The organism is Enterobacter sp. T1-1, assembly GCF_000710795.1.
Taxonomy (GTDB): Bacteria; Pseudomonadota; Gammaproteobacteria; order Enterobacterales; family Enterobacteriaceae; genus Enterobacter; species Enterobacter cloacae.
This window is the reverse complement of sequence record NZ_JALW01000077.1, coordinates 1-57,409: the sequence shown is the minus strand read 5'-3', so window position 1 is coordinate 57,409 and position 57,409 is coordinate 1. Positions and strand designations below refer to the sequence as shown.

Annotated in this window: 56 protein-coding genes (1 of these 56 cut by a window edge); 25 read left to right on the top strand and 31 right to left on the bottom strand. The window is 55.8% G+C overall.

Annotated features, from left to right (window positions below):
- The 5 genes in view from entH to entC are tightly spaced (at most 10 nt apart) and all read right to left on the bottom strand, a layout consistent with a single transcriptional unit that may run on beyond the window.
- On the bottom strand, window positions 1-375 hold the 5' portion of the coding sequence (gene entH, locus AK59_RS0121225; RefSeq protein ID WP_029883765.1) for a proofreading thioesterase EntH. It extends 39 nt beyond the left edge of the window; only the first 375 of its 414 coding nucleotides appear in the window; it begins with the start codon at window positions 373-375; the stop codon falls past the left edge of the window.
- Complete coding sequence (gene entA / locus AK59_RS0121220) at window positions 375-1,127, bottom strand: 2,3-dihydro-2,3-dihydroxybenzoate dehydrogenase EntA (RefSeq protein WP_029883764.1); 753 nt, start codon at window positions 1,125-1,127, stop codon at window positions 375-377. The genes entH and entA overlap by 1 nt, the downstream gene beginning before the upstream one ends.
- Window positions 1,127-1,981 carry an isochorismatase gene (locus AK59_RS0121215; protein ID WP_029883763.1) on the bottom strand — a complete coding sequence of 285 codons (855 nt, stop codon included), beginning with the start codon at window positions 1,979-1,981 and terminating at the stop codon, window positions 1,127-1,129. Before AK59_RS0121215 ends, entA begins: the two co-directional genes overlap by 1 nt.
- Window positions 1,982-1,991: 10 nt before the next feature.
- Window positions 1,992-3,602: a (2,3-dihydroxybenzoyl)adenylate synthase EntE gene (gene entE, locus AK59_RS0121210; RefSeq protein WP_029883762.1), complete on the bottom strand. Its 1,611-nt coding sequence runs from the start codon at window positions 3,600-3,602 to the stop codon at window positions 1,992-1,994.
- A 9-nt stretch (window positions 3,603-3,611) separates the two neighbouring features.
- Window positions 3,612-4,787 (bottom strand): isochorismate synthase EntC, encoded by a 1,176-nt coding sequence (gene entC, locus AK59_RS0121205; RefSeq protein WP_029883761.1) that lies wholly within the window; start codon window positions 4,785-4,787, stop codon window positions 3,612-3,614.
- A gap of 188 nt (window positions 4,788-4,975) precedes the next feature.
- On the opposite strand from entC, the gene fepB reads away from it, so the two are divergent.
- A complete protein-coding gene (gene fepB, locus AK59_RS0121200) occupies window positions 4,976-5,935 on the top strand; it encodes a Fe2+-enterobactin ABC transporter substrate-binding protein (protein ID WP_029883760.1) in 960 nt (319 codons plus the stop codon).
- A 46-nt stretch (window positions 5,936-5,981) separates the two neighbouring features.
- On the opposite strand, the gene entS is transcribed toward fepB, so the two are convergent.
- Complete coding sequence (gene entS / locus AK59_RS0121195) at window positions 5,982-7,229, bottom strand: enterobactin transporter EntS (RefSeq protein WP_029883759.1); 1,248 nt, start codon at window positions 7,227-7,229, stop codon at window positions 5,982-5,984.
- Window positions 7,230-7,337: 108 nt separating this feature from the next.
- Here entS and fepD point away from each other — a divergent pair, with 108 nt between their 5' ends.
- The 3 genes from fepD to fepC are packed head-to-tail and all read left to right on the top strand — an operon-like array spanning window position 7,338 to window position 10,131.
- On the top strand, window positions 7,338-8,345 hold the full coding sequence (fepD, locus tag AK59_RS0121190; protein ID WP_029883758.1) for a Fe(3+)-siderophore ABC transporter permease: 1,008 nt from the start codon (window positions 7,338-7,340) through the stop codon (window positions 8,343-8,345).
- Window positions 8,342-9,334: an iron-enterobactin ABC transporter permease gene (fepG, locus tag AK59_RS0121185; RefSeq protein ID WP_029883757.1), complete on the top strand. Its 993-nt coding sequence runs from the start codon at window positions 8,342-8,344 to the stop codon at window positions 9,332-9,334. The genes fepD and fepG overlap by 4 nt, the downstream gene beginning before the upstream one ends.
- The gene (gene fepC, locus AK59_RS0121180) at window positions 9,331-10,131 is read left to right on the top strand and encodes an iron-enterobactin ABC transporter ATP-binding protein (protein WP_020684607.1); all 801 of its coding nucleotides are present in this window, start codon (window positions 9,331-9,333) and stop codon (window positions 10,129-10,131) included. The genes fepG and fepC overlap by 4 nt, the downstream gene beginning before the upstream one ends.
- 83 nt (window positions 10,132-10,214) lie before the next feature.
- On the opposite strand, the gene entF is transcribed toward fepC, so the two are convergent.
- The 3 genes from entF to fes are packed head-to-tail and all read right to left on the bottom strand — an operon-like array spanning window position 10,215 to window position 15,572.
- The gene (gene entF / locus AK59_RS0121175; RefSeq protein WP_029883756.1) at window positions 10,215-14,075 is read right to left on the bottom strand and encodes an enterobactin non-ribosomal peptide synthetase EntF; all 3,861 of its coding nucleotides are present in this window, start codon (window positions 14,073-14,075) and stop codon (window positions 10,215-10,217) included.
- Window positions 14,072-14,284 (bottom strand): MbtH family protein, encoded by a 213-nt coding sequence (locus AK59_RS0121170; RefSeq protein ID WP_013097641.1) that lies wholly within the window; start codon window positions 14,282-14,284, stop codon window positions 14,072-14,074. The genes entF and AK59_RS0121170 overlap by 4 nt, the downstream gene beginning before the upstream one ends.
- A gap of 10 nt (window positions 14,285-14,294) precedes the next feature.
- Window positions 14,295-15,572 (bottom strand): enterochelin esterase, encoded by a 1,278-nt coding sequence (gene fes / locus AK59_RS0121165; protein ID WP_269319538.1) that lies wholly within the window; start codon window positions 15,570-15,572, stop codon window positions 14,295-14,297.
- Between the two features lie 67 nt (window positions 15,573-15,639).
- On the opposite strand from fes, the gene AK59_RS0121160 reads away from it, so the two are divergent.
- Together AK59_RS0121160 and entD are read left to right on the top strand one after the other, a co-directional pair.
- Window positions 15,640-17,880: a TonB-dependent siderophore receptor gene (locus AK59_RS0121160; RefSeq protein ID WP_013097643.1), complete on the top strand. Its 2,241-nt coding sequence runs from the start codon at window positions 15,640-15,642 to the stop codon at window positions 17,878-17,880.
- A gap of 162 nt (window positions 17,881-18,042) precedes the next feature.
- Window positions 18,043-18,690, top strand: a complete 648-nt coding sequence (gene entD / locus AK59_RS0121155; protein ID WP_029883754.1) for an enterobactin synthase subunit EntD — start codon at window positions 18,043-18,045, stop codon at window positions 18,688-18,690.
- A gap of 80 nt (window positions 18,691-18,770) precedes the next feature.
- Here entD and nadS read toward each other — a convergent pair whose 3' ends face one another.
- Together nadS and betT are read right to left on the bottom strand one after the other, a co-directional pair.
- Window positions 18,771-19,055, bottom strand: a complete 285-nt coding sequence (gene nadS, locus AK59_RS0121150) for a NadS family protein (protein WP_013097645.1) — start codon at window positions 19,053-19,055, stop codon at window positions 18,771-18,773.
- A gap of 138 nt (window positions 19,056-19,193) precedes the next feature.
- Window positions 19,194-21,227 (bottom strand): choline BCCT transporter BetT, encoded by a 2,034-nt coding sequence (gene betT, locus AK59_RS0121145; RefSeq protein ID WP_029883753.1) that lies wholly within the window; start codon window positions 21,225-21,227, stop codon window positions 19,194-19,196.
- Window positions 21,228-21,355: 128 nt separating this feature from the next.
- Here betT and betI point away from each other — a divergent pair, with 128 nt between their 5' ends.
- The 3 genes from betI to betA are packed head-to-tail and all read left to right on the top strand — an operon-like array spanning window position 21,356 to window position 25,107.
- On the top strand, window positions 21,356-21,943 hold the full coding sequence (gene betI, locus AK59_RS0121140; protein WP_013097647.1) for a transcriptional regulator BetI: 588 nt from the start codon (window positions 21,356-21,358) through the stop codon (window positions 21,941-21,943).
- 13 nt (window positions 21,944-21,956) lie between these two features.
- Complete coding sequence (gene betB, locus AK59_RS0121135) at window positions 21,957-23,429, top strand: betaine-aldehyde dehydrogenase (protein ID WP_029883752.1); 1,473 nt, start codon at window positions 21,957-21,959, stop codon at window positions 23,427-23,429.
- 13 nt (window positions 23,430-23,442) lie between these two features.
- The gene (gene betA / locus AK59_RS0121130; RefSeq protein ID WP_029883751.1) at window positions 23,443-25,107 is read left to right on the top strand and encodes a choline dehydrogenase; all 1,665 of its coding nucleotides are present in this window, start codon (window positions 23,443-23,445) and stop codon (window positions 25,105-25,107) included.
- Between the two features lie 38 nt (window positions 25,108-25,145).
- On the opposite strand, the gene AK59_RS0121125 is transcribed toward betA, so the two are convergent.
- Entirely contained in the window at window positions 25,146-25,598 is a 453-nt protein-coding gene (locus AK59_RS0121125; RefSeq protein ID WP_029883750.1) for an SgcJ/EcaC family oxidoreductase, read from the bottom strand.
- Between the two features lie 324 nt (window positions 25,599-25,922).
- Here AK59_RS0121125 and AK59_RS1000000125070 point away from each other — a divergent pair, with 324 nt between their 5' ends.
- The 5 genes from AK59_RS1000000125070 (at window position 25,923) to AK59_RS1000000125065 (ending at window position 29,171) form a co-directional block, all read left to right on the top strand.
- Window positions 25,923-26,105 (top strand): hypothetical protein, encoded by a 183-nt coding sequence (locus AK59_RS1000000125070; protein ID WP_154819466.1) that lies wholly within the window; start codon window positions 25,923-25,925, stop codon window positions 26,103-26,105.
- Between the two features lie 91 nt (window positions 26,106-26,196).
- On the top strand, window positions 26,197-27,501 hold the full coding sequence (gene brnQ / locus AK59_RS0121115; RefSeq protein WP_029883749.1) for a branched-chain amino acid transport system II carrier protein: 1,305 nt from the start codon (window positions 26,197-26,199) through the stop codon (window positions 27,499-27,501).
- A gap of 9 nt (window positions 27,502-27,510) precedes the next feature.
- Window positions 27,511-27,933: a DUF2000 domain-containing protein gene (locus tag AK59_RS0121110; RefSeq protein WP_029883748.1), complete on the top strand. Its 423-nt coding sequence runs from the start codon at window positions 27,511-27,513 to the stop codon at window positions 27,931-27,933.
- A 115-nt stretch (window positions 27,934-28,048) separates the two neighbouring features.
- Entirely contained in the window at window positions 28,049-28,381 is a 333-nt protein-coding gene (locus AK59_RS0121105; RefSeq protein ID WP_029883747.1) for an SMR family transporter, read from the top strand.
- A 433-nt stretch (window positions 28,382-28,814) separates the two neighbouring features.
- The gene (locus AK59_RS1000000125065; protein WP_156037812.1) at window positions 28,815-29,171 is read left to right on the top strand and encodes a hypothetical protein; all 357 of its coding nucleotides are present in this window, start codon (window positions 28,815-28,817) and stop codon (window positions 29,169-29,171) included.
- Between the two features lie 71 nt (window positions 29,172-29,242).
- Here AK59_RS1000000125065 and AK59_RS1000000125060 read toward each other — a convergent pair whose 3' ends face one another.
- The 8 genes from AK59_RS1000000125060 to AK59_RS0121065 form a co-directional block, all read right to left on the bottom strand.
- A complete protein-coding gene (locus tag AK59_RS1000000125060) occupies window positions 29,243-30,385 on the bottom strand; it encodes a fimbrial protein (protein ID WP_156037811.1) in 1,143 nt (380 codons plus the stop codon).
- A gap of 14 nt (window positions 30,386-30,399) precedes the next feature.
- Window positions 30,400-30,936 (bottom strand): helix-turn-helix transcriptional regulator, encoded by a 537-nt coding sequence (locus AK59_RS0121095; protein ID WP_029883746.1) that lies wholly within the window; start codon window positions 30,934-30,936, stop codon window positions 30,400-30,402.
- 26 nt (window positions 30,937-30,962) lie between these two features.
- Window positions 30,963-33,446, bottom strand: coding sequence for a fimbria/pilus outer membrane usher protein (locus AK59_RS0121090; protein ID WP_081852467.1), 2,484 nt, complete (start codon window positions 33,444-33,446; stop codon window positions 30,963-30,965).
- Window positions 33,447-33,465: 19 nt separating this feature from the next.
- The gene (locus AK59_RS0121085) at window positions 33,466-34,164 is read right to left on the bottom strand and encodes a fimbrial biogenesis chaperone (RefSeq protein ID WP_029883744.1); all 699 of its coding nucleotides are present in this window, start codon (window positions 34,162-34,164) and stop codon (window positions 33,466-33,468) included.
- Between the two features lie 108 nt (window positions 34,165-34,272).
- Window positions 34,273-34,821: a fimbrial protein gene (locus AK59_RS0121080; RefSeq protein ID WP_029883743.1), complete on the bottom strand. Its 549-nt coding sequence runs from the start codon at window positions 34,819-34,821 to the stop codon at window positions 34,273-34,275.
- 43 nt (window positions 34,822-34,864) lie between these two features.
- Complete coding sequence (locus tag AK59_RS0121075) at window positions 34,865-35,242, bottom strand: hypothetical protein (protein ID WP_130626529.1); 378 nt, start codon at window positions 35,240-35,242, stop codon at window positions 34,865-34,867.
- A 436-nt stretch (window positions 35,243-35,678) separates the two neighbouring features.
- On the bottom strand, window positions 35,679-35,804 hold the full coding sequence (locus AK59_RS1000000125390) for a hypothetical protein (RefSeq protein WP_261312964.1): 126 nt from the start codon (window positions 35,802-35,804) through the stop codon (window positions 35,679-35,681).
- A gap of 150 nt (window positions 35,805-35,954) precedes the next feature.
- Entirely contained in the window at window positions 35,955-36,311 is a 357-nt protein-coding gene (locus tag AK59_RS0121065; protein ID WP_029883741.1) for a hypothetical protein, read from the bottom strand.
- A 223-nt stretch (window positions 36,312-36,534) separates the two neighbouring features.
- Between AK59_RS0121065 and AK59_RS0121060 the strand changes: the two genes are divergently transcribed.
- From AK59_RS0121060 to AK59_RS0121025, 7 genes are all read left to right on the top strand, one after another.
- Entirely contained in the window at window positions 36,535-37,203 is a 669-nt protein-coding gene (locus tag AK59_RS0121060; RefSeq protein WP_029883740.1) for a helix-turn-helix transcriptional regulator, read from the top strand.
- A complete protein-coding gene (locus AK59_RS0121055; RefSeq protein ID WP_029883739.1) occupies window positions 37,193-37,996 on the top strand; it encodes a PhzF family phenazine biosynthesis protein in 804 nt (267 codons plus the stop codon). The genes AK59_RS0121060 and AK59_RS0121055 overlap by 11 nt, the downstream gene beginning before the upstream one ends.
- A gap of 117 nt (window positions 37,997-38,113) precedes the next feature.
- Complete coding sequence (locus AK59_RS0121050; RefSeq protein ID WP_029883738.1) at window positions 38,114-38,452, top strand: DMT family transporter; 339 nt, start codon at window positions 38,114-38,116, stop codon at window positions 38,450-38,452.
- A gap of 14 nt (window positions 38,453-38,466) precedes the next feature.
- Window positions 38,467-38,790, top strand: coding sequence for a DMT family transporter (locus tag AK59_RS0121045; RefSeq protein ID WP_050492000.1), 324 nt, complete (start codon window positions 38,467-38,469; stop codon window positions 38,788-38,790).
- 11 nt (window positions 38,791-38,801) lie between these two features.
- The gene (gene cutC / locus AK59_RS0121040) at window positions 38,802-41,183 is read left to right on the top strand and encodes a choline trimethylamine-lyase (protein ID WP_029883736.1); all 2,382 of its coding nucleotides are present in this window, start codon (window positions 38,802-38,804) and stop codon (window positions 41,181-41,183) included.
- Window positions 41,146-42,105: a glycyl-radical enzyme activating protein gene (locus tag AK59_RS1000000124675; RefSeq protein WP_072007044.1), complete on the top strand. Its 960-nt coding sequence runs from the start codon at window positions 41,146-41,148 to the stop codon at window positions 42,103-42,105. The genes cutC and AK59_RS1000000124675 overlap by 38 nt, the downstream gene beginning before the upstream one ends.
- A 196-nt stretch (window positions 42,106-42,301) precedes the next feature.
- Complete coding sequence (locus AK59_RS0121025) at window positions 42,302-42,520, top strand: YgdI/YgdR family lipoprotein (RefSeq protein ID WP_029883734.1); 219 nt, start codon at window positions 42,302-42,304, stop codon at window positions 42,518-42,520.
- 101 nt (window positions 42,521-42,621) lie between these two features.
- Here AK59_RS0121025 and AK59_RS0121020 read toward each other — a convergent pair whose 3' ends face one another.
- The 4 genes from AK59_RS0121020 to budA form a co-directional block, all read right to left on the bottom strand.
- Window positions 42,622-43,095: a cold-shock protein gene (locus AK59_RS0121020; protein WP_029883733.1), complete on the bottom strand. Its 474-nt coding sequence runs from the start codon at window positions 43,093-43,095 to the stop codon at window positions 42,622-42,624.
- Between the two features lie 138 nt (window positions 43,096-43,233).
- Complete coding sequence (locus AK59_RS0121015; protein ID WP_013097651.1) at window positions 43,234-44,004, bottom strand: (S)-acetoin forming diacetyl reductase; 771 nt, start codon at window positions 44,002-44,004, stop codon at window positions 43,234-43,236.
- 20 nt (window positions 44,005-44,024) lie between these two features.
- On the bottom strand, window positions 44,025-45,746 hold the full coding sequence (alsS, locus tag AK59_RS0121010) for an acetolactate synthase AlsS (protein WP_176601416.1): 1,722 nt from the start codon (window positions 45,744-45,746) through the stop codon (window positions 44,025-44,027).
- Window positions 45,718-46,497: an acetolactate decarboxylase gene (budA, locus tag AK59_RS0121005; protein ID WP_014831009.1), complete on the bottom strand. Its 780-nt coding sequence runs from the start codon at window positions 46,495-46,497 to the stop codon at window positions 45,718-45,720. The genes alsS and budA overlap by 29 nt, the downstream gene beginning before the upstream one ends.
- 105 nt (window positions 46,498-46,602) lie before the next feature.
- On the opposite strand from budA, the gene AK59_RS0121000 reads away from it, so the two are divergent.
- The 3 genes from AK59_RS0121000 (at window position 46,603) to AK59_RS0120990 (ending at window position 48,739) form a co-directional block, all read left to right on the top strand.
- Window positions 46,603-47,484 carry a LysR family transcriptional regulator gene (locus tag AK59_RS0121000; RefSeq protein ID WP_029883732.1) on the top strand — a complete coding sequence of 294 codons (882 nt, stop codon included), beginning with the start codon at window positions 46,603-46,605 and terminating at the stop codon, window positions 47,482-47,484.
- Between the two features lie 228 nt (window positions 47,485-47,712).
- Complete coding sequence (locus AK59_RS0120995; RefSeq protein WP_029883731.1) at window positions 47,713-48,168, top strand: hypothetical protein; 456 nt, start codon at window positions 47,713-47,715, stop codon at window positions 48,166-48,168.
- 97 nt (window positions 48,169-48,265) lie between these two features.
- A complete protein-coding gene (locus AK59_RS0120990) occupies window positions 48,266-48,739 on the top strand; it encodes a GNAT family N-acetyltransferase (RefSeq protein ID WP_029883730.1) in 474 nt (157 codons plus the stop codon).
- 92 nt (window positions 48,740-48,831) lie between these two features.
- Here the strand turns inward: AK59_RS0120990 and AK59_RS0120985 are convergent, their stop codons facing one another.
- Window positions 48,832-49,554, bottom strand: a complete 723-nt coding sequence (locus tag AK59_RS0120985; RefSeq protein ID WP_029883729.1) for an SDR family oxidoreductase — start codon at window positions 49,552-49,554, stop codon at window positions 48,832-48,834.
- 98 nt (window positions 49,555-49,652) lie between these two features.
- Between AK59_RS0120985 and AK59_RS0120980 the strand changes: the two genes are divergently transcribed.
- A complete protein-coding gene (locus tag AK59_RS0120980; RefSeq protein ID WP_029883728.1) occupies window positions 49,653-50,552 on the top strand; it encodes a LysR family transcriptional regulator in 900 nt (299 codons plus the stop codon).
- A gap of 293 nt (window positions 50,553-50,845) precedes the next feature.
- Here AK59_RS0120980 and AK59_RS0120975 read toward each other — a convergent pair whose 3' ends face one another.
- From AK59_RS0120975 to AK59_RS1000000125170, 6 genes are all read right to left on the bottom strand, one after another.
- Entirely contained in the window at window positions 50,846-51,112 is a 267-nt protein-coding gene (locus tag AK59_RS0120975; RefSeq protein WP_176490890.1) for a hypothetical protein, read from the bottom strand.
- Between the two features lie 25 nt (window positions 51,113-51,137).
- A complete protein-coding gene (locus AK59_RS0120970) occupies window positions 51,138-51,683 on the bottom strand; it encodes an SMI1/KNR4 family protein (protein ID WP_050491998.1) in 546 nt (181 codons plus the stop codon).
- 298 nt (window positions 51,684-51,981) lie between these two features.
- On the bottom strand, window positions 51,982-52,503 hold the full coding sequence (locus tag AK59_RS0120965; RefSeq protein ID WP_029883725.1) for an SMI1/KNR4 family protein: 522 nt from the start codon (window positions 52,501-52,503) through the stop codon (window positions 51,982-51,984).
- 12 nt (window positions 52,504-52,515) lie between these two features.
- Complete coding sequence (locus AK59_RS0120960) at window positions 52,516-56,718, bottom strand: RHS repeat-associated core domain-containing protein (protein ID WP_081852466.1); 4,203 nt, start codon at window positions 56,716-56,718, stop codon at window positions 52,516-52,518.
- A 17-nt stretch (window positions 56,719-56,735) separates the two neighbouring features.
- The gene (locus AK59_RS0120955) at window positions 56,736-57,173 is read right to left on the bottom strand and encodes a DcrB-related protein (protein ID WP_029883723.1); all 438 of its coding nucleotides are present in this window, start codon (window positions 57,171-57,173) and stop codon (window positions 56,736-56,738) included.
- Window positions 57,174-57,245: 72 nt separating this feature from the next.
- The coding region (locus AK59_RS1000000125170; RefSeq protein WP_029883722.1) for an HlyD family secretion protein at window positions 57,246-57,409 on the bottom strand (164 nt) is incomplete at its 5' end.

Genomic DNA, 57,409 nt, shown 5'->3' with positions numbered 1-57,409 from the left:
CCGCCGTCCCTGCTCGTCGAACACCACAATCTCCCAACTCTGGCTGGATCGACCCAGATGCAGCGGCTGACACACGCCGCGCACGGTCCCCTGCGCTACCGCACGATGATGGGTGGCATTCAGCTCCGTTCCCACCACGTTCTGCCCGTCGCGGGTCATCAGAAAACCGGCCATCGAGCCCAGCGTTTCCGCCAGCGCCGCCGACGCGCCACCGTGCAGCAGGCCAAACGGCTGATGGGTGCGCGTATCCACCGGCATTTCCGCTTCCAGCGTATCGTCGCCAAGGCGGGTATAAACGATGCCCAGATGCGCCACCAGCGTGTTCTGGCTGGTGGCGTTCAGCGCATCTAACGATAAATGGCGTTTCCAGATCATTACGCCCCCAGCGTGGAGCCGCCGTCCACCACGATATCCTGCAGGGTGATATGGCTGGCAGCATCGGAGGCCAGGAACAGGATCGTGCTGGCAATCTCCTGAGGACGGGCAATTTTCCCCAGCGGGATCCCCAGCTTAAACTGCTCGCCAAAACCGCGAATGCGCTGCTGCTCCGCATCGTCGCAGGTCCACAGGGTGCGCTGCATATCGGTATCCGTTGACCCCGGCGACACCAGATTACAGCGCACGCCGCTGCCCGCCAGCTCCAGCCCGACGGTGAGGGCCAGGCTTTTCAGCGCCGCTTTCGAGGCGCCATAGGCACTCATCCCGATGCGCGGCGTGTGGGCCGCGTCGGACGCCACGGTGACAATCGCCCCACTCTGCTGACGACGGAACTGGCCCATCGTCTGTTGAAAGAGGTTAAACGCCCCGCCAACGTTGACCGCAAACGTCTGCTGCCAGTCCTCCTGCGAAAGCTGGTCCGTGGCGCCCATGCGCAGAATGCCGGCGGCGTTGACCAGTATATCCAGACGTTCCTCTACGGCGAGCAAGCGCCCGCAGACATCGCTCACCTGCGCCGCGTCAGATACGTCCAGCGTTTGGGTAGCAAATGGATAATTCTCCTGCGGGAAAGCCAGATCGAATCCGGTCACCTTCGCGCCCGCGTCGGCAAAGGCCAGCGCCGTCGCATAACCAATCCCTTTACCCGCCCCTGTCACCCAGACGGCTTTGCCGGTGAAATCAAAAACCATTACTGCACCTCGCGGGAGAGTAGCGCCCACCAGGCGTCGAGGGTCGGATTTTTTGCCAGCATCACGAAGTCGATATCGCCGTGGACTTTACGCCAGCGTGCGGCGAGCGCCATCATGCGCACCGAATCCAGGCCGTAGTCGATCAGGTTTTCGTCATCCATCGGTTCGTCGGTTTCATCGAGTAATGGCAGGATGAGCTCACGCAGCGCCGCTTTTGAGGCCGGAACCGACGGCAACAGATCATCGGTCATCACCACGCGGCCGGAACGCCCCGCCACATAGTTGAGCGACATCAGGTGCTCTTCGCGGGTGAAATCTGCCAGCGCGTCGGCAATAAAGAAGGGTTTGATGTCGCGCATAAACGCATCGGTGGCGGTGGTCATGCAGCCGATGTGGGCATACACGCCGGTGATCAGCAGCTGATTGCGGCCTGTCTCTTTCAGCATCAGCTCCAGCGGCGAGCGATGAAACGCGCTGTAACGCCACTTCACCAGCACGGTGTCCGCTTCGTCCGGGGTCAGTTCAGCGACGATACGCTGCTGCTCCGGGGAACGGGTCAGCCCCGGGCCCCACATGTCATTCAGCAGGGCGCGGTCTTCGTCGCTCTGCTCTTTCGGCTGGGCGGTGTAATAAACCGGAATGTTGTGCGCTTTACAGTACGCGCGCAGCCTGGCGATGTTCGCCACCATCTGCTGCATCATCGCGCTGTTTTCGCCCCAGAAGTTCAGGAAATACTCCTGCATATCGTGGATCAGCAGCGCGGCACGTTCAGGCTCAAACGCCCAGTTCACTTTACTTGTCGGCAACTCTGCGGCAGTTGGCAGCGCGTAAGCGGTTAATTTTGTAATAGCCATACTCTGTTCCTCAGGCCCGGGCGCGTTCAGCGATCCACAGGCGCAACTGTTTCTTATCGACTTTGCCGACCGGCGTTAACGGCAGCGCATCCACGCTCTCCACGCGATCCGGCAGTTTGAATTCGGCAACGCCCTGCTCGCGCAGGAAGCGACGCACCTCAACCGCGCGCAGCGGCTGTTTCACCACCAGAAACGCGCAGCTTTTCTCGCCCAACAGGCTGTCCTCCATGCTCACCAGCGCGGCGTGGATCACTGCCTCATGGCGCAGCAGCAGGTTTTCGATCTCTTCAGCGGCGATCTTCTCCCCGCCGCGGTTGATCTGATCTTTCTCGCGCCCCTGCACGGTGATGTACCCCTGCTCGTCGATGGCAATCAGATCGCCGGAGCAGTAAAACCCGTTGGCATCAAAGGCGCTGGCGTTGTGTTCCGGGCTGTTGAAATAGCCGCGGAAGGTATACGGCCCGCGGGTCATCAGACGTCCTGTTTCGCCACGCGGCAGCGGGTTGCCGTGCTCGTCCGCCACCCACACTTCGTCATCCGGGCACATCGGACGGCCCTGGGTGTGGATGATGCGTTCCGGGGTATCGTCGAGAGCGGTGTAATTCACCAGCCCTTCCGCCATGCCGAACACCTGCTGTAGCTGGCAGCCAATTTCCGCCGGAATGCGCGCGGCGAGCGTGGCGGAGAGGCGTGCGCCCCCCACCTGCAGCAGCTTCAGCGATTTAAGCTGCGCATTGCCCGCGCCGTCGGCAATCGCCTGCAGCCACAGGCTGACCGCCGGGGGTACCAGCGAGGTGACGTTAATTTGATGGCGTTCAATCAGCGGGAAGCAGATCGTGGCGCTCGGATCGTGCGCCAGCACCACGCAGCCACCAGCCATGAATACCCCTAACGAACCCGGGGAACTCATGGCGTAGTTATGGGCCGCCGGTAGCGCATTCAGATAGCGGGTATCCGCAGTAATGCCGCAAATTTCGTTGCTGCGACGGATGCTGTAGTCGTAATCGTTATGCGTACGCGGGATCAGTTTTGGCGTGCCGGTACTGCCGCCTGAAAGCTGGAAGAACGCCACTTCGTCGGCGGGCGTGGGGTTGGGGATGAAATGGGCCGCCGGGTGGGCGATGGCCGCCTCCAGGGCATGTGCGCCGTTATCGCCACGCAGCAGGACAACACGCACTGAGCGATGTTCATCCACAAAACGGTTCAGGAAATCATCGCCTGCAAACAGGGCGTGCTCGCGGTCGGCAATCAGCAGCGCGGGTTTGATCTGTGCGGCGTAGGCGTTCAGCTCGTTACGTTGGTGGCTGAAAAGCGCGTTCACCGGAGCCACACCCACCTGCAGAAGCGCGAAAAAGGTGATGTAAAACTCAGCCACGTTGCCGAGCTGAACCAGCGCGGTCTCGCCACGACGCACGCCCTGCTCCTGCAGGACGGAGGCCAGGTTATTCACCGCCTGGTTGAACGCGCGCCAGGTCAGGTGACGTTCACCGTCAATAATGGCGACGGTATCTTTCTCCGCGTGGTCGGTCAGAATGTGGGTCAGCGGCAGATCCTGCCAGTAGCCTTTTTCACGGTAGCGCCGGGCAAACTCCTCAGGCCAACGGGTAAAGGGGATGGTCATGATGATTCCTCAGTGCAAACCAAAAACGTTGAGCATGGTGGAGAGCTTCACCCCGGTTTCGCGCCACTCGCCCACCGGGGAGGAGGCTGGCACAATGCCCGCACCGGCAAACAGGCGAACGCGATTTTTAAGCAGACGCGCGCAGCGGATGGTCACCACCCACTCGCCGTTGCCTTCGCTGTCACACCAGCCAACGATGCCGCCAAACAGTTCGCGGTCGAACGGCTCCAGCCCGGCAATCAGTTCTTTTGCCGCCTGATGCGGGAAACCGCTCAGCGCAGGCGTCGGGTGCAGCAGACAGGCCAGAGTCAGGGCGTTCTCATTTTCACGGGCCTCCCCTTCCACCGGCGTCGCCAGATGCCAGAGCGTTGGGGTGGTGATCAGCTGCGGGGAAGCTGGCATGCTGAGATGATGGCTGCGCGGTGCCAGAATGGCTTTCATCGCCTGGGTCACCAGATCGTGCTCGTGGCGATCCTTCTCGGAGGCCAGCAGCTTATTACCCGCCTCGCGATCCAGCACGTCATCCGGCTGACGACGCGCAGAGCCCGCCAGCGGCAGAGAGCTAAAGTGTGTCCCCTCTTTACGCAGCAGCAGTTCCGGGCTCGCGCCCAGCAGCACGCCGCCATCTTCCAGCGGCACATGGAAGTTGAAGCTGGCCGGATTCTGGGCGATCAGTCGCTCCATCAGCGCGCCGCTATCAATCTTTTTATCCGTCGCAATATCAATCAGCCTCGACAGCACCACTTTGTTCACCTGTGGCGTGGCGGTGAGCGCTGCCGCACGGGCAACCATCTCTTCAAACACGGGCTGCGGAGGGATCTCAGTGCGGGTTTCCACGCTCAACGCCTGGGAAGCGGAAAAATAGCGCGCGGACTGCTGACGCGCCGGGCGCGAAAAGGTCTGCCAGTGCTGCGGAATAAACAGGGATGAGGGCTTGCGGGTATCGAACGGGATGGCACCCACCATCACGGGATGGGCAATGCCGCTGGCCTTCGCGTTGCGGAAAGCCTGAGCCAGTTTCTGCTGGAAGGCCCCCGACGGGTTATCACCGCCCTCGGCGGGTTCAGAGAAACGGGAAAAACAGCCTGACGTGGTAAAACTGCGGTAAGGCGACATAAAGAAAAAGCTGTCTGATGGCAGCGTGGTCGCGGTGTGCTGAACTTCCTCAGCCAGGGACGTATCCATATCATCCTCCATAAAATGATAAAAGAAGCAATAATGATTATCATTTATATTTTCGTTGGCTAACCTAATCTTACATCGCGCCGGTGTCAACCGCAGAGCGAACATCTTGTGCGAGTATCGCTTGCATCCCCTCGCCGCAATCATGAAAATGAGAAGCATTAACTTCAAAGAGAACAGGATGCCGCGTTGTGAAATTCCCCGCCGTTTGCCGTAATGCCCTTCTTTTAACGGGATGTTTTGTTTTAGGACTAACCTCAGCCATCGCCGCCGACTGGCCGCGTCAGGTAACCGACAGCCGCGGCGTGCATACCCTGGAGAGCAAACCCACGCGCATTGTCTCCACCAGCGTGACCCTGACCGGCTCATTGCTGGCGATTGACGCTCCGGTAGTGGCCAGCGGGGCGACCACGCCCAATAACCGCGTGGCGGATGCGCAGGGCTTTTTACGTCAGTGGGGTGATATTGCGAAACAGCGCAACGTGGCGCGCCTGTACATTGGCGAGCCGAGTGCGGAAGCGGTGGCGGCGCAGATGCCGGATCTGATTCTGATTAGCGCGACCGGCGGAGATTCGGCCCTGGCGTTGTACGATCAGCTCTCCGCCATCGCGCCGACGCTCATCATCAACTACGACGACAAAAGCTGGCAGGAACTGCTGAAGCAGCTAGGCACGATAACCGGACAGGAAAAACAGGCCGCCGAACGCATTGCAGCATTCGATAAACAACTCGCGCAGGTGAAACAGCAGATGACGCTGCCGCCGCAACCGGTGAACGCCATTGTGTACACCGCCGCCGCGCACAGCGCTAACCTGTGGACCGCGGAGTCTGCCCAGGGCCAGCTGTTGCACCAGTTAGGCTTTACCCTGGCCGAACTGCCTGCCGGGCTGCACACCTCAAAAAGTCAGGGCAAACGTCACGACATCATCCAGTTAGGCGGTGAAAATCTGGCTACCGGGCTGAACGGTGAAGGCCTGTTCCTGTTTGCCGGCGATCAAAAAGACGTTGAAGCGATTTACGCCAACCCGCTGCTGGCTCACCTGCCTGCGGTGAAGAATAAACGCGTGTGGGCACTGGGAACGGAGACGTTCCGCCTGGATTATTACAGCGCGATGCTGGTGTTAGAGAGATTAAATGCATTTTTTAAGTAGGCATTTTCCCTCCCTCTCCCCGTGGGAGAGGGGCGGGGGGAGGGCATCAGGCTGCACCGTCGTTCAATACAACCTCCTGCCGGAACCGGCGCAATTCTGCTAATACCATTAACAGGATCCCACCTACAACGGCTAACGCAAACCCGCTGGTGCTCGCCGAAGCCACCGGTGTCATGACAGCCCCCAGCCCACCGAGGATCGCCGCGCCAATGGCATCGCCCGTCACGTTTTGCGCGGTCCACAGGCCGTTGATGCGCCCGAGCATTCCCTCCGGCGTCTGGGTCTGGATCAGGGTGTACTGCAACAGAGAACTGATGGCGCTCAGCCAGCCGAAGAGCACCAGACACAGCACACCCAGCGCCCAAACCGGCATCAGGCTGAAGAACCCCATCGCGATAAACGATGCCAGTGTCGTCAACAGCATAATCAACCCTGGACGCGCGCTCTGCGCCAGCCTGCCGCTGGTTAGCGCACCACACGCCGCGCCGAGCGGAATGGAGGCGTACAACACGCCAATCTCTGAGGCGCTTATCTGCCACACCCCCGCCAGCGCCGGATACAGCACGCGTACGGCGTTCGCCATCGTCAGCAGACCACCGAGCAGCGCAATACCACCAATCAGCGGGTTGCTGAACAGAAACCGGATCGCCGCCATCAGCGATTTCAGCGGATGCTCACGCGGCTGCGGTGGCGGTGGCAGAAGCGGCAGACGCAGCAGGGTTAAGGTGGTGATAAACGTCCCCGCCGCCGCGAGGCCGTAGTTCCACGCCACGTTACCGGTGGCCAGCAGTAGGCCGCCCACCATCGGCGATATCACCGAGCCAAGACGGACGGTAAGCATGGTAATTGCCCCCGCCTGCATCAGATTCTCGCGCCCTACCAACGCGGGTGTGGCGGCCAGCAGCGCCGTCACGCCTAACGAAGCAAAGAAACCATCCCACAGCCCGAGGGCGTAAATGGCGAGTAAGGAGGGTTCTGGCAGCATTGCGTTCAGGCACAATCCGACAAACCCCACCCCGCAGGTGCCGCGTGCCAGCAGGATCAGCTTCTTGCGTTCGTACCTGTCGGCCAGCACGCCGCCGATCATCAGACCGATAAACATCGCCCCGCCGGTTAAGGTGACCGACAGCCCGACCAGCCAGCTTGAGTGCGTCAACGTCTGGATCTGTACCGGGACGGCAACGCCGAGCAGGCCGAGGGACAAAATGGAGATAAAACGCGCGATAAACACGGCGCGATACGCCGGGTGCGTCTTCAGCAGGCTGAGGTTAATCAGCCAGGATTTTTGATTCATGACAAGACCTTGAGTCTATTTCTACCCATTCCATGGGCGCACATGCTAACATAGCCAAATAAGATAGATAACGATAATCACTATCATTATCAAATCATGGATGTTGCTATGTCGTTTTCCTCTTCTTCTGCGGTGCGCGCCGTTGCTGTGCCCGTGTTATTGCTGCTGTTAATCCTTGCGATGGCGCTCAGTCTGCTGGTTGGTGCGAAACCGCTGCCCGCCTCCGTGATTGTTGATGCGCTCTTTGGTACCTGTCAGAGCGCCGACTGCACCATCGTGCTGGATGCCCGCCTGCCCCGTACCCTGGCCGGATTACTTGCCGGTGGCGCACTGGGCCTTGCGGGAGCCCTTATGCAAACCCTCACCCGCAACCCGCTGGCTGACCCCGGCATTCTTGGCGTGAATAGCGGTGCCAGCTTTGCCATTGTGCTTGGTGCGGCGCTGTTCGGGTTTACCTCTCCCTCAGAACAACTGGTAATGGCCTTTTGCGGCGCGCTGGCGGCCTCGCTGATTGTCGCCTTTACCGGCAGCCAGGGCGGCGGGCAGCTTAGCCCGGTACGTCTGACGCTGGCGGGCGTGGCGCTTGCCGCCGTGCTGGAAGGGTTATCTAACGGCATTGCCCTGCTTAACCCGGACGTTTACGACCAGCTCCGCTTCTGGCAGGCCGGTTCGCTGGATATCCGCACGCTGGAGACGCTTAAGGTGGTGGTCATCCCGGTGATGATTGCCGCCGCCGTGGCACTCGGTTTAAGCCGGGCGCTGAACAGCCTGAGCCTTGGCAGCGACACCGCCACCGCGCTCGGCAACCGCGTGGCGCGAACCCAGTTGACGGGATTAGTGGTCATCACCGTGCTGTGCGGCAGTGCGACGGCAGTGGTCGGCCCGATTGCCTTTATCGGGCTGATGATGCCGCATCTGTCGCGCTGGCTGGTGGGGGCCGATCACCGCTGGTCTCTGCCGGTGACGCTGCTGGCCACCCCGGTCCTGCTCTTGTTCGCTGATGTTGTCGGGCGTCTTCTGGTTCCCGGCGAACTGCGCGTTTCGGTGGTCAGCGCCTTTATCGGCGCACCGGTCCTGATCTTCCTGGTACGACGTAAACGCGGAGGTGACGCATGATGGCCCCCTCTCGTCGTTTGATCGTCAGCGTTTCGCTGTTGGTTATCGCCATTCTGATGCTGGCGATCGCAAGCCTGTGCAGCGGCGCGGTGACGCTCGATCTCGCCCAGGTGTTTAACGCGCTCACCGGCAGCGCCCCGCGCGCTGTCACGATGGTGGTGACGGAGTGGCGACTGCCGCGCGTGGCAATGGCGATGCTGGTGGGTGCCGCGCTTGGCGTCAGCGGCGCGATTTTCCAGTCGCTGATGCGCAACCCGCTCGGCAGCCCGGATGTAATGGGTCTCAACACCGGTGCCTGGAGCGGCGTGCTGGTCGCGATGGTGCTGTTTGGTCAGCATCTGACGGCCATCACCGTGACGGCGATGACCGGCGGGATACTGACCGCGCTGGTGATCTGGCTGCTCGCCTGGCGCAACGGTATCGACACTTTCCGCCTGATCATTATCGGTATCGGCGTGCGTGCCATGCTGATGGCGTTCAATACCTGGCTGCTCTTGCAGGCTTCGCTGGAAACGGCGCTGTCGGCCGGGCTGTGGTATGCCGGTTCCCTCAACGGCCTGACCTGGGGCAAAGTCTGGCCAGCCGCGCCATTGATTCTGCTGATGTTTATCGCCGCGCTGCTGCTGGTGCGGCGCATGCGGCTGCTGGAAATGGGTGACGACAGCGCCTGTGCGCTGGGGGTCGGCGTTGAGCGTTCGCGCCTGATGCTGATGCTGGTCGCCGTGTTGCTCACCGCGGCCTCCACCGCGATTGCCGGACCCATCTCCTTTATCGCCCTTGTCGCCCCGCACATTGCGCGTCGTCTTAGCGGTACGGCCCGCTGGGGCTTAACCCAGGCGGCGCTGTGCGGCTCAATATTACTGTTGGCCGCCGATCTCTGCGCCCAGCGGCTGTTTATGCCTTATCAACTTCCGGTGGGCGTTGTCACCGTCAGCCTTGGCGGGATTTACCTCATCGTCTTGCTCGTTCAGGAGTCACGCAAGAAATGACCGATTCAACCACCCGCTTGCGCGGCGAAAGCCTTACTCTCGGTTACGGCAAAAAAATCGTTGCCCATGACTTAACCGTCAACATTCCTGACGGCCATTTCACGGCGATTATCGGCCCGAACGGCTGCGGCAAGTCGACCCTTTTGCGCACCCTCAGTCGCCTGATGACGCCGGTTGAAGGCCACGTATTCCTCGACGGCGAGCAGATCCAGCGCTTTGCCAGTAAAGAGGTGGCCAGGCGCATCGGGCTGCTGGCGCAAAACGCCACCACGCCGGGAGACATCACGGTGCAGGAGCTGGTCTCACGCGGACGCTATCCGCACCAGCCGCTGTTTACCCGCTGGCGCAAGGAAGATGAAGACGCGGTTAACCGCGCGATGCAGGCAACGGGCATTACGGACCTCGCCCGGCAGAGCGTGGACACCCTTTCCGGCGGCCAGCGTCAACGGGCGTGGATCGCGATGGTGCTGGCGCAGGAGACCTCCATTATGCTGCTGGATGAACCGACGACCTGGCTTGATATCAGCCATCAGATCGATCTGCTCGAGTTGCTGAGCGAGCTCAACCGCACGCAGGGTTACACCCTGGCGGCGGTGCTGCATGATTTGAATCAGGCCTGCCGCTATGCCACGCATTTAATTGCACTGCGCGACGGCGAAATTGTGGCGCAGGGCGCGCCGAAGGAGATTGTGACACCGGCGCTTATCGAGCGGATCTACGGCATGCGCTGCATGATTATTGACGACCCGGTGGCGGGCACGCCGCTGGTGGTGCCGCTTGGAAAGCGTGCGCGCTGATGCCCTCACCCCGGCCCTCTCCCACAGGGAGAGGGAGCAAACCATCCCCTCTCCCCGTGGGAGAGGGTTAGGGTGAGGGGAAATCACTCCCCCAACATCTTCTGCAACACCGGCCCAATCTTCTCAAACGCCTGCGGCGAAATGATGTCCACATGGGCGCAATCCTGGCTGTATACCTCCAGTTCATTTACCCACGGCGACCACGCCACCTGCGGATCCATCGTTCGCGTGCGCTCGGCAACAAACAGCGTTGCTTTCCCGTCAAACCGCGAGCTGTGCGCCGTGGTGAGCAGCCGCACCGCGTCGGCGTAGTTACCTTCAATGGCGTTGAATAGCGCGCTGGAGCCCTGCCCCTGCTGGGCGGCGATAAACGCCTGACGCTCGCGCTCAATTTCGGCCAGCACCGCCGGGTCGAGTCCGTTGGCCTCTTTTTCCGCCCAGTTCTGGGTTTCCGGTGGCCAGGTATCCAGCAGACCCAGGAAGGCGACGGTTTCGCCCTGTTCACGCAGACGCGCAGCAATCCCCTGCGCCAGCGTACCGCCAAGCGAGTAGCCGAACAGGTAATACGGCCCGTGGGGCTGCCGGGCACGTAACGTAGTCAGATGATGTTCAATCACCCCATCCAGATCCACACACTGCTGCATCGGCCCCTCCGGGCGCGGCGACTGAATTCCGGTAATGGACCAGCGCGGGCTAAGGTAGCGCGCCAGCACGCTGAACTGCCAGGCGAAACCGGAAGCCGGATGGAAGCAGAACAGCGTCGGGCCGTCGCTTTCGCGCAGCGGCAGCAAGGTTTCATAACCCAGACGCTGCGCCTGCTCGTCGCTTATCGGCGAATCCAGCAGAGCACTCAGCCTGCTGACCGTAGAGGCGACCATTATCTGCCCCGGCGTCACCTTGCGGGCGAACGTACGGCTGAGCTGTGCGGCCAGGCGCATCGCCAGCAGCGAGTGGCCGCCGAGGGCAAAGAAATCGGCTTCGATGTCGTTCACCGCGCAGCCCAGCAAAGACGCAAACGCCTGCGAGACGGCAATTTCGGTTGCACTTTCCGGTGCGCGTCCGCTGGTTTTGCTGGTCAGCTCCGGCAGCGGCAGCGCCTTGCGATCCAGTTTGCCGTTTGCGCTTAACGGCAGCGCGCTGATTTGCAGTAACACCACCGGCACCATATGCGGCGGCAATTGCGATCTGAGTGAGGCAAGCAGCGCGTCGCGATCCAGCGGTAAACCGGATTCAGAAACCACATATCCCACCAGTTGACGGGCATCGCCGCCCGTGGCCGCCGCCTGGTTGAACACGCAGGCGTGCGCCACCGCCTGAGCCACGTCGGGCAGCGACAGCATCGCCCGGTCGATTTCGCCAAGCTCGATGCGCTGGCCGCGAATTTTCAGCTGGTCGTCGCTGCGGCCTAAATACTCCACCGCGCCGTTGTCCAGCCAGCGGGCGACGTCACCGGTACGGTACATCCGCTCGCCCGGCGCGAACGGATCGGCAATAAAGCGGCTGGCGGTGAGATCCGGACGCCCCAGATACCCCTGCGCCAGCTGAATGCCGGTGAGATAGAGATCGCCCGCCACGCCAAACGGTACCGGGCGCATCATCGCATCCAGGATCCGCAACCCGGTGTTCCATACCGGGAAACCGATCGGCACGCTGTTACCTGCAACTGCCGCCAGCTCTGGTCCAAATGCCGGATACCAGCTAACGTCCACCGCCGCTTCCGTCGGGCCATAGAGGTTATGCAGCGGCACGTGAGTGAGCTGCTCCCATTCGCGACAAAGTTCCGTCGGCAGTGCTTCCCCGCTGCAGAATACCTGCCTGAGGCTCTTACAGCAGTCGGCGTTTTCCGGCGTCAGCGAGGCGACAAACGCTGCCAGCATCGACGGCACAAAGTGGGTGGTGGTGACGCCATAGTGCGCAAAGAAGTGCTGCATGGCCTGAGGATCACGGTGCGCGTCCGGCTCGGCCATCACCAGCTTCGCCCCGGCGATAAACGGCCACCAGAACTCCCAAACCGACACGTCAAAGCTGCACGGCGTTTTCTGTGCCACCACGTCGCACGCCGTCAGCGGGTAGTGATCCTGCATCCATTTCAGACGGTTAACGATGGCAGTATGCCCGACCATTACCCCTTTCGGACGCCCTGTCGAGCCCGACGTAAAGATGATGTACGCCGTCTGCTCCGGCTTCGCCAGCCGCAGCGGTTCAGCATCCGCAGCCGGTAATAGTGTGTTGTAACTAAACGTCCCAATGGACAGATCGCTAAAGCGCGGACGCTGTTCGTCGGTGGTGATAAGCAGCGGCGGCTTCGCGTCCTCCAGCATCATCCGCAGACGATCGTCCGGGTAGCCGGTATCCAGCGGCAACCACGCGGCCCCCGCCTCCACAATGCCGTGCAGTGCTAACGTCAGGAATACCGAGCGCGGCAGCGCCACCGCCACGCTGTCGCCCGGTTTCACGCCGCGCTCACGCAACAGATGCGCCAGTGCCACCACCTGCTCGCGCATCTGGCGATAGCTGAGCTCGATGTGCGCATCCGCCAGTGCGGGCGCGTCCGGCGTTTTGCTCGCCTGTTCCGCCACCAGTTCCGCAAGCGTGATGGACGGTAGCGCCAGCCCGGTATCGTTGATGCGTGCAAGCTGCTTGTATTCCTGCTCTGAGACCGTTTCAACCTCGCCACAGCGCAGATCCGGGTTAGCGGCAAATTGCGTCAACATCCCATTCAGGCGCGCCACGTGACGGGCCAGCGTGGTTTCATCGTAGCGCTGTTTATTGGCGAGGATCTCAATGCTCAGCCCGCCCTGCTCGTCCGGGAACAATGCCAGCTCCAGATCGTTCACCGGGCCGGTGGCCAGCGTGTGGGTGGTGGCCTCCACGCCAGCGATATCCAGCTGATAATCGAATACCTTGACGTTGAGCACCGGGCCGAACAGGGCTTCATCACCCGCGGCACGCCCGCTGTCGCGCACGATCTGCTCGGCGTCGTAGCGCTGGTGGCGACGCATTTTTTTCAACTGGTTTGCCAGGCGCTGCGCCAGTTCCGGCAGGCTCTCCTGCGGATGAATGTTCACCGACAGCGGCAGCACGTTGAGCACCGGGCCGGTCGCGGTCAGCGCAGCGGAGCCCATGCGGCGCATAAAGATAAACCCGGCGGCGTAGTCCAGCCGTCCGGTGAGACGGCCCAGCCACAGCGCCACCAGCGCAAGCGCCAGATCGGTGCGCTGTACCTGTCCTGCGGCCTGCGCAAGCTGGCTGAAGGCGCGGCCATCGGCGGCGATTTTCAGGCGCAGGATGTCGGTGGTGGCGGCACGCCCCGGCAGCGGCGCAGAGGAAAGCGAGACCGGAGAAGGAAGCTGTTTGCGCTGCTCAGCCCAGAAGACACCGTCGCGCTGATACGCCTCGCTGGCGCGGTAGCGCTGATACTCCTCCACCACCCCGGCGAACGGCGTAAACGGGGAGTCAGGCGTGGGCTCGCCCCTCTTCCACGCGGCATAAATCGCGGCGATCTGGCGGGTAATCGCCGGGAAGCTGAAGCCATCGACCACTAAATGGTGATAACGCTGATACCAGTACCAGTGTTGCGGACCGATCTGAATCAGCAGGTGAAACGCCAGGGGCTGACCGCTGTCGACACGAAGGTTCTGGTTAAGGTCGGCGTCCATCAGCGCCACGGCGGCGTCATGGGAACCGGCATTCACGATTTCCGGTTCAGGCAGCGTCATTGATGCATCCACCCACTGCCACACCTCACCGTTATCCTCGGTGAAGCGCATGCGCAGCGTGTCGGCCTGCATCATGCCTTCGGCAATGGCTTTTGCCAGCAGCGGTGCGTCAATATCGCCTTTCAGTTCGGTGTAGTGTGCCACGCTCCAGGCGTTCGGCAGGCTGGAAAGCTGCTCCGCCATCCAGATGCCCGGCTGGGCGGCAACAAGCGGCAGACGGTTCATGCATGCTCCCCCGCATAATTAGAGGGGCTGAGCGTCTGCCAGTGTTCGGCCAGCCACTGCTGGCATGCGTCCTGCGATTGCGCTTCGCATACCACGCGCCAGCCTGCGGGCAATTCGCACTGCTGCGGCCACAGGCTGTACTGCCCCTGATCGTTACGCAAAATAGCAAACTGCCCCTGCGGATTATCGAAAGGATTGCTGAATTCCATACAGACTCCGTTAGTGAATAAGCGGCTGCCAGAGGGTCATCAGCCCCTGCGTCAGCCCACCGCGCCAGCAAAGCGCGTCGTGTCCGCCGTCAACCTGACGCCAGTAAACCTGCTGCTGTGTGTGCAGTTCGTCGTAAATGGCCTGATTTGCGCGATAAATCAGCGGCTCGTTGCACCCGGCCTCAAGGACGATGCGCAGGCCGCGTGCGGTTTTTTCACCCGCTTTCAGTTGCGCGATAAGCAGCCCTTCCTGCTGCCCGCCGCGATGCGGCCACCAGTAAGAGCCGGACTGGCTCAGCACGCAGCCAAAACGCTGCGGCCAGTTTAGTGCGGCATAAAGCGAGGAGAGACCGCCGAAGCTCTGGCCTGCGACCACCGTACGGTCTGCGCGGTCGCTGAATGGCGTGCGTTGTTTTACAAGAGGGAGAAGTTCTTCCTGCACCGCCAGCCAGAAATCGGGGTTGCAGGGCAATTCGTTATTGCGATGCGCCATATCTATCACATCGATTAAAACGTAGACGGCAGGCGGCAGTTTGCGTCCGAGGGTAAGCGCCGTCAGCGCTGGCCAGACGGGCATGCTCTCGGCCCAGAACTGGCCGTCGAGCAGCACCGCCAGCGGGCGTTCCGGATCGTCATCGCCGGTGGTAAATATCCAGACGCGACGACGGTTGCCCAGTCGATTGCTCTGCCAGTCAATGCAGACCGGCTGCCGGTATGGCGTATTGGGGCGATCCCAGCCGGGCTGCACCGGAGCGTCGGGCATCTCCAGCGCAGAGACATCATGTCCCCTCCCGCCTCGCCAGCTCTGGGTATTAAGCGGGTCGGACATCGCCTGCGGCAGCAGCTTGCGCCAGCCTTCGCGCAGCGCCAGGCGATTCGGCTGCTCACCGTGAAACACATCGGGCGCGAAATCGTCTGTATTCTCTGAGGGGATAAAGCAGTAGCTGCCGCGCCACTGGGGGCTGAACTCGCCCTGCCATTGCCAGACGTCGGTATCCGGGATGCGTTCGAGGGATTGTGGGCGGGCATTTTTATGGTGATCGGTTACGCCGGTGATATACAGCCAGACGCGTTTCACCGCCGAGGTGTGTTGCGTTCCCGCCGGATCGCGCCACCAGAAGGTGACCCGATATTTCCCCTGTTCACGCACCCATTCCGGGCCGTTTTTCGACTGCCACCAGGCTTCACTTCCCGTTGTTAACACCGTCACCCTTCTAACCTCATGTTTAACAGTCTTTTTTGTTTCAGGACAAATTTTATTGATAATATTATTGATAACTATTTGCATTTGCAATAGCGTAATGCCCGCGCTGTGGGAAGCGCGTTCATAAGAAACCATAAAAGCGGGACATCCAATGAATAAGAAGATTCACTCTCTGGCCTTGCTGGTCAATTTAGGGATTTATGGCGTCGCGCTGCCTGCCATGGCAGACGACAACACCGCCTCCGCGCAGCATGAAGACACCATGGTGATCACCGCCGCCGAGCAGAATTTGCAGGCGCCGGGGGTTTCCACCATTACCGCCGATGAGATCCGTAAAAATCCGCCCGCGCGTGACGTGTCTGAAATCATCCGCACCATGCCAGGCGTTAACCTGACCGGTAACTCCACCAGCGGCCAGCGCGGTAACAACCGCCAGATTGATATCCGCGGTATGGGCCCGGAAAACACGCTGATCCTGATCGACGGCAAGCCGGTCACCAGCCGCAATTCGATTCGTCTGGGCTGGCGCGGCGAGCGCGACACCCGCGGTGATACCGGCTGGGTGCCGCCTGAGATGATCGAGCGTATTGAAGTGATCCGTGGCCCGGCCGCCGCGCGTTACGGCAACGGTGCGGCAGGTGGCGTGGTGAACATCATCACCAAAAAATTCGACGACCAGTGGCACGGCTCCTGGAACACCTATCTGAACGCGCCTGAACACAAGGATGAAGGTTCCACAAAACGCACCAACTTCAGCCTGAGCGGCCCGCTGGGCGGCGACTTCAGCTTCCGCATGTACGGTAACCTCGACAAAACCCAGGCCGATGCGTGGGACATCAACCAGGGCCATCAGTCCGAGCGTACCGGCGCCTATGCCAACACCCTGCCTGCAGGCCGTGAAGGGGTAGAAAACAAAGACATCAATGGCGTGGTGCGTTGGGACTTTGCGCCAATGCAGTCTCTGGAGTTTGAAGCGGGCTACAGCCGCCAGAACAACCTCTACGCCGGTGATACCCAGAACACCAACAACGACAATGCGCTGGTGAAGAAGAACTACGGTAAAGAGACCAACCGTATCTATCGTCAGAACTTCGCCGTCACGTGGAATGGCGGCTGGGATAACGGCATTACCACCAGCAACTGGGCACAGTACGAACACACCCGCAACTCGCGTCTGGGTGAAGGGCTGGCCGGAGGAACCGAAGGGCTGTTCAACAGCGATAAATTCACCGATACCGACCTGGCCGACGTCATGCTGCACAGTGAGATCAACCTGCCGATTGATTTCATCGTCAACCAGAACCTGACGCTGGGCACCGAGTGGAACCAGCAGCGCATGAAGGATTCCACCTCCTTCTCGCAAACCCTGCAGGGCGGGACCATTCCAGGGATGAGCGACGATCGCAGCCCCTATACCTCCGCAGAGATTTTCTCCCTGTTTGCGGAAAACAATATGGAGCTGACCGACAGCACCATGCTGACCCCGGCGCTGCGCTTCGACCATCACACCATCGTGGGTAACAACTGGAGCCCGTCCCTGAACCTGTCGCAGGGTCTGGGGGATGATTTCACCCTGAAGATGGGTATTGCGCGTGCTTACAAAGCACCGAGCCTGTACCAGACCAACCCGAACTACCTGTTATACAGCAAGGGCCAGGGCTGCTACGCCAGCTCTGACGGCGTGGGCTGCTACATGATGGGTAACGACGATTTGAAAGCCGAAACCAGCATCAACAAAGAGATTGGTCTGGAGTGGAAACGCGACGGCTGGCTGGCGGGCGTGACCTGGTTCCGCAACGACTATCGCAACAAGATTGAAGCGGGCTATGCGCCGATTGGCCAGACCTCCACCAGCAAAGTCACCACCGATATCTATCAGTGGGAGAACGTGCCGAAAGCGGTGGTTGAAGGCCTGGAAGGTTCCCTGAACGTGCCGGTCAGCGATACCATCAACTGGACCAACAACATCACTTACATGCTGCAGAGCAAGAACAAGGAGACCGGCGACCGTCTGTCGATCATCCCGGAGTACACGCTGAACTCTACCCTGAGCTGGCAGGTGCATCAGGATGTGTCGCTCCAGTCGACCTTCACCTGGTACGGCAAGCAGCAGCCGAAGAAGTACAATTACAAAGGTCAGCCGGTGACCGGGTCAGAGAAAGACGAGGTCAGCCCGTATAGCATCCTTGGCCTGAGCGCGACGTGGGACGTGACCAAAAATGTCAGCCTGACCGGCGGCGTGGATAACGTCTTCGACAAACGTCAGTGGCGTGCGGGTAATGCCCAGACCACCGGGAATACCTCGACGGGTGCCTATATGTACGGCGCAGGGGCTTATACCTATAATGAGCCAGGCCGCACGTGGTATATGAGCGTGAATACCCGATTCTGATACAGGCAGTGACTCCTCCCTCTCCCTGTGGGAGAGGGCCGGGGTGAGGGCGAGGTAAAAGCAAAACGGCAACCCCGTTGCCGTTTTTAGTGTTTGCTCCCTCTCCCCGTGGGAGAGGGCCGGGGTGAGGGCAACAGGCCGCACAATTCTGAAGGGAAAACCATGCACACAACCCACAGCACGTTCGTTCTCGCCAGCCTCACCGTTCACCGCATCACCTTCGACCCCACCACCTTCACCGACGCCGATCTCCTCTGGCTCCCCCATCACGCACAGCTGGCTGACGCCGGACGCAAACGCAAAGCCGAGCATCTGGCGGGCCGCATCGCCGCCGCGCATGCCTTACCTGGCCACGCCGTTCCCGGCATCGGCCCCAGCGGCGAACCGCTCTGGCCGGAGGGGTTTTCGGGTAGCATCACCCACAGCGGCACGCAGGCGATGGCGGTTGTGGTTCACCATCCTCATGCCCTTGTAGGTATCGATACAGAGGCGATCCTTTCCGACCGTGAAGCCCATGAAATCCAGGACGGTATCATCAATGCGCAGGAAGCGGCGTGTTTAACGCGTTCAGGCTACCCTTTTGCACAGGCGCTGACGCTCGCGTTTAGCGCGAAAGAAAGTTTGTTTAAAGCGCTGTTTCCGCAGGTAAAGATTTACATGGGTTTTGACTGTGCGAGAGTCGCAGCGTTAGATGATAAAACTCTTGTGCTGGTGCTTTCACACCCGGCTGGAGAATATGCGGAGGGCACACGTTTCACCCTCTTCTGGCACAAAAGGGATGACAGCGTGTTGACGCTGCTACAAGCCTGATGGCGCTTCGCTTATCAGGCCTACAAAGTTGGCTCGCGGTAGGCCGGGTAAGGCGAAGCCGCCACCCGGCATGAGGGGGCTCATTGAGCTGCAAGCGCTTTATAAAACGCGGGATCCTTCTGAATCACATTGAGAACCTTCGCCGCCAGCCCGGTTGGGTTACGACGTTTAGACTCCCAGCTTTTTATCGTATCAACGCTCGTGCCAAGCGCCTTCGCCATTTCGCTTTGAGTAACATTTAGCTGTTCTCTGATTGCGCGAACATCCGCGACTTCATAGCGAGTTACCCTGGAAGCGGCTTTCCTTCCGCTATGGATCTCAACGGCCTCTTCAAGCGAAGTTTTTAACTCATCAAAGATACTCATTCTATACCTTGAAACAATAAAAAGGAGTACATAGTACACCTCCGATTCAAGATATAATAAGCACTATTTGAAAAGTACAGGGCCAGATTCACAACAATCTGGCCCCTCAACTTTCAAACGCGTTATTCAGATCAAACTTCAAACATCCGGGAACATCACGCTATTCCCCGGCGCTTCCCGGTGCAGATGGATAAAGTTCAGGTGCCGTTCATACTGGTCCAGAATATCCGTAATCACCTGCTCCTTGCTGTAGTCCATCAAATCATTCCCCTGGCTGCCTTCCAGCAGGAAGGTCTCCAGCCGGTAGTAGGTCGATTTGCCGCTGCGCGCGCGGTAGGTAAACCCGGGCACCGAATACTGCTGCGGCCAGATCTGATAGACAAAGTTCTGCTCGTCGCCCATATGCACCAGCAGATCCAGATGCCCCAGGGTCTCGCCCTCTTCCGGCGGCAGGTTTTTCAGCTCCACGTAGGCACCGCGTAATCGCAACTCCTGCGCCACCTCTTCCATTGCCGGGTAACAGACCGTCTCCATCATCTGGCTGGTGTAACGCGTACCCGGGTAGTTCATCAGGCGCGAGAGACGCTTCTTCCAGCTCAGTCTGTCCTGGGCGCCCAGCGGGCGCGGCGCGGTATCGCGGCTGGCGCTGACGCGACGGTAGTCTTCCACCTTGAGCGATTTATACAGCCCGGCCATAACAAAGAAGATCACAAAGCTGAACGGCAGACCCATGATCACCGTGGTGTTCTGCAGGGCGGAAATCCCGTTGGTCATCAGCATGCCGAGCGTCAGCAGGCCGATGGCGACCGACCAGAAGATACGCAGCCAGTTTGGCGCATCGCTGTTGATGTCCTTCAGCTTCGAGGTGAAGTTCCCCAGCACCAGCGCACCGGAATCCGCCGAGGTGACGTAAAACAGCAGGCCGGTAATGGTGGCCACGGAGGCGCTAAAGGTGAACGCCGGGTATTGCGCCAGCAGGCTGTAGAATCCGCGCTCCGGGTGCGCCATCGCCTCCTGCGCAAACGCCGCGTCACCGTGGATGATCTCATGCAGCGCACTGTTGCCAAAGACCGACAGCCACAGCAGGGTAAAGGTGAACGGGATAATCAGCGTACCCATCACAAACTGGCGGATGGTGCGACCACGTGAAATACGCGCCAGGAACAGGCCGACAAACGGCGACCACGCCACCCACCACGCCCAGAAGAACAGCGTCCAGTTGTTCATCCACTCCACCGGGCGGTCAAAGGCGAAGCTGTTCAGCGTCATGCCCATAAAGCGGTTCACGTAGTCACCCACGTTCAGCACTAAGGCATTGAGCAGGAAAGAGGTGTCGCCCACAAACAGCACAAACAAAATCAGCCCCAGCGCCAGCGCGACGTTCAGCTCGGAGAGCACGCGGATCCCCTTATCCACGCCGGCAGTGACCGAGATGGTGGCGATAATCACCGACAGCGCGATCAGCGCGGCTTTCGCCGCCAGCGAATCCGGGATATCAAACAGCACGCTCAGCCCGTAGTTGAGCTGCACCACGCCGATCCCGAGCGTAGTGGCGATACCGAAGATGGTGCCGATCACCGCCGCAATATCGACGCTGTGCCCTATCGGGCCGTTAATCTTTTTACCGAAAATGGGGTACAGCGCAGAGCGAATGGTGAGGGGTAAATTATAACGATAGCTAAAGTATCCGAGCGCCATGCCCATCAGGGCGTACATCGACCAGCCGGTCAGTCCGTAGTGGAACAGCGTCCAGACCATCGCCTGGCGCGCGGCCTCCATCGTCTGCCCTGCCCCTTCCGGCGGCTGCATATATTGCGTGACCGGTTCGGCCACGGAGAAGAACATCAGGTCGATGCCGATACCGGCGGCAAACAGCATCGCCGCCCAGCTTAACAGACTAAACTCGGGTTTTGACTGCTCGGGCCCGAGCTTCACCGAACCAAAGCGCGAACAGGCAATGCAGACAACAAAGACAATATAGAGCGTCGCCGCCAGCAAATAGTACCAGCCGAAGGTCTTCGACACCCAGTTCAGGGTGCGCCCAATCCACTCGGCAGAGAAGTCGCTAAAGAAGATCGTCATCAGGGAAAACAACAAAATCAGTCCTGCGGATGTATAAAAAACAACCGGATTGATTTTGTCCTTTTCTCTGTCTTGCGAAAGATCTGTCATCCAGTATCCCCACTATTTTTGTAACTATTAAAATCCAAATCCGCAACAATTAAGACACATTTTATATTGAACGTCCAATCAAAAACCGCTTTAATGGTTAACCAACGCTGATGAATGGAGTGGCAAAAATGCCCAAAGTGGGGATGCAGCCGATCCGGCGCAGGCAACTGATCAACGCCACGCTGGAAGCAATAAATGAAGTGGGAATGCATGACGCAACCATCGCGCAGATCGCCCGTCGGGCGGGTGTCTCAACCGGGATCATCAGTCACTACTTCAAAGATAAAAATGGCCTGCTGGAAGCGACCATGCGCGACATCACCGGCCAGCTGCGCGACGCGGTTCTGAGCCGCCTGCATGCCCTGCCGGATGGCAGCGCAGAGCAACGATTGCAGGCGATTGTCGGCGGCAACTTTGATGAAACCCAGATCAGCAGCGCGGCAATGAAAGCCTGGCTGGCCTTCTGGGCGAGCAGCATGCATCAGCCGATGCTCTACCGGTTGCAACAGGTAAGCAGCCGCCGTTTGCTTTCAAATCTGGTGTACGAATTCCGCCGCGAACTGCCGCGTGAACAGGCGCAGGAGGCGGGTTACGGGCTTGCAGCGCTGATCGACGGGCTGTGGCTGCGCGCCGCGCTAAGCGGCAAACCGCTGGATAAAAACGTAGCCCAGTCGCTCACCAGCCACTTTATCAGCCAGCATTTACCGACCGAATAACCGAGGAGAATTTATGTCCCGAATGGCAGAACAGCAGCTTTATATCAATGGTGGTTATACATCCGCCACCAGCGGTCGCACCTTCGAGACCATTAACCCGGCTAACGGCGACGTTCTGGCGACCGTACAGGCCGCCGGGCGCGAAGATGTCAATCGCGCCGTCGAGAGTGCCCGGCAAGGGCAAAAAATCTGGGCGGCAATGACCGCCATGGAGCGCTCGCGCATTCTGCGTCGCGCCGTCGATATCCTGCGCGAGCGGAACGACGAACTGGCGAAGCTGGAAACCCTCGACACCGGTAAAGCGTATTCGGAAACCTCAACCGTGGATATCGTCACCGGTGCGGACGTGCTGGAGTACTACGCGGGGCTGATCCCGGCGCTGGAAGGCAGCCAGATCCCACTGCGCGATACCTCTTTCGTCTACACCCGTCGCGAGCCGCTGGGCGTGGTGGCGGGTATTGGCGCGTGGAACTACCCGATCCAGATCGCCCTGTGGAAATCCGCCCCGGCGCTGGCGGCGGGCAACGCGATGATCTTCAAGCCGAGCGAAGTCACCCCCCTCACCGCCCTGAAGCTTGCGGAAATCTACACCGAAGCGGGCCTGCCGGACGGCGTGTTTAACGTTCTGCCGGGCGTGGGCGCGGAGACCGGCCAGTACCTGACCGAACACCCGGGCATCGCGAAAGTCTCCTTCACCGGTGGCGTCGCCAGCGGCAAAAAGGTGATGGCGAACTCGGCGGCCTCGTCCCTGAAAGAGGTGACGATGGAGCTGGGCGGCAAATCCCCGCTGATTGTATTTGACGATGCGGATCTCGATCTCGCTGCCGACATCGCGATGATGGCCAACTTCTTCAGCTCCGGCCAGGTCTGCACCAACGGCACCCGCGTGTTCGTACCCGCGAAGTTCAAGGCCGCGTTTGAGCAGAAAATTGTTGAGCGCGTGGGCCGCATCCGCGCGGGCGATCTGTTCGATGAAAGCACCAACTTTGGCCCGCTGGTCAGCTTCCCGCACCGCGACAGTGTGCTGCGCTATATCGCCAAAGGCAAAGAGGAAGGTGCGCGCGTGCTGTGCGGCGGCGACGTGCTGAAGGGCGAAGGCTTTGACAACGGCGCGTGGGTCGCCCCGACCGTGTTCACCGACTGCACCGACGAGATGACCATTGTGCGCGAAGAGATCTTCGGGCCGGTGATGTCCATCCTCACCTATGAATCTGAAGAAGAAGCTCTCCGCCGCGCCAACGATACCGACTACGGGCTGGCGGCAGGCATCGTGACGGCCGATCTGAACCGGGCCCATCGAGCGATTCATCAGCTTGAGGCGGGTATTTGCTGGATCAACACCTGGGGTGAATCCCCGGCAGAGATGCCGGTTGGCGGCTACAAACACTCCGGTATCGGCCGCGAAAACGGCGTGATGACGCTCCAGAGTTACACCCAGGTGAAGTCCATCCAGGTTGAGATGGATAAATTCCAGTCCATATTTTAACCGGGAGGTTTTTTTGCAATTTGACTACATCATTATTGGTGCCGGCTCTGCCGGCAACGTTCTGGCAACACGACTGACTGAAGATCCGAATACCACCGTTCTGCTGCTTGAAGCGGGCGGCCCGGATTACCGCTTTGACTTCCGCACCCAGATGCCTGCCGCACTGGCATTCCCGCTGCAGGGCAAGCGCTACAACTGGGCGTACGAAACCGAGCCAGAGCCCTATATGAATAACCGCCGCATGGAGTGCGGACGCGGTAAAGGGCTGGGCGGGTCGTCGCTGATCAACGGCATGTGCTACGTGCGCGGCAACGCGATGGATCTGGACAACTGGGCAAAAGAGCCGGGTCTGGAGCACTGGAGCTACCTCAACTGCCTGCCCTACTACCGTAAGGCTGAAACCCGCGACGTGGGTCCAAACGACTACCACGGCGGCGACGGCCCGGTGAGCGTCACCACCTCCAAACCGGGCGTGAACCCGCTGTTTGAGGCAATGGTGGAAGCGGGCGTACAGGCGGGCTACCCGCGCACGGACGATCTCAACGGCTATCAGCAGGAAGGCTTCGGCCCGATGGACAGAACGGTTACGCCACAGGGCCGACGCGCCAGCACCGCGCGCGGCTATCTGGACCAGGCGAAGCAGCGCCCGAACCTGACCATCTGCACCCACGCCATGACCGATCGCATTCTCTTTGACGGCAAGCGCGCCGTGGGCGTCGAGTGGCTGGAAGGCGAAAGCACCATCCCGTCCAAAGCATCGGCAAACAAAGAGGTGCTGCTGTGCGCCGGGGCAATTGCCTCTCCGCAGATCCTGCAACGCTCCGGCGTGGGCAACGCGGAACTGCTGAAGCAGTTTGATATTCCGCTGGTGCATGACCTGCCAGGCGTGGGCGAAAACCTGCAGGATCACCTGGAGATGTATCTCCAGTACGAATGCAAAGAGCCGGTCTCCCTCTACCCTGCCCTGCAGTGGTGGAACCAGCCGAAGATTGGCGCCGAGTGGCTGTTTGGCGGCACCGGCGTGGGGGCGAGCAACCACTTCGAGGCGGGTGGGTTTATCCGCAGCCGCGAGGAGTTCGAGTGGCCGAACATTCAGTATCACTTCCTGCCGGTGGCGATTAACTACAACGGCTCCAACGCGGTGAAAGAGCACGGCTTCCAGTGTCACGTTGGGTCGATGCGCTCACCAAGCCGCGGGCATGTGCGTATTAAATCACGCGATCCGCACCAGCATCCGGCGATCCTGTTCAACTATATGTCCCACGAGCAGGACTGGCAGGAATTCCGCGATGCGATCCGCATCACCCGCGAAATCATGCATCAGCCCGCGCTGGACAAATACCGTGGCCGCGAAATCAGCCCGGGGGTTGAGTGCCAGACCGACGAACAGCTGGACGAGTTTGTGCGCAACCACGCCGAAACCGCCTTCCACCCGTGTGGAAGCTGCAAAATGGGCTATGACGAGATGGCGGTAGTCGATGGCGAAGGCCGCGTTCACGGGCTGGAAGGGTTACGCGTGGTGGATGCGTCGATCATGCCGCAGATCATCACCGGCAACCTGAACGCCACCACCATTATGATCGGTGAGAAAATTGCTGATGCCATTCGCGGGCGCGAGCCGCTGGCGAAGAGTACAGCGGCATATTACGTGGCGAACGGAGCGCCGGTAAGACGCTGAGTGGTTCCCCCTCTCCCCAAAGGGAGAGGGGACAGATCTTATCCTTCAGGCATTGCGGAAGAGTGATGGGAGGAAATTTTCCACTCTTTTCCGTCCCACGCATAGGTGAAGGTATAGCGGGCAGTCACGGTCGATTTATCGGCGAAAGTGAAGGTATACGTTCCGGTATCAATAGCTTTATTGCAGCCCAGACGAATGGTGCGGCTATCAATTTTCCCGTAAGGCTTCTTCTTCAGAAAATCCTGGAAGTAATCCACGCGCTCCTGATCGGTCAGTCGCACCTGATTTGAAATTGTCGGTAGCAGAACCGCATCACTCAGATAATTTTCCGCCACTTTATGGGCATCGCCTGTTTGTAATGAGGCATTCCATCTGTCAAAGAGTGCTTCAATTTGCGGGTTATCTGCCTTTACACAGTCCTGTGCGGTGGCAGCAAAAGCAGAAGACGAGGCAAGACCGAGAAGTGCAGCAAGAGAGAGTAACGTTTTCATAAACCATTTTCCTTATGTGGTTTTGTTCCTGTGGGGCGCACTATCCGTTTTATTCCGCTGCGTGACAATCTCCATTACTTATTATTACGCTTTTTACAGAAGTGAGAGAAAAGGTCAGTTTTTATACCGCCAGACAAGTCCATCAAAACAAAACCACCAAAAAAAACAATAAGTTAAATTGTAATTTTATTTTCATAAGATTTTACGCATTGAATAATTTTGTTACCTTTAATTTCAACATACAACAAATGTTGAAATTACAACTTTTTGTTTAATCTATATCATTGCCCTCAACTCATTAAGCACTCTTGAGAGGATGGCAGTATGCCGAACAGTAAGTTATGTCTGAATGTCTCCCTGGTTATCCTGAGCCTGATGCTCAGCGGCTGCGTGATCAGGGATCATCACTCCACCGATCGCCATCATCCGGATCATCATCACTGGCACCATGATCCTTCCCATGCACATGGCTGGCATGATTTTCATGGGCATCACGGCCATCGTTGATCCCCATGCACGGCTGGCACGCCCGGTTTCAGGGCGTGTTTTATAATTAACCTCTGGCGCTGCCGACAACCAGAGTGAAGACGATATCCACATGACAACTTTCCGCGTCAGAGACATTTTTATCCTGGGGTTTCTCAACTTCGCCTTGTTTGTTGGGGCCGGTAATATCATTTTTCCGCCCCTGATCGGCTTACAGGCAGGAACATCCGTCTGGTATGCCGCAATGGGCTTTTTATTGACGGGTGTCGGGTTGCCGGTGATGACCGCCATTGCCATGGCGAAAGCCGGCGGATCGCTGCAGGCAATAACCCAGCCCACCGGACGCCTCTGCAGTCTGGTCCTGACTATTGCCTGTTATCTTTGTATCGGACCGCTGTTCGCCATTCCGCGAACCGCCACCGTCTCGTACGAACTGGCATTACAACATTATCATCCTGGCGCGTATGGCTTAGCCTGGTGGAGCCTGAGCTTTTTCGCGCTGGTCGTTCTGATCTCCCTTCATCCCGGCCGCCTTCTCGATACGGTAGGCAAGTTCCTGTCGCCTTTGAAAATCGTGGCGCTTCTGGTACTGACAATCACGGCGATGCTCGTACCAGCGGGGGCTCCCCTGCCTCCACAGGGTCTGTATGCCACCTCCCCTTTTTCTCAGGGGATCACCAATGGTTATCTGACGATGGATACGCTGGCAGCCCTGGTCTTTGGGCTGGTGATTGTCAGAGCGATTCAATCCAGAGGGGTGACCTCTCCCCGCCTTATTACTCGTTATGCGTTCTGTTCCGGCCTGATTGCAGGCGTGGGCCTTGTCGTGGTGTATGCAGGCCTGTTCCGGCTTGGCCTGAGTAGCAGCGGGCTGACTGATGGGGCAACAAACGGCGCTCAGGTGCTCAGTGCTTATGTCCACTTTAGCTATGGGCCTGGCGGCGACATTTTTCTGGGGGTGTTGATGACCCTTGCCTGCCTGGTTACCGCTGTCGGGCTGACATCGGCCTGTGGCGCCTGGTTCAGCGACCATACCCGCTTTAGCTATCGAACCTGCATCTGGTTTTTTGCCATCGTCTCCATGCTGATATCGAATATCGGGTTGACCCAATTGATTGCGTTATCGGTGCCGGTTCTGACGGCGATTTATCCGGTGTTTGTTGTACTTATCGTGACCTTTTTCATGCGAACAACCTTCCACTCACCAGCGCGGGTCATTGTCCCTGCGGCATTCGTTACCTTTCTGTTTGGTCTGGCTGAGGCACTTAGCGCCGCGGGCGGCCCCTTATGGCTGACAACGCTCAGTGCCAGGATGCCGCTACATAATCAGGGTTTGGCCTGGCTGCTACCTGCTGTCGGCATACTTTGCGTAACGTTCGTGAATGACCAGCTACGGTATAAATCAAAAAATCACTGAGGAATCGAGATGTTTGAAGACAATCAAAAAAAACTCTATGTCGTTGTTAACCGCACGCAGGATCCGGCGTTGCTGCTGAATGCCACGGCCCACCTGGCCGCCGGGATCATGCGCAAGGCGGATGATGTCCTCTTCCATGACTACCCAAACGCTGAAAGCGGGCTGAATGCTTATCTTAGCCATTACCCGGTCGTGATCCTGCAGGCCAAAAACAGCAATCAGTTAAAAACCGCGGCACTGAAATCTCAGGAAGCGGGGATCCCGTTTAATTTCTTTACGACGACGATGCTTGGCCCCTCCTCTGAAGCCCAGATTCAGGCAACGAAAGAAACCACGCTTGAAGCACTGGAATTCGTCGCCATTGCGCTCTACGGGGATACGGAAGCGATAGCGCCGATAACCAGAAAATTTTCTGTTTTTAAGCTGGCCTGAGAAGGTGCGCTGGCTCACACAAAATTAAACACTAAGTTTAATTTACAACTAAGTGTTGATACTATTTTTCCACCCGATTTGGGTGATACAGAAGTATGTTGTGACAGGCCTTTATATGAATAGCTACCTTTTTCTTTTTATATCAATTGTTTGTGAAGTTATTGCAACAACAGCATTAAAATTATCCGACAGCTTTACCCGGCTATGGCCTGCCACCGTTACGGTTCTTTTCTACCTTCTTGCGTTTTGGTCGTTAACCATTCCCATGCGAACCATACCGACGGGCATTATCTATGCGATATGGTCAGGAGCCGGAATTGTCCTGATTAGTCTGGTGGGATGGGTTGTTTATGGCCAAAAACTGGATATGGCCGCCCTGGCAGGGATGGGGCTGATCATTGCGGGTGTGGTGGTGATAAACCTGTTTTCGAATTCATCAGGTCATTGAAAAGCGCTATCCCGCCTGGTTTTACGTCATACGGTACAAATTATGATCAAAAATTTTCTCGTTATTTTTGTGGTGTTGCTGTTCCTCCTCTTATCCCTTGAGGTCTTTTTTATCGAAAAACGTCATGTTAATTATTTTCGAGATGGCGTAAGAAACGTTGAGGAGGTGTTATCTTTGTGGGAGGAACATTAAATCCGGACTGTCGTTTAATATTTAATCATTTATTACCACCGCAGCACAAACATATTATTACTTTTGTTAAATATTCAACGTAATGTTTTATCAATGTAAAGTATTGTCGTATATTTGACAGCAGATTTATCAGATGCTTATCAGCGTTAATCTTATGAATAGGCAATAACTATTATGTACTCTCTACTGAGGTGGCTAAACTGTATTTATAGAGTATTTTATTTGTTAAAAAGGTAGATGAGTGGAAATAACAAAATTATGGATTTCATTAGGCACTATTGTCAGTCCCATCACAGGCACCTTCTTTACCAAAATAATCACGCAACATAACCATAAATATTTATTGTGGTATAAAGGTGATTATCTTATCAAACCGGGTGATAAAATTACGGTTAACAACAACGGTTTTATTATTTCCGAAAAATTACGCACCGTAAACATTATACAAATTGATAAATACAGTCCGACACTCTGGCGAGTCATGCACAACATGTCCAGCTGCCCGGGTGACAGAGAGCCTGAAACCCCGTATTGCGCTTCGACAACACGATGCATTTTCAAAACCTGCCCTCACGGCAAAACACGCTTAACGCCATAACAGTGAGAAAAGATTGCCTGAGCCTCTTTTAGCAGAGGCTTTTTTAGGCGCTGCTGGCAGATCAAATCACGCTAAAGATAGCTTATCGTATAAATTAATTTCCCGTTTGCAGTTCCTGCCGTAACACTATCTTCTGTCTGGATATATCTTGCAGAAAGGGGAATGGTTATACTACCTGTACCATCAGAAGGAAGTCCTCCGGTAATCGGGAGGCCGAAATCAATGATATTTGTATCTGCAGTAGCAACATCTCCTGCACTAATCTGGATCCCAATTCCCGTAGCGGCATCTGATGTACTATTATCAACTGACATGATCCCATTAGTAGCATCAATTAGTGAGCTAACGGATGAAAATGATATAGACCATGCGTTATTTTTAAATGTGCCTGTAGAAATGGTGCCATTATCTGACGATACATTATCCCAGGAGGTCACCTGGCTTCCATTAAATACTTCGCAATTGGTTAGATGTATATCTGACTGGACCCAAGGAGTTGTACTACCTTTTCCGTTAAAACTACTGGTGGTCCATTTTCCGAGTAAAATAGTATAATCTGGCGTAGTACAGGTCGGGAGTGACACATCTATGGAACCAGAAAATGATAATGTGAACAGGTCTACGGCACTGGTCTTTCTGCCTAAAGCCATATTCATTGTAGGGAAATTAGCAGCATTTATTACGCCTGGACTTACCGGGCCAGTCTTTACTAAAGTAAGATAGATGCTCAACATAGAATTCGATTCAGTACAGCTGGTACTGGCAACACACGAACCACTCCCTATATCTGCAGGAATAGCACTATGGGCACTAAGCATAGAGTAAGTTAATCCAACACCCGGGAGCCCTGTTTCATAAATTTTTCCTGCCCATGAAGCCCATGATGTACTTTCCGATGGTATTACCGTGCCTGACCAACCAGATAAAGGCTGAGGGGTACTTGTCATGGTTGTTATGTAAAACCACGACTCCGCTTTATCACAATTCACAGTAACACTACTAAATCCAGGCCGATATCGCTGCTGATATAACACTGTACCATCAGGCATATCATTACTTACTGAAATTTTTGCATAATTCAATGGTGTCGAAACAATACTCCCCCCCTTAAAAGATGACGTACTGCTTAGTGAACAGGTTACAGCCATTACCGCTTTTGAAATTACCATCAGAAACAGAAATATCACCGCCCCTGCCTTTACGGAAATGTTCATTCAACCCTCATCAATCAGCCAAAATGGTTACGGTATGTTTGATACATCAAGCCCACCTTAAACAGCTCGGCATCAGATTTAATATACAGTTTATCCATCAGGCGCCGCTTATAGGTGCTGATCGTTTTAATTGATAAACCATAGTGTCTGGACATGTTATGCGGCGATATCCCAAGAATAAACCAGGACAGCACGCGCAACTCCTGCGTTGAAAGTTTTAAGTGTGTTCTTGTTCGTACAAGGTGTTTTTTTGCTTCATACTGTCGGTTTATTCTCCGGGACAGAAACTCCTGCATTTCGCGGGCATTGTAACGCGCGGTCAAATAATCCCATTGCTTTTCCAGGCAAAAAATTCTGACCAGCGATTCCATGTCCGGCCCTGCAATAATCATATGTTCATTATTGGCTGTCCGCATCCACGCACCAGTCTCATCTGAACGGATTTTACACAGCGTATATTTTTTCGCTAAAAGTGGATGCGAGGCGATCAGTTCCACCATGGCTGAAAAGAAAAATTCATTATCAGTAAATACACAAACTAAAACTTTCATTAGCGTCCTGACGTTGTTACGTCGTATTAATTACAGATTGCGTTGAAGGTCAGCAGTTTTTTCCCCGCCGTGGACGGGAGCGAATACTTCATTTTGCAGCGGGACGCTGCGTCATCTGCCCAGCGAAGTTCCAGAACCCCGCTTTGCTGCGTCAGACGGGCATACAGGCGCCCCCCCTGCCCGACATATCCCACTGTCTGATGACTGGCATCAATGGCACGAGCCGAGAAAGGCACACCTTCTCCGTTGCTCCGGCGTACCGTCACCAGTACCGGCACGCCTTCAGCGGCACGATATTTCACTTTCACCACGGCACCCGCGTACGGGATCACCTGCTGGCTGGTGCTGTCGAGATCCAGGTCATCCTCTACCGAGGTGGGATCTATCGACACGCTATTTTTCTGATAGGGCATCAGATTTGGCACCAGCGCATAACCAGCACGGTTAACGCGCGTTCCGGCGTAGCCCGGTATTTCAGCCCCTTCAGCACCTTTCGCCTCCACCAGCGCGAAGGTGTTGCCGGTCCAGGGAGAGAAAGTCACGCCGCCGGAATGCGCGACTGCGGTACCGCTCATTCCCAGAGAGCCACTTTTCCACGCCTGACCCTGGGCGTAGTTTGCCGTGAGGGTGGAAACCGGCCCGGTCCACGTGCCGCCAATTTGCCCGGAATCTCCCGACTGATGCTGATGCGATGCCCCGGCATTCCAGCTAAATTGCTGTCGTTCACCTGCACTGCCGGAGAGCGCAACCTGCTCGCTGAAATGTCCCTGGCCGTCACGCGACATCTGCCCGGTAAGCAGCGGCGAGGAGATCCCTCCCAGCGGCATGTTGAAACTCAGTGTCCAGATATTTTGAAAATCGCCCCCGGCCGTGCGGCTGCGGTTAACCCCCAGATTCCAGTTCACCCTGCCCGTGGTCAGGGTGTAGCCCGCCTGATACTGCTGGTCGTGGCCTTTTCGGCCCCAGTAATCCTGCAGGATACCCGTCACATACAGCTGTCCCCATTTATCCGGTAACCCCTGGTTGAGGGTCAGCGTCATACGATTGCGGGTTTTACCTGTCCGTCCGTCTGTTCCCTCACCAGGCCGCTGCTGATGTAAAAGGGCGGCATCCATCAGAGAAAGATAATTTCCCGTCGAGTATCGCCAGGTAGCCAGGGAAAACTGCGTCTGGCTCGCCGGAATAAATTTGCTGTAACTCAGCCGGATGCTTTCTCCCCGCAGCGTCTGTTCTCTTAGCCGGGTTTGCGACCAGGTGGTATCGAATGACACCGCGCCGACAGGCGTTCCCACCGCAAAGCCGGCCTGCATGGCCTGATAAAATGACGTCGCCTGTATCCCTCCTGAGCCGGTCAGGCGGTTCGTCAGCCCCCGCTGATAGGTCACTTCACCAAATGCCGGACGTTCACTGAGATAATCCCCCCTCAGCCTGCCCCCCGTCGCGCTGTAACGGTGTGTTCCCGGACGCAGCAGCTGCGCAACCGATGCATAGGGAACGTCAAAAAAATGTTGTGAACCGTCCGCCTCACGTACCGTGACGTTCAGATCGCCGCCATAACCGCTCGGATACAGATCGTTGATAACAAAGGCCCCGGGCGAAACGGACGTCTCGTAAATGAGTTTACCGTTCTGATGAACCATCACTTTCGCGTTGGTTTGCGCCACGCCACGGATCTCCGGCGCGTACCCCCGCCGGGAGGCGGGCAGCATCCGGTCATCGCTAGCGACCGATGCCCCCGTAAACGCCACAGAGTCAAATAGCTGCCCGGAGGTGTTCGATTCCCCTAACGTCAGGTTTCCCTCAATACCCGCCAGTGGATGCTGCACGTAGCTGTTGAGCACGGTATATTTTTTCTGCTGCGTGCCATTCTGCTGCTGCCAGCTTAACGTCCCGTTATGGCGAAAATACCAGGAGCCGATATTCAGCCCACCGTTCAGCGCCGCATAGAGGTTGTTATATTCTCCGCCGCTATTCTCGCTACGGTAGCCATTCACGTTATAACCCAGTAACAGCGCAGGGATCCCGGCATCCCAGAGCGCCGGGCTTACCTGGCCGCGCGCGGCATGCTGCAGCATGGCCTGGGGAATACTGACATCAAGCCGCTGTCTGCCGCCGTTAAATTCCAGATGGCTTTCTGGCAGGACAGCCTGCAGATCGCACCATTGGCCGTCGTTATTTACACACAGTCTGTTCTGTTTTAACTGTAATCCTGCGACGGTCGCTGGCGACAACAGAATTCTCTGCGAGTCAGTCTCTTTTCCGCTAATGCGAATATCATCGATCATGACCAGCTTATTATTCAGGTAAATATCCGCCCGGTACCGGCCCGCCGGCAGTCCGTTTTTCATATACGCCGACAGGTCGACTTTTTCCGGATGTGAGATGCGCAAAAAATTACTGTCAAACTGTATGTCATCGTCAGCCTGAACGCCGGAAGAGAAAAACAGCGCAGAAATCACCCCGCAAGCCACGCCTGAAAGCGGTGGCCATACCGATAATCCCTTCTTCATAACATCCGAATCCTGTGAATTAATTTTTCAGGAGACCATTTGCGGAACGCTCAGCACCATAATCATTGATATATGTCCAGGTGATTTCTCCGCCGGAGGCGAGAGCATGTCCGCGTTTTATCGTGAACGTTTTTTTACCCCAGGCAGGCACGACATCCCCCACCGTCTTCCAGTTGCCGGATACCACCGCTGCCAGAGAAACGCTCCAGGGCGTGTTATTGATTGCTTCCAGCTGCGTGGCAGATACTTTTCGCCAGCTGAGCTGCTGCGCGGCTTTTTCAGGTGTTCCGGCAAGGCCTTCAGGACGATAAAATAATTTAATGCGTGTCCGGAAAGCCATTTGCAGTTTATTTACCGCCGTTTTATTGACCGCCGGAATTTCCAGTACATTGACCCAGAAAACCGATTCCCGGTCCCGGGGTAACGTATTTTCCACAGCAGATATACGCAATGACTGCCCCTGTTCCGGGTTAATTCTGGCGATAGGCGGCGTAATTACAAAAGGCGTATTTAATTTGTCGGGTGATGCCTCACTGTTTCCGTCATCTATCCAGTTTTGGGTCAGCACCGGCTGTGAGCCATGATTTTTAATTTCCAGCGCTATCTCTTTTTTTCCCTGCGGATAGATAACGCGCGTTCCGGAAAGAGAGATCGCTGCCGCAGCGATATGGTTAAAAAAACAGAATAAAATAAGCGTACCGATAAATTTTAATTTCATATTGTTCCATTCTGGTAAAAAACGGCCTGATTCCTCAGGCCGACGACAGACCTCAAGAAGAACACACTCCTTGTTTAATTATTGTTATATCCGTACTGTGCGATTAAATCAGAGATAAATAATACTGTAAGTCACAGAGCTGGCTACTGCCCCGGATGTCGCCGCCCCGGTCGCATAATAACGGACGGCATAATTCAGCGTGCCGGTACTGGACGACGCATCAATCGTGGTTCCGGACGTGGACTGTGAAGCATAGTCACCCGCCATAATGACGGAGCTGTTGTCATCCACATCAAGCAATTCCAGCTCCACGTTTGTTGCCCCGGCGGTATCCGAGTTGTTTAAGCGCCCGGCGCTGTTAACCTGTCCCCCCGCTTCAAAAAAAGCGCGGGTTTTAGTATTTGCAGGGTCACAACCGGTCAAATTAATGGTGAACGCGGTTGCCCCCGCTGTCGCTCCTGCTGCACTTAATGCTGAGGTCGGTACGGCGGGTAAAGATACCGTGCCATCAGCACTACCATTATTTACCACCGCCGCACAGGTCTCACTGTTTACCGAACCGGTAAAGGTGATCGTCCCCGAACTCGCGGCATAAACCAGAGTGCTGGTGATGGCATAAGTGCATACCGCCAGAAATATCTTAAAGTGATTAGACATCCTTACAATCTCATTTAAAAAAAGTTAAGTTGCTTATGCATTCTTAAAATGCTTCATCATTAATCTCAGCCTGGGTAATAAAGAAGACCTTCACTTTTTCGAGCGAATAGGTCTTCCCTTTATTTGACGAAATAAATTCGTAAGGGATACCCAATGTAAACAGGCTGAGTTTCAGCTGGCCTATTGCATGCCACAATTGCCTGCTGGATGACTTAAGGCCGTACTTTTCCCATACCTGATGTAATAATTCATCGCGGCTGATCTCTTTTCGGACTGCGTGCTCCAGAAGATAGGCAAAAAGATTCATCTTTGTCTTCTGAAAGCGCATCCCTCCTTTTCGGGGTGCCTGCGAATTATCAATCCATCCGACAAGCAATGTTTCCCGGTTTATCCAGAGGCGGGAGCCATTATTAAATTCCACAATATAACCGCTACACGCTGCCTGACAGGCGACAAGATCCCTATTCTTTTTTATACGAATACCTCCCTAAACTGGCTTCAGGATTAATACCACTATCACTGTGAGGTTATATTGTGTTTAGTAACGATAAATGTGTCAATCAGTGAAAAAACCAACCCCTTTAACCACATAAAATGCAAAAAAGCAGTCAAACACACCAAAAACAGAAAGAAAAATGAAGCAAAAAACCACTCCAATTTATAATTCCACAGTTTATAAATGATAATGTTGAATTGTAATTACCACTAAATTTGTGAGGTTTTTTGTCTGAAAAACTATTTTTTTTAGCGATTTATACTGATTACGAAAAGTAATAACAGCTTAACTAATGCTTCATTTGTTTTTGTCAGGCGGGAAAATGCCTCTTTCTCACCCGTCTGACATTAGACGGCGGACCTCAGGCAGAGAATATGCGAAAGAGCTGGTAAACGTAGTTGATGATGCAAAGCAGAACGACGGTATAAACGAAGCCTCGCTCTGACCATTTGCTCCAGCCGGTGTTCTTTTGACGATCGCTGTTCATATACCCCCCTTACGGATGCCAGTGGGGGTATATTATAAACACAATGACTAATAATCAACTTTTTGTTGAATTACAGCTTCTCAGTTACGCGGACGATACGGGAAGGGAGAACCGTCGCCCTGCCGCCCACATGTCCCACTATTTCGACAATCACCCGCCAACACAGGGTGTTAACACCCGAGCAAGTTCTGCATTGGTCTGTTTTGCACCAGAGATGAGGGTAATATCGATAAAGTTTGCCCCCGTTGTATGAGACATATCGATCTTGGCAATCAGCCTGTCTCCTTTAGCAATATCAAAAAAGTTGGGGGCATCCCGCTCAGGGAAAATCAGCTCCACGTCGTAGCCTTCCGCGATGAGTGCGCTTCGCATACAGAGATAGCGCCCATCCAGCCCGGGATGGGCAGAAACAGTGAAGGGTTGATAGGTCGTAGCCTCGCCAAAAGGCCGTACCAGCTGGCATGCTGTCAGCAGCACTACGGCCACCATTACGCTCAGGATCTTCATCGTATTCCTTAAAAATTATGCTGTTCCGGTCTCTTTAACCGTACGGTGAACCCTGAAATCTACGCGCACATAACACCAACATCAACTTTTTGTTGATATTTAAACATAACAGGTATAATTTGACGCTACGGAGAGGCCGTCTCAGCCAGGAATGGCAAGGGACGGAAATGAAAACGAGCGATTAAACATAACATCTGACCATGCCGGATAGAGAGGAACACGAATGAAATCAGATTACGCGAAACATATTGAACTGATTTCCGGGCCACTGGAAGCGGCAATGGAAGCACTGGCAGGTACGTTGTCGGCGAACCAGGAGATTGTGTTACATAACCTGACCACACCTGAACAGTCCGTTGTAAAAATTATCAACGGGCATGTGAGCGGTAGAAAGGCGGGTGACAATCTCTTATCCGGTCCTGAAAAGGACAAAGGCTTTGCTCTGCTGCTGAAAAACAGCCAGGACAGCACCCCGGTTACAGTCAAAAATTATAAAACCGTCACTGCATCCGGGAAGATCCTGAACAGCGCCTCAACCATTTACTACAGTGATGAAGGGGTACCGTTAATGGCCTTTTGCATCAATGTCGATACCTCCCCTTATGAGCAAATGCGCAAGTACCTGGACGCGATAGCGGTCAGCCCGCTTGCAGAGACGGACCCGCAGGATATGAACCTGGGAGGTATCATCGAGCAGTCAATCCAGGAAATTATTGATAAGCATTCGGTCCCGGGTAAAAAAGTCCAGAAAGCACAGCGGCTAAAAATTGTTGCGGAAATGCATGCTAAAGGCATTTTCAAAATGCGAGGCGGTGTCCAGCACGCGGCGCAGGCCCTGGGAGTGACCCGCTATACGGTCTATAACGATCTTGAGGTGATGGGTGAAAAATAACAGCCCCCGGCGCATCCCGTTTTACCAGGTTGACGCCTTCTCTGACGGCCCCTTTACCGGCAACCCAGCAGCAGTCTGCCTGCTGGACGCCTGGCCAGAAGACTCTGTTCTCCAGCATATCGCCACAGAAAATAACCTTTCTGAGACTGCGTTCGTGGTTAAACAGGACGACGGTTTCAGGATCCGCTGGTTTACGCCTGCGGTGGAAGTGGATCTCTGCGGCCATGCAACGCTCGCGGCGGCCAGCGTTCTGTTAGGTGACGAAAGTGCTGGCGACAGCATTCGCTTCTTCTCGCGCAGCGGTGAACTGACGGTGACCTCAAACGGCGGCAAATTCACGCTCGATTTCCCACAGTCCATCCCCTCTCTCATTGAGGCTCCGCAGGGGTTGCTTAGCGCGCTGGGGCTGGAAGAAGGGACAGGCGAAATCTGGCAAGCCGCCGATCTCATCGTGGTGATTGATGACGAAGCGCAGTTAGACACCCTTAACCCTGACTTTGCCGCCCTCAATACTTTTAACACGCGTGGCGTGGTCGTTACCGCTGCATCACGCACCTATGATTTTCGTTCTCGCTGGTTTGGCCCTCAGGTAGGTGTGGACGAAGATCCGGTGACAGGCTCCGCGCACACCTTTCTGGCACCGCTGTGGAGTGAAAAGTTGGGCAAGAAAACGCTGCATGCCCAACAGGGGGGATGCCGTAAAGGAGAGCTGATTTGCCATATTAAGGATAACGGGCGTATCGCGCTGACGGGTGAAGCGTGTCTGGTTATTGAAGGGACCTTTATTCTGTAAGCACACGGATGTGTGTTTAATTTCTTATATTTAAATTATTCATTTCCGGGAGGTGAACACACGGCATCGGTTTTATTGTAATCCCTACGTATTATTTTATTTTGTGAGAATAATTCAATGACGTTATCCAAAAGCGTTACCGCACTGATTGCGGCGGTATCCATTGAAGTGATTGCCACAACATTATTATCGCTTTCAAACAGTTTTCAGCGTCCTGCTGTGGGAACCGCTGCGATAATATGCTACGGAATCAGTTATTATTTTTTATCCCTCGCATTACGCAGAATTCATATTGGCGTGGCGTACGCAATTTGGTCTGCGTTCGGCATATTCAGCATTAGCTATATTCAGACGCGTATTTTTCATTTTACGCTCGGGCAGAATGCATGGATGGGTTTATGCCTGGTCATCAGTGGAATAATCATATTAAACCTGGCGATTAAGCAAAATAAATAACACAGCGAACAATTATGTTTACTCTATTAACCTATCTGTTTTGGCTGATTATTTCAGTCACGATGGAAGTTATCGGCACGCTTCTGCTCCCTAAAACGGATAACTTTAAAAATATCCCGCTAACCATTCAATGTCTGGTGTGCTACGTCATTTCATTTTATGCCCTGTCGATGCTTATGGGAGCCATTTCACCCGTGGCGGCCTACGCCCTCTGGTCAGGTATGGGGATAGTCATGATTACGCTCATGAGCAGCCTGTTTTACCAGTTGCGCAGCAGCATTCTCGAAAAGGTTGGGATCTGCAGCATTGTGGCAGGACTGATCGTCATCGCCATTTGAGGAGAGACAGCATGAACACAGAACATCTTTCCCTGCGAGTGATACAGCTTCGTGATAAGTACCTGCAGGCAAAGCCTTTTATCTCTGCATACCGGGCCGTCAGCGTCACCGAAGTGTATAAAGAAAACCCCGGGATGGATAACACCCTGTTAAGGGCGCTGGCCTTCCGCCGCGCCTGTGAAAAGGCTCCCCTGTACGTGGCCGATAATGAACTGATCGTCAGCCATCCGGCCGGGGGCGCACGGGGCGGCGAAGTCTCGCCTGAAATAAGCTGGCGCTGGGTGGCCGGAGAGCTGGATAACCTCCCCCATCGCGCGCAGGACCCGTACCAGATTGATGATGAAACACGGCGTTTGCTGCGGGAAGAGGTGTTTCCTTACTGGGAAGGTCGCTCGCTGGACGAGATGGCGCAAACCCGGCTCACGACGCTCGGGCTGTGGGAGTGGTGCCACGACGACGGGATCTGCGATGTCACCATCAAAACCCAAAACGGCGGTGGCGACTCCTGCCCGGGCTACGACACGCTCCTGCTTGGCAAAGGCATAAAAGGGATTCGGGATGAAGCATCGGCACGTCTGGCTGCACTCGATCCGACCACGCCCGACTATAGCGATGCCTTCAATTTTTACACCGCTATGCAGCATACCTGCGACGGTGTAGTGACCTATGCACAACGCTACTCGCGCTACCTGGCGCAGCTTGCCGAAACGGAAAAGGATCCTCTGCGCAGGGACGAGCTGTTGCAGCTTGCCGACATTTGTCGTCACGTACCGGAACATCCGCCGCGCCATCTTCACGATGCGCTGCAGGCTATCTGGTTCGTTCACTCTCTCTTTATGCTGGAGGAGAACCAGACCGGCATCTCTCTTGGCCGCGTCGATCAATATCTCTGGCCGCTGCTGGCGCGCGATCTCAACGACGGTACGCTCACCCGGCAGCAGGCAGAAGAGCTGCTCTGCTGCTGGATGATCAAAATGGCCGAAACCCTGTGGATCTGCAGTGAACCGACGGCCATGTACTTTGCGGGTTACCAGCCTTTTATCAATCTTGTGGTGGGTGGGCAGAAACGCGAAGGCGGCGACGCCACCAACCCACTGACCCTGATGATCATGGACTGCTCGGCACAATTAAAAATCTACCAGCCCGGGCTGGCGGTACGTATCCACAACCAGTCTCCCCAGCCGTTTATGCGCAAAGTGGTCGACGTCGTGCGCAGCGGGATGGGATTCCCGGCCTGCCACTTTGACGATGCGCATATCAGAATGATGCTACATAAAGGCTTCAGCTACGAAGACGCCCGCGACTACTGTCTGATGGGCTGCGTCGAGCCGCAGAAGTCAGGAAAAATGTACCAGTGGACCTCGGTGGGTTACACCACCTTTACGGCTGCCATCGAGCTGGCTCTGCGCAACGGCCATAATCGTGCCGGAAAGCCGTGCGGCCCGGCAACCGGCGATGTGACGCAATTTACCACGTATGAAGAGGTAGAACAGGCGGTGCGAAGCCAGCTCTCCGCCATCGTTCGCAACGCGGCACAGGCCACGCGGGTTGTGCAAAAACTGCACGCCGAGCATGCCCGTAAGCCCCTGATGTCATGCTTTATCGACGGGTGTATGGCGACGGCAAAAGATGTCACCCAGGGCGGCGCCTCCCTGAATGCCGGACCGGGCCTGATTTGGACCGGCCTCGCCGACTGCGTGAACTCGCTGATGGCGATCAAAACTCTGGTCTATGAAACCTCCCGCTTCACGTTGCCGGAGATCGTAGAAGCACTCGACCACAATTTTGTCGGCTACGACGAGATCCAGACCGCCTGTCTGCGGGCACCGAAGTACGGTAACGACATTCTGGCCGTGGACGAGATCGCACGGGAGCTGGTGCGTTTTCTTGAGCAGGAGCACCGCCGGTACCGGATGCTGTATGCGCCGTTCGCCTTCGGCACGCTCTCTATCTCCAATAACACGCCGTTCGGGCTTATCACCGGCGCACTGCCCTCCGGGCGTCTGGCAGGTAAACCGCTCGCAGACGGGATAAGCCCGGCTCAGCAAACGGATTACCTCGGCCCTACCGCCATTATCAACTCCGTCAGCCGGATTAACGTTGAAGAGATGGACATTGGCATGGTGCATAACATCAAGCTGATGTACGGCATGCTGGAAACGACAGAGGGGCAGAACAGCCTGATCCACCTGCTGCGCACCGCCAGCGTTCTGGGAAATGCCCAGCTGCAGTTCAGCTACGTGGACGATGAGACGCTGCGTAAGGCCCAGCAAAATCCCGCCGACTATCGCAACCTGATGATTCGGGTAGCGGGATACAGCGCGTTCTTCGTTGAATTAAGTAAAGAGGTCCAGGATGAGATTATCAGCAGAACCACTCAGCGATCCTTCTGATCAGGTGTCCGGCTGGATCTCCAACATTCAGCGGTTTTCGTTACATGATGGGCCAGGGATCCGCAGTATTGTCTTTTTCAAAGGTTGCCAGATGCGCTGCGCCTGGTGCGCCAACCCGGAGGGAATAACCCCCGGCAGGGAGCTCTTTTATCACGCTGATCGCTGCCTGCACTGCGGCAAATGCGCGGCGTTGTGCCCGACAGGGCTTCATCGGCGGATGGAGAATATTCACACCCTGGAACGCGACCGTAGCTGTACAGGCTGTGGCCTATGCGAAGCACACTGCCCCACCGCCGCGATAGGCGTAGTTGGTGAGCATGTTAGCGCAGGGACGGTCTTTGAACGGGTGATGGCGGACGAGATTTGGTTCCGGCAGTCCGGCGGCGGCGTCACGCTGAGCGGCGGCGAAGTGGCTACCCAGCCCAATTTTGCCCGGGCGCTTATTGATCGACTGAAGACCGAGGATATTCATATCACCCTTGAAACCGCTGGCTATGCCTCCTGGCATGCGCTTCATCAGGCTTCCGCTGGCTGCAATCTGATTATGTACGATTTAAAAAGTGCAGACGACACGCTGCATAAACGTTTTACCGGCGTCAGCAATAAAACGATTGTCCGCAATCTTGCCCGGTTATTACAGGGAGATCAGCAGATCATTATCCGCATCCCGGTGATCCCTGGATTTAATGACGCACCGGATCAGGCGGCGAAGTTACTGGCGTTAATTGCTTCACTGACCCACGGACGGCGCAATTTTCTGGGTGTCGAGTTATTGCCCTACCACCGCTTCGGGACAGGGAAATATAAATTACTCAGCAGGGATTACGGCTGGAATTGCCATTCCGCCAATGTCGATCGCTTCCTTCATATTGCCGGGCACTATCACCTGCCGGTGAACGTCTCGGGTACGCTGGCTGGATAACGGAGAGAAAAGAATGTTAACGAAACCCCATGACAAACAGGAAAAAGTTGTCACGCCACTTGAACGCCGCGCCGTCATAGGCTCGCTCATTTTTATATTCATAATCTATGCAGTGTTACTGATGACTCAATTTTAATGACTGGATTATCAGTAACGCCTTTCGGCCCGTCGTGGCTTTTTTAAATCAGGTATGAAGATGAAGAAGTTAGTTGCAGTTTTTAGTCTGGTATTTCTGTCACTTACCCTTGCAGGATGTTCAAGTGACTATGTCTTACAGAAGAAAAATGGTGAGATGATTATTACGCATGGAAAACCAGAAGTTGATGATGATAACGGTTTAATTACCTATGAAGATGTTGCCGGAAATGAACATGCCATCAACCGCGACCAAATTGTTCAGATGATCGAGAAATAACCCCTGCGGGAATGATGTGGATCGCCTGAACAGGCAACCATTTTACCCTCTTCTCTTCAGGGAAGAGGGTCAGAATGCACGAAACGCCACCCGGCAACAGATTACTTCAGCAGCTTAACCGTAGCGTCGATATCGATTTCATCTTCGGTAAAGATCAGCGTGGTGTTCTGGAAGGTGGTGATCGCCAGCTTCTTCACCGTGCGCATTTCGCCCGGCTTTTTGTCGGTTTTCGGTTTGATGTTGTTCATCAGCAGCCCGACAGACAGCACCGCGTTCTCTTTGTCGATGCCCGTATCCGCAGGCTCTTCTTCGCTAAACACCACGAAGGATTTGATGGAGGTGAGCTTCACGCGCTCGCCTGCAATATAGAGGTATTTACTTTCCGGGATCACCTTCACCGCATAGGCGGAAAGGCCTTTGTTATTGGTGGTTGGCTCAAAAGTCACCGCCGCATCTTTCTTGATCAGTTCAGGGTTGGCGACCTTAATCACATGAAAATAGCGGTTGTCACCGTTTTCATCTTTGATAAATCCAAAGCCTTTATCTTTAAACCACGTTGTGATTGTACCGTTCATCGCTGTTACCGCCTGTCAAATCGTCATGACTAAAGTTTTGCAGCGCGCAGTGTAATGCACAATGGCGGAGGAGACAAAAAAAAGCCCCTGCACGGGGGCAGGGGAAAACTCATGTCAGAGCTTATTAGTATTACGTTTTTAGTTGAACACCATCCCACCATCGATTAACAGAGACTGGCCGGTCATGTAGTCGGAATCTGGCCCGGCGAGATACGAAACGCAGGCGGCGACATCTTCCGGTTCGGACAGGCGGCCAAGCGTAATGCGTTTGGCAAAGGTTTCGGTGCCATAGCCAAGCGGTTTACCTGCCGCCTCAGACACCTGACGGTCAATCTCCGCCCACATTGGCGTTTTCACGATGCCCGGGCAGTAGGCGTTAACGGTGATCCCCAGCGGCGCGAGATCCCGTGCTGCGGTCTGGGTTAAGCCACGAACCGCGAATTTACTGGAGCTGTATACCGCCAGTTCGGGGTTACCGGTATGGCCCGCCTGGGAGCAGGCATTGATGATCTTGCCGCCGTGTCCCTCTTTGCGAAACGCGTCAATCGCGGCCTGCATGCCCCAGATCACCCCTTTGACGTTGATGTTGTAGACCTTGTCGACAATCTCCGGCGTGATGGATTCGATGGGCGTAGACGGCGCAATCCCGGCATTATTCACAATCACGTTGAAACCACCCAGCGCGGTGCGGGCTTTCTCAACTGCCGCAAACACCTGGTCGCGGTCAGAGACATCCACCTTCACGGCGATGGCATTACCGCCGTTACGGATGATTTCATCGGCAACGGCTCGCGCCGTCTCATCGTTATAGTCGGCGATAGCGACGGCAAAGCCATCTTTCACCAGGCGCAGCGCAATCGCTTTACCAATCCCCTGGCCTGAGCCGGTTACGAGAGCAACTTTTTGCATTTCTCTGTCCTTATAGTGAGTCACAAAATCTGGCTGAGATGGAGCTGGCCCATCAGCAGCGGGTTATCGCTGTAGTCAACGGGAATGGCCACCACGGCCGGACCATTCACATCCATCGCCGCACGCAGCGTCGGTTCAAGGGCATCGGCGCTCTCCACGGCAAAACCCCTGGCGCCAAAGGCATCGGCATAGGCTTTGAAATCGACCGGGCCGAACTCCACGCCGGAAAGGCGCTGGTATTTTTTCTCTTCCTGAATGGCGACCATGTTGTAGCCGTTATCCACCCAGATGATGTGCAGCACGTTGGCATTAAGACGCACGGCGGTTTCCAGCTCCATGCTTGACTGCAGGAAGCCGCCGTCGCCGGACACCGAGACCACTTTGCGCCCGGGGTTGACCAGCCACGCGCCAATAGCCCACGGCAGCGCAACGCCCATGGTCTGCTGACCGTTGGAGATCATCACCTGACGCGCCCGGAAGCTGTAGAGGTAGCGGGCGATCCAGATGTGGAAGCTGCCCATGTCGACGGTCAGGGTCACGTCGTTATTCACGATGTCCTGCATGGCCCGCACGATACGCAGCGGATGCAGGGCAAACTGGTTAAGCGAGGCACCGCGGCGATCGAGCAGATCGCGCTGATGCTGGCGATCGACCAGGATCTCTGACGCACGCTGGCTCAGCTCCAGCTTGTGATCGATCCGGTTAGCGAGCAGGTTCAGCGTTTCGGCGATATCCCCCACCAGCTCCAGATCCGGTACATAATTGCGTTCTTCATAGGCCGGCAGCACGTCAATGTGCACCAGCGTGGCGTCGCCGCTGTTCCACATGGAAGGCTCATACTCCACCGGGCTGTAGCCGATGCAGATAATCAGATCCGCCAGATGCAGCAGCCTGTCGCCCGCCTGGTTATTGAACAGACCGACGCGTCCGGCAAAGCGGGTGAAGTGCTCCTGGTTCACCGCTCCGGCGGCCTGATAAGTGCTGGTGACCGGAATGCGGCTTTTCTCCAGCAGCTTACGCAGCGCCGCGCTGTTGGCAGGCTGGCTCGCCATCAGCCCCAGCAGGATCACCGGGTTTTTGGCTTTATCGATGAGCTTCGCCACATCGTTAATGGCCGATTCGGGAGCCGGGCCCATCAGCGCCGGGCCGCTGGCCGGTAAAATCGCGCCCGTGGCGGGCTGGTCAACAATATCCTGCGGCAGGCTGACGAACGCGCCCCCCGGCCTGCCGTGCTCGGCGGCACGAAACGCGTTCGATACCACCTCAGCAATCGCATCCGGAGAGCTGACTTCCACTGCGTATTTGGTGACCGGGCTGAACATGGCAACCGTGTCCATGCTCTGGTGCACCAGTTTGGCTTTATCCGCCCGCTTCACCGCTCCACCCAGCGCCACCACCGGGTCGCCTTCGCTGTTGGCGGTGGCAATGCCGGTGATGAGGTTGGAACAGCCCGGCCCGGAGGTAACCAGCGCCACTCCTGCCTTGCCGGTCAGACGCCCTACCGCCGCCGCCATGAACGCCGCATTCGCCTCGTGGCGTACCGGGATGATTTCGATGGACGAGTCCAGCAGGGAGTCAAAGACTTTGTCGATTTTCGCCCCCGGGATCCCGAACACCTGCTTCACGCCCTGCGCTTCCAGCTGGCCGACAACCATATCGGCGCCGTGCGCCCACTGACGTGACTGTTTCTCACTGTTCACGGTAGTTCTCCTGTTAGTTTTCGACGGAACGGATCGCTGCATCAAGGTTGCTGGGGTGAAGGTTGGCCTGTAAAAACGCGCTGTCGGCGGGCAGGTCAATCATTAGCTTGTGTATTTCGCCAAAGGTGAGCACGCCGCTCTCCAGCTGGTAATCCAGCAGATGTCCCCCGCCCTGACGGTCGTCGGTAATGAAATGTTCGTGATAGCCGGCCACGTTGATGCCCTGCATATGCTGCGGCGTGCGGAACCCAACCAGCACCCCTTCGCGCTGGTTAAAGCGGAACACCGGCTGGTCGTCCAGCACGTCGGTCATCGCGCGGTATGGCGGCGTCTGACGCGGTACGGTACGGGTGTGGGCGTGGCGGAAGTTACCGTCGATGCGCAGCGCGCAGAACAGGTTATCCGAGGGGATTTGCTGGTCGATCACGTCGTGGATCTGCTGACGGCTGACCGGCGCATCAAAGGTTTTGCGGTACTGCGGCTGAAACCAGGTCATCACCGCGAACGGCGTTTTCTGCTCTGGCTTCGCGGCGCGTGCACTGCCGTCGGCGCGCAGCTGGTACACCTGGCTGCTGAAGGCAATCATTTCGCCGTCCAGCTCGTTGAAGGTGCCCAGACCAAAATCACCATGTGCCAGCAGATCGGCGATGGTGGTGTCCCCCTCGTAGACGCCGCTTAGCAGGGCGCTCATTAGCGATGTCTGATAGATCACGCTGTCAGGATGCTTAGCGGAGAACCCGCGCAGGGTCTCGCATAAGCTCGCCTCACAGTCGCAGGCAGATGAGTGCATCATCATGCTCGTCCTCTTCAACTTTATTTATAAAGGTTAAATAAATGTTGACCCGATTCAGCAGAGAGTTCCAATATAGAATCCATGCTGGTTTGAGACGTTTTTGATATGGAACTTCGTTATCTGCGGTATTTTGTCGCGGTTGCACGCGAGCGACACTTCACCAGGGCGGCCAAAGCGCTGGGTATTTCACAGCCTCCTCTGAGTCAGCAGATCAAACGGCTCGAAGAGGAAGTGGGCACGCCGCTGTTCAGGCGTCTGACGAGAGGTGTGGAGCTAACCGAAGCGGGAGAAGCCTTCTACGAGGACGCCTGTAAGATCCTGGCGCTGAGCGACGCCGCGCTGGAGAAAGCCCGCGGCATCGCGCGCGGTCTGAACGGCAACCTGTCGATTGGCATCACCAGTTCAGATGCTTTTCATCCCAAAATTTTCGCGCTCATTCGTCAGTTTCAGGTACAGAACATGGCGGTGCAGGTACACCAGGTGGAGGCCAATATGTCTTCTCTGACGGCGATGCTGGCGGAGGGGGAACTGGATATCGCCTTCGTGCGGCTGCCGTGCGAGAGCAGCAAGGCATTCGAGTTAAAAATCCTCGACCGGGAGCCGATGGTGGTGGCACTGCATCGCGACCATCCGCTCGCAACAAGCGGCGATCTGGCGCTGGAGCAGCTCCGGGATACGCCAGTGGTGTTGTTCCCGCAGGAGGTCGCGCCCGGCCTGTTCGACCGGGTTTACAGCTGTTGCGAACGGGCCGGAATAGACGTACAGCACGCGCTGCAGTCGTCTCAGCTCTCGTCTTCCCTGAGCATGGTCTCTGCAGGCGGTGGATTCGCGCTGGTGCCGAAATCGATGGCGGCCATCTCTCCGCCGAATGTCACCTACCACGCGCTGAGCTCACCGGAGCTTTATACCGATATCGCGCTGTGCTGGCGGCGGTTTGAACGCTCGCGGACGGTGAGGCGGTTCTTGACGATGATAAGCGAGAAGTAGCGGCCGGTTTGGTTGGTGGTTTTTGTAGGTCGGATAAGGCGTAGCCGCCATCCGGCAATGCCCTTCTGGAAGCCGCCTCGCAAACCTGCAAGCAACCTTATGTAATTCAGGGGCATCCCTTCCTTTCCTTTTTTTGCCGCCGTAAAGTGCCTGCGTTGCGGCACATCCGCAACCGGGGCCAGGAACCCACAAGCATGACGCGACATTTTTACCTGAAGAGGATGCTCAATGACGACTCTCCCTGGATTTTCTTACTCGCTCGCTGAAGAAAGCGCGGTGTATCACCTTACTCATCTGCCCCTTCCCGATTCTGCGGATCTGTTCGAACTGGCAGACACCTGCGCCGCCTGTGTCAGCGTGCTGGTTGAAACCGACGATGCCTTTACCTATGCCACCCTTTGCGAGCGTCTGCTGACGGTACTGAAACGCCTGCGTGAACGTTGCGATGCAGAACTCCCCTCGCATCTGGTTGAGCAACTGATTGCGGGGGAAAAGATCGTTTCCTGTGTGCCGGACTGCTGGCAGGAGACGACGTTGCAGGTGGATTATGCGCTGGCACTTACGCGTGCGGTAAGGGGCGGTACGCTGCCTGCGGACGTGGCAAAAGACCTGACCGGGCTGCTGCACGATATGGTCTGGCTGCTGGCGGAGTTTGTGAAAGAGCCTTATATTCCGGCGCACTGAGCCAGGTAGCGGCTGATAATCCCGGGCGATTCAGGCATTACAATTTCGATAGCGAATGATAAGGTAGATTTCCCACTCCCTTATGGACAGGACAAAAGTGAATATTTCAGAGAAATATGAATGGAGTAAGAATAACTACCTGGTGAGTACAGACAGAGAAAAACTGGATGTACAGGCCATCCATCGATATTTAACGAGATCGACCTGGGCAAAAGGCATTCCTCTGGATATTGTCTCTGCGTCAGTCGAAAACAGCCTTAACTTTGGCGTTTACCATAAAGAAAATCAGATTGGTTTTGCTCGCCTGATAACAGATTACGCTACCTTCGCCTACCTTTGCGATGTTTATGTGCTTGAAGAATATCAGGGTGAAGGGCTCGGAAGATGGGTTATGGAATGCATACATAGTCACCCCATTTTTGATCGGCTCCGCAGGGTGATGTTATTTACAACCACAGCGCCCTGGCTTTATGAAAAGTTTGGCTACGAGCCGGTAAACAGAGAAAACTATGCATGGACTATTACGCGTCCTGATATTTACACCGGTGGAAAAAGCCTGACTGATAAATAGACCTAAAACAATTGCAAACGCTACCAGCCAGGCATGCATTACCGGGCAATATATTTTTAGATAAAAATGAATGTAATGATCCGCGTTGTGCTTCAGTTTGCGGATGCTGTCGGTCTGATGGTGATTTCTGTTGTATCAACGCTTTCCGGTGCCTCAATGATATGCCTTACGGCACGGGCAATGTCAGCAGGTTGAAGTGCAACAGCGCGGTAAACATCCATCGCCGCCATGGTTTCTGCATGGGTAATGGTTGAGGCCAGTTCACTTTCCACTACGCCAGGATTAACGCACGTTACGCGAATTTTAGAGCTTTCCTGTCGTAAACCATCTGAAATAGCCCGTACCGCGAATTTAGAGGCACAATACACTGCCGCCGTTGGCACAACGGAAAGTGCACCAATAGAGCCGATGTTTATTATCTGACCTGATCCCTGCGCTTCCATCAGCGGAAGCACAGCGCCAATACCCCACAGCACGCCCTTGATATTAACGTCAATGATGCGTTCCCATTCATCCTGTTTGCCAGCCGAAAGCGGTGAAAGCGGCATAACGCCCGCATTGTTGATAAGAACATCAACACGGCCCCAGTTATCCAGCGCGGCCTGTACGAAGCCAGCCATAGACTGTCGGTTTGTGACATCCAGCTGCTGGGCTTTCGCGATACCACCCGCACTGCAAATTTCTGCGGCAATCGCCTCGGTACGTTCCACTCTGCGTGCTCCCAGTAAAACCTTCGCGCCTGCCGTTCCCAGCTCTCTGGCAATGCCTTCTCCAATACCACTTGATGCGCCGGTGATTAATATCACTTTATCCATGATGCTCTCCTTCAGTTGGGTTCGAAGAGATAATAGAACTTGATGATTAGTTACAGTACCCTGCTTTTACTGGACTCACTGGTTAGCAGCGTTAAACAATGAAGATAGATTTTAACCTTTTACCCGTTTTCATCGCGGTGGCAGAAGAGCATAGTTTCAGTAAGGCCGCGGCACGGCTGGGCGTTACCCGTTCGGCGGTCAGTCAGGGAATACGACGGCTTGAGGATGCCTTTGGGACAATGCTGGTCATGCGCACGACACGCTCAGTGAATTTAACGGAAGCGGGAGAACGGCTGCATAAATCTCTGTCATTACCGGTAGCCGGTATTGAAGCCGCATTCGATGATATGGCTTCTGACGATATGCCACGTGGCCTTCTCAGGATCGCAGTGACCTCGATTGCGGAAGAATTTCTTTCGGGTCCGCTAATCGCCTCGTTTGCGGCTGCGAACCCAGCGGTGACGCTTGATATTGTTGTCACGGATGAGGAGTTTGATATCGTGGCAGCAGGCTACGATGCTGGCGTGAGGCTCGGAGAAGTCATTGAAAAAGATATGATTGCTATTCCGCTTACCGGAAAGCAACGTGAAATGGTGGTTGCCTCTCCCTCCTATCTCTCAGCCAACGGCATACCCATTCACCCGCGTGAGCTGATGCATCATCGATGCATTGGCTGGCGACCAGCCCCGGATGTTGCGCCTTATCGCTGGCCATTTGAAGAGAACGGAAAAGCGTTCGACCTAGCGATTGAACCGCAGATTACAACTAACGATCTGCGTCTGATGCTGAGGCTGGCCCTTGCCGGTGGCGGCATAACGCTTGCCACTCAGGAAACATTCAGGCCCTATATTGAAGGAGGTCAGCTTGTATCATTGCTTGATGATTTTCTTCCCCATTTTCCTGGCTTTTATCTGTACTTCCCTCAGCGTCGCAATATTGCGCCAAAGCTCCGCGCCCTGATTGACCATGTCAGGGAATGGCGGCAGCAATCTGCTTAATCGGAGGCGTGGCTGCGCCCGGCGGCGCTACGCTTGCACGGGCCTACGGTGAGTGTCGAGGCGGGTTCGTTTGATGATGGCAATTGATGATTGGTTTTCGCAGGTAAGGCGTAGCCGCCACCCGGCAATGCAGCTCTTAAAGCCGCATCCTGTTCGATCAGGAGGACATTATGCGATGTGCTAAGAAAAAGTATTTATACGCATGAATAATATGTGTGTCGTCTACTCGGCATGGCTCGCCTGGAATCATCAGAAAGGATGACAACAAAGCCAGTCATGTCGCAGATAAAGCGTTATGGTAATTCCAGAGGAACATCACTGCCATCAAACACTTCCTTTAGATACTTTCCAAGGGATTTAGAGTCTTTTGCTACAGGAATGACCACGTGATATTCTCTGATGCCAATTTTTTTTGCGTCGTCATCATTAAGCACGATCACAAGTTTGTCTTCTGTGAGTTGAACGGAACAAATAGCGTTTGTTAATTCATAAGCGGATGTTGCTGCTGTGATGTTTCCTGCACCAGCTACGCCCACCTTACAGCAATAGATGGGTTTCATCAGGATCACCGCAAGTACTTTTTTATTAAAAATCAAGATCGACTTTAACTACCCCTGATGCATCTATTTTATCATTCTGAGCAGTAAGCATATCAACAAACTCATCGAAGGAGTTTGCTATTTTCGTCAGCCCGGAGGTCACTACTGAATGATTGAATATTGGATCAGACTCGTGATCCCAAAACCAAATCTCTCCCGACATACCTCCCTTGAGGCAAAGACAGATTTGATTATCACCAGACGAGGCTCCTATCGGTAACCATTGATCGCGAAAATCATTCCGGTATATATCAGTCATTTCAAAGACAGTATATTCTTTACCCGATTCTGCAAGGCCGTACAAAGACTCAAGCGTATCGTTTCCTTGCTCATCAGACCACGGAGATGGTTGTAACGGCTTGAAAAAAATATTTACATCAAAAAGAGCAGAAACGCCAAAATGAAGTAAATAGGCACGATAACTTTCAGGAATTGGCCCTATTGATGTTTCTAATGTATGTAAATTCTTTTTCAGTTCATCTAATAGTAATGGTGTCGATTTCGCTCCAAAGCGCTCTAATTTTTTCAACAATGTTCTTTCCTCCATATATCTTATGCGTAGCCAATATGGGGCACATTGGCATGAAGATCTCTCGGCAGAAGAATTATGGTAGTTTCAATCAGATGATGTGGAGTGTGCATTTTTTTCCTTAACAAATTCTGAGTCGCTTTCTGTGAAATGCCTTTTTTATCTAAAAAGACGCTATTATCAATAGTAAAATACAAGCATATCTGACATTGTTTTTATCACTATTTATCTATTTACTAACATCTAAATGTAAAAAAAATAAGCCATAATCACATTCTAAATATGGCTTATTTTTGAAATATCATAAATCAACAGTTACATTCATTCCTGCATCAAGGGATGTTTCACATATTTTCTTGTAAAATTCAGTAAAGCCATTAGTAATTTTATAGATATTTCCGCACTCATTTTGCTCAGCGATCTCAAACTCTTGGATATCATCCTCTGCATGTAGATGTGTTCTGTCCCAATAATACACACCTTGGCTTTCACTGCCATTTAATATAAGGTAAAAGTTACCTCCAGGATCATCACCAATAATCAACTTATCATCAATGAAATCAAGTTCACTTAAAAAATTTTCATTTTGACGAAAAATGTCGTGGTTTGGATTTTTCATATTTATTCCAAAAAGGGCATAAAAGGCGATAACCCCTTCATCAACACCTTCATACTCCAACTCACAAAAATCCGGAGATTTTACAACAAAGCCATTTTTCAACCTGAGGAATTCTTTATAATCTTCAGGCAAACTGATTTTGAATTTTGCCTCCAAAATTTTAATTTCATCTTGAGTTGTAGGTTTACCGCATGAAATAGGCATAAGCTCTCCTTACTAAGGACATGATTTCTTGATCTTAGATACTCCACCTCTATGGGTAAAGTTATTATGTATTTCTTTAGGTACCTCTTGCATTGTTATTCCATTTTCGTGGTGATGCCAGGTATTAAGCTCTAAATTTGCAGGGCCATTAGGCGCCAATGCATTCGCTTTGCCGAAATCTCCAGAAGGGCCAAGCCTGTGATTGCCTTTAAGATCCGGAACATCAACGCTCTGGATTTCATACGGTTTAAAATCAGGATACCCATTAGGATACCTAACGATATTCCCCATATTGTCTTGGTAGACCCATGTGCGAGTGTCTATCTCCTGCCATGCAGTACCGCCCTTTTCAAGCCATCTATCAAGTAATGGAGAGTTCAGCGGCTTACCACTTAGCCCCCACGGATCGATCCAAGATAGTGGATTCGGCGCATACTGATAAAGGTTCCACCCGCCATTCAACCCAATCGGATCCTGCACAATAAACCGCCCGACCTGCGGGTCGTAGTAGCGGAACAGGTTATAGTGCAGCCCCGTTTCACCGTCAGCGTACTGCCCGGCATAGCGAAGCGGTTGATGCGCCATCGCTGTGCGATTCACAACCCGTGAGAACCCTTCGCTCTGATGGCGTACCTCGCCAAAGCTGCCGTACTGGCCGCTCCAGCGTACCGCACCACGTTCGTCAGTCACCTCCAGCGGTGCGCCGTTCAGGTCGGTGTTGAACCAGTAAATCTCACCGCTGCTCTGGTCTCGGAGATGATCCACGCGCGCCAGCGGGCTCCAGGCTTCATTCGGGTCATAAATATAAGTACTGCACAGCCCGCTCTCCTGCTGCTCCTGCAACAGACGGTAGCCCTGCCACAGGAAGCGCGTTTCGGTGGTGCCGTGCGCGGTGGTGACGATTTTGCGGGTACGGCGGCCCAGCGCGTCGTAGTGATAGCGCGCCTCAAACCGCCCTTCCGGCCCGGTTCCGCGGGCGGATACCAGCCGGTTCTCGGCGTCATACGCATAATGCTGTTCATACAGCCCGTTGCGGCGGCTGACCAGGTTGCCCCAGTGGTCGTATTTCATAAACAGCGCCTGCCAGTGTTGCAGGCGGTTATCCGTGACCGGTACCGCATCGTCATTGGCGGCGAGGTTATCCGCGGCGTCATAGCTGAACTGCGCGCGGCTGTGCCCCTGTCGGGCCTCGTAGTACTTCAGCAGACGTCCTTCGGCGTCGTAGCCGTAATCCACCTCACCGCGCAGGGTGTCGCTGACACCAGAAAGCTCACCGCGTGCGGTGTAGCGATACAGGCGTTCCAGTATCGCCTGCTCCGGAAGGGTCACCTCCGTACTCAGCTCACTGCGCTGCAGGGTACGTCTGCCAAGGCTGTCATACTGGCGGAGCTGCTCGCGCGCGCCCTGGGTGCGGCGAATTTCCCTGTGCAGGCGGTCGCGGGTGAACTCGGTCACCAGCTGCTGCCCGAAGCGGATGGCGCTGACGTGGCCGGAGCCATAGTGCAGCCAGGCCAGCTTTTGCTCGCCGGGCAGCGTCAGGCCGGTCAGGTTGCTCAGGGCATCCCATTCATAGCCCACCGCGCCGTTAATGCCGGATTCGCTCAGCACGCGCCCGGCGGCATCGTGGCGGTAAGCGATCTCATCGCTTTCGATACCCAGGGCAACGCCTTCGGCTGTTGGGGTGCGACGGATGCGGGTGATCTGGCCGCTCAGGTCGCGGACGTAGCGGTACTCCGCGTGGCGCTGAGTGCGCCCGATCAGCAGCCCGCTGTCGTCATAGCTGAACTGCTGGACGCGACGGGCGATGCCGCCGTCGGCGGCAGGTCGCCCGTTTTCTTCGAGCGCGCAGAGGAACCCTCGCGCATCCCATTCCATATGGCGCACGGTCTCGTCCGGGCGCGTTTCGCTGAGCGGGCGGCCCACGGCGTCATAGGTGAAGCGGTATTCCGCCCCGTTGCCGTTATCGAGTCGCAGCAGGTTACCGCGCGGGTCGTAGCGCCACTGGCGCACGCGGCCAATACGATCGGTGAGGCTGACCGGGAGACCGAGCGCGTTATAGGCCCAGCTTACCTCGCTTTCCAGCGGGTCGCGCCAGCCCGTGAGCTGGCCACGTTCGTTCCACACCAGCGACTCGCGGCTGCCGTCCGGATGTATCACGGCACTCAGCAACCCGGCGTTGTTCCACTCCCGACGCGTGATATTCCCTTCCGCATCCTCGCTGGCAATCAGCTGCCCGAAACGGTCGTAACTGAAACGGGTCACGCTGCCGGAGCAATCGGTGCGCTGCGTCAGCAGCCCCTGGATGTTCCAGACCAGACGTACCACGCCGCCGAGGGCATCGGTGATGCTCTCAGGCAGGTTCTCTTCCTCATCGGGATAGTGATACGCGGTGGCGTTACCGGCCGGATCCGTTTCCGACAGCAGACGACCGCGAAGGTCGTACATCGCCTGCGATGAAGTACCGTCCGGGTAGACCGTCCGGGTGATGCGATCGGTCAGACGATACCAGTAATATTCTGTGCGACGGCCCGCCGGGTCCGTCTCACTGGTCATGCGGCCATACTTATCCCAGGTACTGCAGCGCATCGCACCGCCGGGCAGAATGACATCGCTGAGCTCGCCGTCGCGGTAGACAAACGTCGTCTGGCGGCCGTCGTAATCCGTGAAACGCGCGACGTTGTCGTCGTCGTCAATCAGCCAGTGCGCCTGCGCACCATCATCACGAATGGCGCGACGGATGCCGTTTTCAAAATCGTATTCAAACGTCAGCTGTTCGCCGCCGCTGTGGCGGAAACCGACCACGCGCGGCAGACCGTCAATCTCCCGCCAGCGGTATTCGCTCAGCAGGCCATTGGCGTCCTCGTGGGCGCTCATCAGCCCGTCCTGCCAGCGGAAGCGTCGGCGCACGCTACCGCCCCGGCCGGTCACACAGACCAGCTGGCGCTGTTCATCATAAGCGTAACTGACCAGGCAAATCTCGTCATCCAGCCAGGCGCTGGCGAGCCTGCCACGGTCGTAGCGGCAGACCACACGCTGGCCCGCGCTGTCGGTCAGGGCATGCAGGGTATTATCCGCATTCCACTCGAAGAGAATATCGTTGCCGCAGGGTTCTGAGATACGCTGAAGCAGTGACGGTGCGTCATCTTTCAGCGCTGCGTAGTGCCAGCGCTCGCCACTGACGTCATACACCGACCAGCTGTCGTCATGGTGATGTTCAAGCCAGTTTTTTTCGCTCTCGCAGTAGGTGCGCATCCCTTTCGGCACGTTCGGGAAGGCAACGTAATCGCCGGACGGCGCACGCCACACCAGCCCGTCCTGATAGGGCTCCAGGCGGCTTTCCCAGAACAGGCTCCAGCCGCGGCCCAGCACGCTGTCACCGGGGTTGCCGCTGCGCCAGTAGCGCTGCCAGCGCACCGGCAGGCGTGACGGCAGAACGAAATCGAGTTCATCATCCCCGCTGAGAAACTTCTGTCCGCTGACGATATCCACCGGACGGGCGATGATCCCCGCGGCCGCTACGCCGGTCATCAGCGTGCCAGCGCGGCAGGCGATACGGGCCAGCTTATTGATCCCAGGGATTTTGCCCAGCAGCTTAGAGAGCGCCCCGACTTTGCCGGCCGCACCGCCCCACCCGCCGAGAAGCCCGGCGAACAGCAGGGTAAGATCGGAGACTTTATAGAGCCACTCGGGCACTTCAGACTGAATGGGCAGGGTTTGCTGCGGATCGCCGCCGATGAAGACGTTGTCCGAGCCGGTCATCACCTTCGCGTCGCAGGTGGTGCGATCCCCGATGCGGGACGCAGGCTGGCTGTTAATCGAGACGCGCTTAGAGCCTTCGGCCATCTGCTGAGAGCCATCGTCCGAGCACTTCACCGCGCTGTCCGTCGCGATGGCGGCGGGTTTGCTGTTGATAAACACATTGGGCGAGCCGGAGGTGATGACGCCTTTCTTCGTCATACTGGATGCCCCGGCGTCGGCGATACTGTCCCGGGCGGCGGTCGCCAGCTCCCCGGTGTAATACCCCACGGCCAGGCTTGCGCCGACGAGCAGCACACCCACGCCAAGGCAGGATGCGCCGAGACCGGCAATAAACATCGCCCCCGCCAGAATGCCCCCGGCGGCGGCAATCAGGCCACCGACAATCGTTCCGGCAATCATCCCGGCCAGCGCACCGGAGTGGCCGATATCATCACCAACGCGTGCAGCTTCAAACATAACGACTATCCCTGGTGTTAATGGTGGAAGCGAAAGCTCCTGCGAAGATCGCCGAACAGCGCGCAGTCCGTATCGCCCAGCGTACGGCTGCAGGTCATGGTGAACACCAGAATGTTATCGCCTTCGGCATTAAACACGGCCTGCTGCTGCCAGATGCGTTTCCCGTCGCGCAGATAGCTGGCGTGGACAATTTCACCCTGCAAAAGGCCGTCGCCGAGCGTTGCGGCACTGCGTTCACCCTGCTTCCAGCCCTTGAGATGTTTTTCCATCAGGGCGAGCTGGCGATCGATATACGCGGCAAGCGCTTCGCCGGGGTTGAGGGTATCACGGGAGATGTTGAATGCTGGCGCATCCGCTGCAGGCGGCGCGAAGACATTGACGGTACGATCCTGATAGCCCTCAGGAAAAGCGATCATTCCTTCATTAAACAGGCACTGCGAAGATGATTCTGACATTGAGCGGGTCCCACCACATTTTTTCAGAAGCGGTAAGTTTCGCATATGTGTTTAAGGCTGACTATCCCCAGATTATTGTCCCACCGCCACGCTCGCCGACAGGCCCGCCACCAGCTCAACCCCCTTCGGTAAGGTGTCGATATGAATGCGCACCGGCACGCGCTGCGCCAGCCGCACCCAGCTGAAGGTGGGCTCCACGTCGGGCAGACCCAGCCCGCCGGTCTCGTCGTTGTTAT

Bases quoted from the DNA above. Each gene is read 5' to 3' on its own strand.
- AK59_RS1000000124675 (WP_072007044.1), top strand. From the start codon at position 41,146: ATGAGATTATCAGCAGAACCACTCAGCGATCCTTCTGATCAGGTGTCC.
- betI (WP_013097647.1), top strand. From the start codon at position 21,356: ATGCCCAAAGTGGGGATGCAGCCGATCCGGCGCAGGCAACTGATCAAC.
- AK59_RS0121050 (WP_029883738.1), top strand. From the start codon at position 38,114: ATGACGTTATCCAAAAGCGTTACCGCACTGATTGCGGCGGTATCCATT.
- AK59_RS0121090 (WP_081852467.1), bottom strand. From the start codon at position 33,446: ATGAAGAAGGGATTATCGGTATGGCCACCGCTTTCAGGCGTGGCTTGC.
- betB (WP_029883752.1), top strand. From the start codon at position 21,957: ATGTCCCGAATGGCAGAACAGCAGCTTTATATCAATGGTGGTTATACA.
- alsS (WP_176601416.1), bottom strand. From the start codon at position 45,746: ATGCAGCGATCCGTTCCGTCGAAAACTAACAGGAGAACTACCGTGAAC.
- AK59_RS0121105 (WP_029883747.1), top strand. From the start codon at position 28,049: ATGAATAGCTACCTTTTTCTTTTTATATCAATTGTTTGTGAAGTTATT.
- fepD (WP_029883758.1), top strand. From the start codon at position 7,338: ATGTCGTTTTCCTCTTCTTCTGCGGTGCGCGCCGTTGCTGTGCCCGTG.
- AK59_RS0121080 (WP_029883743.1), bottom strand. From the start codon at position 34,821: ATGTCTAATCACTTTAAGATATTTCTGGCGGTATGCACTTATGCCATC.
- betT (WP_029883753.1), bottom strand. From the start codon at position 21,227: ATGACAGATCTTTCGCAAGACAGAGAAAAGGACAAAATCAATCCGGTT.
- entD (WP_029883754.1), top strand. From the start codon at position 18,043: ATGCACACAACCCACAGCACGTTCGTTCTCGCCAGCCTCACCGTTCAC.
- fepC (WP_020684607.1), top strand. From the start codon at position 9,331: ATGACCGATTCAACCACCCGCTTGCGCGGCGAAAGCCTTACTCTCGGT.
- AK59_RS0121065 (WP_029883741.1), bottom strand. From the start codon at position 36,311: ATGAAGATCCTGAGCGTAATGGTGGCCGTAGTGCTGCTGACAGCATGC.
- AK59_RS1000000125390 (WP_261312964.1), bottom strand. From the start codon at position 35,804: ATGAACAGCGATCGTCAAAAGAACACCGGCTGGAGCAAATGGTCAGAG.
- entA (WP_029883764.1), bottom strand. From the start codon at position 1,127: ATGGTTTTTGATTTCACCGGCAAAGCCGTCTGGGTGACAGGGGCGGGT.
- AK59_RS0121015 (WP_013097651.1), bottom strand. From the start codon at position 44,004: ATGCAAAAAGTTGCTCTCGTAACCGGCTCAGGCCAGGGGATTGGTAAA.
- AK59_RS1000000125060 (WP_156037811.1), bottom strand. From the start codon at position 30,385: ATGAACATTTCCGTAAAGGCAGGGGCGGTGATATTTCTGTTTCTGATG.
- AK59_RS0121025 (WP_029883734.1), top strand. From the start codon at position 42,302: ATGAAGAAGTTAGTTGCAGTTTTTAGTCTGGTATTTCTGTCACTTACC.
- AK59_RS0121110 (WP_029883748.1), top strand. From the start codon at position 27,511: ATGTTTGAAGACAATCAAAAAAAACTCTATGTCGTTGTTAACCGCACG.
- AK59_RS0121045 (WP_050492000.1), top strand. From the start codon at position 38,467: ATGTTTACTCTATTAACCTATCTGTTTTGGCTGATTATTTCAGTCACG.
- cutC (WP_029883736.1), top strand. From the start codon at position 38,802: ATGAACACAGAACATCTTTCCCTGCGAGTGATACAGCTTCGTGATAAG.
- entF (WP_029883756.1), bottom strand. From the start codon at position 14,075: ATGAACCGTCTGCCGCTTGTTGCCGCCCAGCCGGGCATCTGGATGGCG.
- brnQ (WP_029883749.1), top strand. From the start codon at position 26,197: ATGACAACTTTCCGCGTCAGAGACATTTTTATCCTGGGGTTTCTCAAC.
- AK59_RS0121160 (WP_013097643.1), top strand. From the start codon at position 15,640: ATGAATAAGAAGATTCACTCTCTGGCCTTGCTGGTCAATTTAGGGATT.
- AK59_RS0120955 (WP_029883723.1), bottom strand. From the start codon at position 57,173: ATGTCAGAATCATCTTCGCAGTGCCTGTTTAATGAAGGAATGATCGCT.
- AK59_RS0121060 (WP_029883740.1), top strand. From the start codon at position 36,535: ATGAAATCAGATTACGCGAAACATATTGAACTGATTTCCGGGCCACTG.
- AK59_RS0120980 (WP_029883728.1), top strand. From the start codon at position 49,653: ATGAAGATAGATTTTAACCTTTTACCCGTTTTCATCGCGGTGGCAGAA.
- AK59_RS0121215 (WP_029883763.1), bottom strand. From the start codon at position 1,981: ATGGCTATTACAAAATTAACCGCTTACGCGCTGCCAACTGCCGCAGAG.
- AK59_RS0121095 (WP_029883746.1), bottom strand. From the start codon at position 30,936: ATGAAAGTTTTAGTTTGTGTATTTACTGATAATGAATTTTTCTTTTCA.
- AK59_RS0120965 (WP_029883725.1), bottom strand. From the start codon at position 52,503: ATGCCTATTTCATGCGGTAAACCTACAACTCAAGATGAAATTAAAATT.
- AK59_RS0121085 (WP_029883744.1), bottom strand. From the start codon at position 34,164: ATGAAATTAAAATTTATCGGTACGCTTATTTTATTCTGTTTTTTTAAC.
- AK59_RS0120995 (WP_029883731.1), top strand. From the start codon at position 47,713: ATGACGACTCTCCCTGGATTTTCTTACTCGCTCGCTGAAGAAAGCGCG.
- AK59_RS0120975 (WP_176490890.1), bottom strand. From the start codon at position 51,112: ATGAAACCCATCTATTGCTGTAAGGTGGGCGTAGCTGGTGCAGGAAAC.
- fes (WP_269319538.1), bottom strand. From the start codon at position 15,572: ATGCAAATAGTTATCAATAATATTATCAATAAAATTTGTCCTGAAACA.
- AK59_RS0121125 (WP_029883750.1), bottom strand. From the start codon at position 25,598: ATGAAAACGTTACTCTCTCTTGCTGCACTTCTCGGTCTTGCCTCGTCT.
- AK59_RS0121000 (WP_029883732.1), top strand. From the start codon at position 46,603: ATGGAACTTCGTTATCTGCGGTATTTTGTCGCGGTTGCACGCGAGCGA.
- AK59_RS0121020 (WP_029883733.1), bottom strand. From the start codon at position 43,095: ATGAACGGTACAATCACAACGTGGTTTAAAGATAAAGGCTTTGGATTT.
- entC (WP_029883761.1), bottom strand. From the start codon at position 4,787: ATGGATACGTCCCTGGCTGAGGAAGTTCAGCACACCGCGACCACGCTG.
- AK59_RS0120960 (WP_081852466.1), bottom strand. From the start codon at position 56,718: ATGTTTGAAGCTGCACGCGTTGGTGATGATATCGGCCACTCCGGTGCG.
- AK59_RS0120985 (WP_029883729.1), bottom strand. From the start codon at position 49,554: ATGGATAAAGTGATATTAATCACCGGCGCATCAAGTGGTATTGGAGAA.
- fepG (WP_029883757.1), top strand. From the start codon at position 8,342: ATGATGGCCCCCTCTCGTCGTTTGATCGTCAGCGTTTCGCTGTTGGTT.
- AK59_RS0121170 (WP_013097641.1), bottom strand. From the start codon at position 14,284: ATGGAATTCAGCAATCCTTTCGATAATCCGCAGGGGCAGTTTGCTATT.
- nadS (WP_013097645.1), bottom strand. From the start codon at position 19,055: ATGAGTATCTTTGATGAGTTAAAAACTTCGCTTGAAGAGGCCGTTGAG.
- entS (WP_029883759.1), bottom strand. From the start codon at position 7,229: ATGAATCAAAAATCCTGGCTGATTAACCTCAGCCTGCTGAAGACGCAC.
- entE (WP_029883762.1), bottom strand. From the start codon at position 3,602: ATGACCATCCCCTTTACCCGTTGGCCTGAGGAGTTTGCCCGGCGCTAC.
- AK59_RS1000000125070 (WP_154819466.1), top strand. From the start codon at position 25,923: ATGCCGAACAGTAAGTTATGTCTGAATGTCTCCCTGGTTATCCTGAGC.
- budA (WP_014831009.1), bottom strand. From the start codon at position 46,497: ATGATGCACTCATCTGCCTGCGACTGTGAGGCGAGCTTATGCGAGACC.